55 protein-coding genes (1 of these 55 cut by a window edge) are annotated in these 55,294 nt (G+C 68.0%); 21 read left to right on the forward strand and 34 right to left on the reverse strand.

The features are described from left to right. The 4 genes from mrdA to OEJ37_RS02940 all read right to left on the reverse strand — a co-directional run. On the reverse strand, positions 1-2,144 hold a 2,144-nt coding region (gene mrdA, locus OEJ37_RS02925), incomplete at its 3' end, for a penicillin-binding protein 2 (RefSeq protein ID WP_263343158.1). A gap of 103 nt (positions 2,145-2,247) precedes the next feature. Further along, positions 2,248-2,760 (reverse strand): rod shape-determining protein MreD, encoded by a 513-nt coding sequence (gene mreD / locus OEJ37_RS02930; RefSeq protein WP_174420273.1) that lies wholly within the window; start codon positions 2,758-2,760, stop codon positions 2,248-2,250. Beyond that, the gene (mreC, locus tag OEJ37_RS02935) at positions 2,757-3,809 is read right to left on the reverse strand and encodes a rod shape-determining protein MreC (RefSeq protein WP_263343160.1); all 1,053 of its coding nucleotides are present in this window, start codon (positions 3,807-3,809) and stop codon (positions 2,757-2,759) included. Before mreC ends, mreD begins: the two co-directional genes overlap by 4 nt. A 125-nt stretch (positions 3,810-3,934) precedes the next feature. Continuing rightward, positions 3,935-4,978 (reverse strand): rod shape-determining protein, encoded by a 1,044-nt coding sequence (locus OEJ37_RS02940; protein ID WP_004189550.1) that lies wholly within the window; start codon positions 4,976-4,978, stop codon positions 3,935-3,937. A gap of 367 nt (positions 4,979-5,345) precedes the next feature. Here OEJ37_RS02940 and gatC point away from each other — a divergent pair, with 367 nt between their 5' ends. From gatC to OEJ37_RS02965, 5 genes are all read left to right on the forward strand, one after another. After that, positions 5,346-5,645 (forward strand): Asp-tRNA(Asn)/Glu-tRNA(Gln) amidotransferase subunit GatC, encoded by a 300-nt coding sequence (gene gatC / locus OEJ37_RS02945; RefSeq protein WP_006477478.1) that lies wholly within the window; start codon positions 5,346-5,348, stop codon positions 5,643-5,645. A 63-nt stretch (positions 5,646-5,708) separates the two neighbouring features. Continuing rightward, positions 5,709-7,199: an Asp-tRNA(Asn)/Glu-tRNA(Gln) amidotransferase subunit GatA gene (gatA, locus tag OEJ37_RS02950; RefSeq protein WP_174420275.1), complete on the forward strand. Its 1,491-nt coding sequence runs from the start codon at positions 5,709-5,711 to the stop codon at positions 7,197-7,199. 5 nt (positions 7,200-7,204) lie between these two features. Then, the gene (gene gatB, locus OEJ37_RS02955; RefSeq protein ID WP_072437602.1) at positions 7,205-8,677 is read left to right on the forward strand and encodes an Asp-tRNA(Asn)/Glu-tRNA(Gln) amidotransferase subunit GatB; all 1,473 of its coding nucleotides are present in this window, start codon (positions 7,205-7,207) and stop codon (positions 8,675-8,677) included. A 118-nt stretch (positions 8,678-8,795) separates the two neighbouring features. Then, positions 8,796-9,635, forward strand: coding sequence for a polyphosphate kinase 2 family protein (locus OEJ37_RS02960; protein WP_263343161.1), 840 nt, complete (start codon positions 8,796-8,798; stop codon positions 9,633-9,635). Between the two features lie 40 nt (positions 9,636-9,675). Continuing rightward, a complete protein-coding gene (locus OEJ37_RS02965; protein WP_174421397.1) occupies positions 9,676-10,449 on the forward strand; it encodes an exodeoxyribonuclease III in 774 nt (257 codons plus the stop codon). 132 nt (positions 10,450-10,581) lie between these two features. On the opposite strand, the gene OEJ37_RS02970 is transcribed toward OEJ37_RS02965, so the two are convergent. Next, a complete protein-coding gene (locus OEJ37_RS02970; protein WP_174421398.1) occupies positions 10,582-11,634 on the reverse strand; it encodes an NAD(P)-dependent alcohol dehydrogenase in 1,053 nt (350 codons plus the stop codon). 229 nt (positions 11,635-11,863) lie between these two features. On the opposite strand from OEJ37_RS02970, the gene OEJ37_RS02975 reads away from it, so the two are divergent. After that, the gene (locus OEJ37_RS02975) at positions 11,864-12,808 is read left to right on the forward strand and encodes an AraC family transcriptional regulator (RefSeq protein WP_175919557.1); all 945 of its coding nucleotides are present in this window, start codon (positions 11,864-11,866) and stop codon (positions 12,806-12,808) included. A 20-nt stretch (positions 12,809-12,828) separates the two neighbouring features. On the opposite strand, the gene OEJ37_RS02980 is transcribed toward OEJ37_RS02975, so the two are convergent. From OEJ37_RS02980 to argB, 7 genes are all read right to left on the reverse strand, one after another. Then, a complete protein-coding gene (locus tag OEJ37_RS02980; RefSeq protein WP_175919556.1) occupies positions 12,829-13,881 on the reverse strand; it encodes a M48 family metallopeptidase in 1,053 nt (350 codons plus the stop codon). Further along, on the reverse strand, positions 13,871-15,292 hold the full coding sequence (locus tag OEJ37_RS02985; RefSeq protein ID WP_263343162.1) for an AmpG family muropeptide MFS transporter: 1,422 nt from the start codon (positions 15,290-15,292) through the stop codon (positions 13,871-13,873). The genes OEJ37_RS02980 and OEJ37_RS02985 overlap by 11 nt, the downstream gene beginning before the upstream one ends. Before the next feature lie 95 nt (positions 15,293-15,387). Beyond that, entirely contained in the window at positions 15,388-15,996 is a 609-nt protein-coding gene (metW, locus tag OEJ37_RS02990; protein WP_152860818.1) for a methionine biosynthesis protein MetW, read from the reverse strand. Further along, positions 15,993-17,138 (reverse strand): homoserine O-succinyltransferase MetX, encoded by a 1,146-nt coding sequence (gene metX / locus OEJ37_RS02995; protein ID WP_174421402.1) that lies wholly within the window; start codon positions 17,136-17,138, stop codon positions 15,993-15,995. The genes metW and metX overlap by 4 nt, the downstream gene beginning before the upstream one ends. 368 nt (positions 17,139-17,506) lie before the next feature. After that, positions 17,507-18,175 (reverse strand): nucleoid occlusion factor SlmA, encoded by a 669-nt coding sequence (gene slmA / locus OEJ37_RS03000; protein ID WP_174421403.1) that lies wholly within the window; start codon positions 18,173-18,175, stop codon positions 17,507-17,509. Beyond that, entirely contained in the window at positions 18,142-18,933 is a 792-nt protein-coding gene (locus tag OEJ37_RS03005; RefSeq protein ID WP_174421404.1) for a pyrimidine 5'-nucleotidase, read from the reverse strand. Before OEJ37_RS03005 ends, slmA begins: the two co-directional genes overlap by 34 nt. Then, complete coding sequence (gene argB / locus OEJ37_RS03010; protein ID WP_006754950.1) at positions 18,930-19,829, reverse strand: acetylglutamate kinase; 900 nt, start codon at positions 19,827-19,829, stop codon at positions 18,930-18,932. The genes OEJ37_RS03005 and argB overlap by 4 nt, the downstream gene beginning before the upstream one ends. A gap of 293 nt (positions 19,830-20,122) precedes the next feature. On the opposite strand from argB, the gene OEJ37_RS03015 reads away from it, so the two are divergent. From OEJ37_RS03015 to OEJ37_RS03025, 3 genes are all read left to right on the forward strand, one after another. Further along, a complete protein-coding gene (locus tag OEJ37_RS03015; RefSeq protein WP_174421405.1) occupies positions 20,123-20,347 on the forward strand; it encodes a cysteine-rich CWC family protein in 225 nt (74 codons plus the stop codon). A gap of 91 nt (positions 20,348-20,438) precedes the next feature. Then, positions 20,439-21,857, forward strand: a complete 1,419-nt coding sequence (locus OEJ37_RS03020) for an ATP-binding protein (RefSeq protein WP_175947024.1) — start codon at positions 20,439-20,441, stop codon at positions 21,855-21,857. A gap of 13 nt (positions 21,858-21,870) precedes the next feature. Further along, on the forward strand, positions 21,871-22,413 hold the full coding sequence (locus OEJ37_RS03025; protein WP_011546464.1) for a response regulator transcription factor: 543 nt from the start codon (positions 21,871-21,873) through the stop codon (positions 22,411-22,413). A gap of 168 nt (positions 22,414-22,581) precedes the next feature. On the opposite strand, the gene hslU is transcribed toward OEJ37_RS03025, so the two are convergent. From hslU to OEJ37_RS03070, 9 genes are all read right to left on the reverse strand, one after another. Then, positions 22,582-23,925, reverse strand: coding sequence for an ATP-dependent protease ATPase subunit HslU (hslU, locus tag OEJ37_RS03030; RefSeq protein ID WP_174421407.1), 1,344 nt, complete (start codon positions 23,923-23,925; stop codon positions 22,582-22,584). A 10-nt stretch (positions 23,926-23,935) separates the two neighbouring features. Further along, positions 23,936-24,472, reverse strand: coding sequence for an ATP-dependent protease subunit HslV (gene hslV / locus OEJ37_RS03035; RefSeq protein ID WP_006755256.1), 537 nt, complete (start codon positions 24,470-24,472; stop codon positions 23,936-23,938). A gap of 245 nt (positions 24,473-24,717) precedes the next feature. Then, positions 24,718-25,134 (reverse strand): RNA polymerase-binding protein DksA, encoded by a 417-nt coding sequence (gene dksA, locus OEJ37_RS03040; protein ID WP_006477498.1) that lies wholly within the window; start codon positions 25,132-25,134, stop codon positions 24,718-24,720. A 507-nt stretch (positions 25,135-25,641) separates the two neighbouring features. Then, complete coding sequence (locus OEJ37_RS03045) at positions 25,642-26,802, reverse strand: CobW family GTP-binding protein (RefSeq protein WP_411859233.1); 1,161 nt, start codon at positions 26,800-26,802, stop codon at positions 25,642-25,644. Positions 26,803-26,911: 109 nt separating this feature from the next. Continuing rightward, entirely contained in the window at positions 26,912-28,126 is a 1,215-nt protein-coding gene (locus tag OEJ37_RS03050) for a class I SAM-dependent rRNA methyltransferase (RefSeq protein WP_263343164.1), read from the reverse strand. A gap of 76 nt (positions 28,127-28,202) precedes the next feature. After that, entirely contained in the window at positions 28,203-29,123 is a 921-nt protein-coding gene (gene xerC, locus OEJ37_RS03055) for a tyrosine recombinase XerC (protein WP_162631586.1), read from the reverse strand. 11 nt (positions 29,124-29,134) lie between these two features. Further along, positions 29,135-29,860 (reverse strand): DUF484 family protein, encoded by a 726-nt coding sequence (locus tag OEJ37_RS03060; RefSeq protein WP_174421411.1) that lies wholly within the window; start codon positions 29,858-29,860, stop codon positions 29,135-29,137. Between the two features lie 37 nt (positions 29,861-29,897). Further along, a complete protein-coding gene (gene dapF / locus OEJ37_RS03065) occupies positions 29,898-30,767 on the reverse strand; it encodes a diaminopimelate epimerase (RefSeq protein WP_175919550.1) in 870 nt (289 codons plus the stop codon). A 261-nt stretch (positions 30,768-31,028) separates the two neighbouring features. Further along, the gene (locus OEJ37_RS03070; RefSeq protein ID WP_263343165.1) at positions 31,029-31,913 is read right to left on the reverse strand and encodes a lipid A biosynthesis lauroyl acyltransferase; all 885 of its coding nucleotides are present in this window, start codon (positions 31,911-31,913) and stop codon (positions 31,029-31,031) included. 265 nt (positions 31,914-32,178) lie between these two features. On the opposite strand from OEJ37_RS03070, the gene metK reads away from it, so the two are divergent. Continuing rightward, positions 32,179-33,366, forward strand: coding sequence for a methionine adenosyltransferase (gene metK, locus OEJ37_RS03075; RefSeq protein WP_006482984.1), 1,188 nt, complete (start codon positions 32,179-32,181; stop codon positions 33,364-33,366). Positions 33,367-33,476: 110 nt separating this feature from the next. Here the strand turns inward: metK and OEJ37_RS03080 are convergent, their stop codons facing one another. Further along, positions 33,477-33,818, reverse strand: a complete 342-nt coding sequence (locus OEJ37_RS03080; RefSeq protein ID WP_174421415.1) for a hypothetical protein — start codon at positions 33,816-33,818, stop codon at positions 33,477-33,479. Between the two features lie 353 nt (positions 33,819-34,171). Between OEJ37_RS03080 and OEJ37_RS03085 the strand changes: the two genes are divergently transcribed. Continuing rightward, a complete protein-coding gene (locus tag OEJ37_RS03085) occupies positions 34,172-34,945 on the forward strand; it encodes a phytanoyl-CoA dioxygenase family protein (protein WP_174421416.1) in 774 nt (257 codons plus the stop codon). A 144-nt stretch (positions 34,946-35,089) separates the two neighbouring features. On the opposite strand, the gene OEJ37_RS03090 is transcribed toward OEJ37_RS03085, so the two are convergent. Continuing rightward, positions 35,090-35,296, reverse strand: coding sequence for a DUF3185 family protein (locus OEJ37_RS03090; protein WP_152860788.1), 207 nt, complete (start codon positions 35,294-35,296; stop codon positions 35,090-35,092). A 185-nt stretch (positions 35,297-35,481) separates the two neighbouring features. Here OEJ37_RS03090 and mgrA point away from each other — a divergent pair, with 185 nt between their 5' ends. Next, a complete protein-coding gene (gene mgrA, locus OEJ37_RS03095) occupies positions 35,482-36,525 on the forward strand; it encodes an L-glyceraldehyde 3-phosphate reductase (RefSeq protein ID WP_174421417.1) in 1,044 nt (347 codons plus the stop codon). A 109-nt stretch (positions 36,526-36,634) separates the two neighbouring features. Here the strand turns inward: mgrA and OEJ37_RS03100 are convergent, their stop codons facing one another. Continuing rightward, a complete protein-coding gene (locus OEJ37_RS03100; protein ID WP_014895742.1) occupies positions 36,635-36,820 on the reverse strand; it encodes a hypothetical protein in 186 nt (61 codons plus the stop codon). 356 nt (positions 36,821-37,176) lie between these two features. After that, on the reverse strand, positions 37,177-38,058 hold the full coding sequence (locus tag OEJ37_RS03105; protein ID WP_263343166.1) for a DMT family transporter: 882 nt from the start codon (positions 38,056-38,058) through the stop codon (positions 37,177-37,179). 814 nt (positions 38,059-38,872) lie between these two features. Here OEJ37_RS03105 and OEJ37_RS03110 point away from each other — a divergent pair. Both OEJ37_RS03110 and OEJ37_RS03115 read left to right on the forward strand, forming a co-directional pair. Further along, positions 38,873-39,085 carry a hypothetical protein gene (locus OEJ37_RS03110; RefSeq protein ID WP_011353523.1) on the forward strand — a complete coding sequence of 71 codons (213 nt, stop codon included), beginning with the start codon at positions 38,873-38,875 and terminating at the stop codon, positions 39,083-39,085. A 56-nt stretch (positions 39,086-39,141) separates the two neighbouring features. Continuing rightward, positions 39,142-40,164 carry a serine/threonine protein kinase gene (locus OEJ37_RS03115; protein WP_263343167.1) on the forward strand — a complete coding sequence of 341 codons (1,023 nt, stop codon included), beginning with the start codon at positions 39,142-39,144 and terminating at the stop codon, positions 40,162-40,164. Positions 40,165-40,237: 73 nt separating this feature from the next. Here OEJ37_RS03115 and OEJ37_RS03120 read toward each other — a convergent pair whose 3' ends face one another. Together OEJ37_RS03120 and OEJ37_RS03125 are read right to left on the reverse strand one after the other, a co-directional pair. Further along, complete coding sequence (locus OEJ37_RS03120; protein WP_174421420.1) at positions 40,238-41,680, reverse strand: coniferyl aldehyde dehydrogenase; 1,443 nt, start codon at positions 41,678-41,680, stop codon at positions 40,238-40,240. 39 nt (positions 41,681-41,719) lie between these two features. Continuing rightward, entirely contained in the window at positions 41,720-42,076 is a 357-nt protein-coding gene (locus tag OEJ37_RS03125) for a hypothetical protein (protein ID WP_263343169.1), read from the reverse strand. Positions 42,077-42,409: 333 nt separating this feature from the next. Here OEJ37_RS03125 and OEJ37_RS03130 point away from each other — a divergent pair, with 333 nt between their 5' ends. Further along, positions 42,410-44,050: a GMC family oxidoreductase gene (locus OEJ37_RS03130; protein WP_263343170.1), complete on the forward strand. Its 1,641-nt coding sequence runs from the start codon at positions 42,410-42,412 to the stop codon at positions 44,048-44,050. Positions 44,051-44,206: 156 nt separating this feature from the next. On the opposite strand, the gene OEJ37_RS03135 is transcribed toward OEJ37_RS03130, so the two are convergent. Genes OEJ37_RS03135 through fliF form a run of 6 tightly spaced genes read right to left on the reverse strand, consistent with a single transcriptional unit; the run spans position 44,207 to position 51,050 of the window. Continuing rightward, positions 44,207-45,586, reverse strand: coding sequence for a flagellar hook-length control protein FliK (locus OEJ37_RS03135; RefSeq protein WP_263343171.1), 1,380 nt, complete (start codon positions 45,584-45,586; stop codon positions 44,207-44,209). A 31-nt stretch (positions 45,587-45,617) separates the two neighbouring features. Next, positions 45,618-46,076, reverse strand: a complete 459-nt coding sequence (gene fliJ / locus OEJ37_RS03140; RefSeq protein ID WP_152860770.1) for a flagellar export protein FliJ — start codon at positions 46,074-46,076, stop codon at positions 45,618-45,620. A 5-nt stretch (positions 46,077-46,081) separates the two neighbouring features. Continuing rightward, on the reverse strand, positions 46,082-47,629 hold the full coding sequence (gene fliI, locus OEJ37_RS03145) for a flagellar protein export ATPase FliI (protein WP_263343172.1): 1,548 nt from the start codon (positions 47,627-47,629) through the stop codon (positions 46,082-46,084). Continuing rightward, complete coding sequence (fliH, locus tag OEJ37_RS03150) at positions 47,623-48,306, reverse strand: flagellar assembly protein FliH (protein ID WP_263343173.1); 684 nt, start codon at positions 48,304-48,306, stop codon at positions 47,623-47,625. Before fliH ends, fliI begins: the two co-directional genes overlap by 7 nt. After that, positions 48,299-49,294 carry a flagellar motor switch protein FliG gene (gene fliG, locus OEJ37_RS03155; RefSeq protein ID WP_034179307.1) on the reverse strand — a complete coding sequence of 332 codons (996 nt, stop codon included), beginning with the start codon at positions 49,292-49,294 and terminating at the stop codon, positions 48,299-48,301. Before fliG ends, fliH begins: the two co-directional genes overlap by 8 nt. Then, positions 49,284-51,050, reverse strand: coding sequence for a flagellar basal-body MS-ring/collar protein FliF (gene fliF / locus OEJ37_RS03160; RefSeq protein ID WP_263343174.1), 1,767 nt, complete (start codon positions 51,048-51,050; stop codon positions 49,284-49,286). The genes fliG and fliF overlap by 11 nt, the downstream gene beginning before the upstream one ends. Positions 51,051-51,300: 250 nt before the next feature. On the opposite strand from fliF, the gene fliE reads away from it, so the two are divergent. From fliE to OEJ37_RS03185, 5 genes are all read left to right on the forward strand, one after another. Beyond that, positions 51,301-51,645 carry a flagellar hook-basal body complex protein FliE gene (gene fliE / locus OEJ37_RS03165; protein WP_152865698.1) on the forward strand — a complete coding sequence of 115 codons (345 nt, stop codon included), beginning with the start codon at positions 51,301-51,303 and terminating at the stop codon, positions 51,643-51,645. Between the two features lie 342 nt (positions 51,646-51,987). Continuing rightward, on the forward strand, positions 51,988-52,422 hold the full coding sequence (fliS, locus tag OEJ37_RS03170) for a flagellar export chaperone FliS (protein ID WP_152865701.1): 435 nt from the start codon (positions 51,988-51,990) through the stop codon (positions 52,420-52,422). Continuing rightward, positions 52,419-52,751, forward strand: a complete 333-nt coding sequence (locus tag OEJ37_RS03175; protein WP_152865703.1) for a flagellar protein FliT — start codon at positions 52,419-52,421, stop codon at positions 52,749-52,751. The genes fliS and OEJ37_RS03175 overlap by 4 nt, the downstream gene beginning before the upstream one ends. Positions 52,752-52,860: 109 nt before the next feature. Next, positions 52,861-54,210: a flagellar hook-length control protein FliK gene (locus OEJ37_RS03180; protein WP_263343176.1), complete on the forward strand. Its 1,350-nt coding sequence runs from the start codon at positions 52,861-52,863 to the stop codon at positions 54,208-54,210. Next, a complete protein-coding gene (locus OEJ37_RS03185) occupies positions 54,207-54,524 on the forward strand; it encodes an EscU/YscU/HrcU family type III secretion system export apparatus switch protein (protein WP_174422115.1) in 318 nt (105 codons plus the stop codon). The genes OEJ37_RS03180 and OEJ37_RS03185 overlap by 4 nt, the downstream gene beginning before the upstream one ends. A gap of 52 nt (positions 54,525-54,576) precedes the next feature. On the opposite strand, the gene OEJ37_RS03190 is transcribed toward OEJ37_RS03185, so the two are convergent. After that, positions 54,577-54,726 carry a hypothetical protein gene (locus OEJ37_RS03190; RefSeq protein ID WP_263343177.1) on the reverse strand — a complete coding sequence of 50 codons (150 nt, stop codon included), beginning with the start codon at positions 54,724-54,726 and terminating at the stop codon, positions 54,577-54,579. Positions 54,727-54,802: 76 nt separating this feature from the next. Between OEJ37_RS03190 and OEJ37_RS03195 the strand changes: the two genes are divergently transcribed. Next, positions 54,803-55,294, forward strand: partial view of a PepSY-associated TM helix domain-containing protein gene (locus tag OEJ37_RS03195; RefSeq protein ID WP_174422117.1) — the 5' portion only. 243 nt of this gene lie beyond the right edge of the window; 492 of the gene's 735 nt are visible here — the first part of the coding sequence; the start codon lies at positions 54,803-54,805; its stop codon lies beyond the right edge, outside the window.

A 55,294-nucleotide genomic window follows, 5' to 3' on the forward strand; every position in this document is an offset into this window, starting at 1 on the left:
GCCCTGGGCGCCGCGGCGCTCGCTTCGGCCGGTTGCGCCGCGCTTGCACCTGCCGTACCCGACGCGTCGGGCGCCGACGCGGCCGATGCCGCATCGGCCGCGCTGGCCGCGGTCGGCACGACGGGCTGCGGCAGCGTCTTGAAGCCGGCCGCGACGGCGGCGGGCTTGTTCGCGTCGCCGATCACCGGTGCGTTGATGGGTTCGGTCGCCGACGCCGCGGCAGCCACGGCCGCGGCTTCGTTCTGCGGGTTCTGGCGCTCGACGAGGAAGAAGTCGAGCACGCGGCGCGCGATCGGGCCGGCGGCCTGCGCACCCCAGCCGCCGTTCTCGACGACCAGCGCCACGGCGATCTGCGGATGGTCGACCGGCGCGTACGCGATGAACAGCGCGTGGTCGCGCAGATGCTCGGCGAGCAGGTGGCCCTTGTAGTTGGAGCCCTGCAGCGAGAACACCTGCGCGGTACCGGTCTTGCCGGCGGCGAGGTACGGCGCGCCGCGGAACACCTTGTACGCGGTGCCGGACGGGTTCTCGATCACGTTCTCCATCCCGCGCTTCACGACGTCGATGTCGGCCTGCTTGAGCGGGATCGTTTCACTTTCCTTCGGCACGGTCAGGCGACGCCCGCGCGTGATCGGATCCTCGACTTCCTTCACGAGGTGCGGCTTCATCACGACGCCGTTGTTCGCGAGGGTCGCGGTTGCGTGCGCGAGCTGCAGGATCGTGAACGAGTTGTAGCCCTGGCCGATCCCGAGGCTGATCGTCTCGCCGTCGAACCACTTCTGCTGCGCGGCCTTCTTGAACGCCTTCTTCTTCCAGTCGGTCGACGGCAGGATCCCGCGCGCTTCGCCCTGGATGTCGATCCCGGTGATCTGGCCGAAGCCGAACGGCTTCATGAAGTTCGCGATCGCGTTCACGCCGAGGTCGCGCGCGAGCATGTAGAAGTAGGTGTCGTTCGACACCATGATCGCCTTGTTCATGTCGACCCAGCCCTGGCCCGAGCGCACGTCGTTGCGGAACGTGTGGCCGCCGAACGTGAAGTAGCCGGGATCCTGGAAACCCCAGCCCGGCGAGCGCTTGCCGAGCGTCAGGCCCGCGAGCGCCATGAACGGCTTGTACGTCGAGCCGGGCGGGTAGGTGCCGTGCAGCGGACGGTTCAGCAGCGGCTTGTCGGTCGAGTTGTTCAGCTCGTCCCAGGTCTGCTGGTCGATGCCGTCGACGAACGAATTCGGGTCGAAGCTCGGCGACGACACGAACGCGAGCACGTCGCCCGTCTTCGGCTCGATCGCGACGAGCGCGCCGCGCTTGCCGGCGAACGCCTGTTCGGCGACCTGCTGCAGCCCGATGTCGAGCGACAGCACGAGGTTGTTGCCGGGCGTCGCCTGCGTGCGCGACAGCGTGCGCACGGGCCGGCCGCCGGCCGTCACCTCGACTTCCTCGAAGCCGGTCAGCCCGTGCAGCTCGGTCTCGTAGCTCTGCTCGACGCCGATCTTGCCGATGTAGTCGGTGCCCTTGTAGTTGTTGGCGTCGCGGCGCGGATCGTAGTTTTCCTGGTCGCTGTCGTTGTCGTCGCTGATCGCGTCGATACGATCCTGGTCGCGCTTCGAGATCCGGCCGATGTAGCCGATCACGTGTGCGGCCGTCGTGCCGAGCGGATATTGGCGGAACAGCCGCGCGCGCACGTCGACGCCGGGGAAGCGGAAACGCTGCGCGGTGAAGCGCGCGACTTCCGCGTCGGTGAGCCGCGTGCGGATCGGCAGGCTCTCGAAGTTCTTCGAGTCCTCCTGCAGCTTCTTGAAGCGGCGGCGGTCGCGTGCGTCGATCGGGATGATCGCGGACAGCTTGTCGATCGTGTTGTCGAGCGTGTCGTCGAGCTTCGATGGCGTGATCTCGAGCGTGTACGCCGAATAGTTCTTCGCGAGGATCACGCCGTTGCGGTCGGTGATGATCCCGCGGTTCGGCACGATCGGCGCAACCGAGATGCGGTTTTCCTCGGCCTGCAGCGCGTATTTGCCGTGCTGCATCAGCTGCAGGTAGAAGAAGCGGCTCGCGAGCAGCCCGAAGCAGACGAACACGAACAGGCCCGCCGCCGCGACGCGCAGGCGGAACTTCGAGAGCTGCTGTTGGGTGTCGTTGAAATCGGTCATGCGGTTAGCGTCGATCTGACCCGCGCGCGGGCGGGCGAGGTGCCGCCCCGGAGCGCGGCGCGCGGCGGGTTTGGGGGCGGCGGGTATTCAAAGGTCGTCCGGCTCAGATGGGGCGCGTATCGTCCGGATCGACCGGGCGGCGTTGCGGCATCAGCAGCAGGTGGCTCGCGATCGGCCACAGGGCCGCCTCGACGAAGCCGTCGACCAGGTAGCGCCAGCCGGGGAACGCGGCGCCCATCGCGAGACGGATCACGAACGGCACGAGCTGCGCGACGACGAGCAGCGGCGTGACATACAGCACCTGCACGCCGATCGGCATCCACAGCACGCGGCGGTGGATCGTGATCGCACCGTACGACAGCAGCGTATAGGCGAGCGCGTGCTCGCCGAGCAGCCCCGCGTCATGCACGTCCATCAGGATGCCGAGCGCGAACGCGACACCCATCCCGACCTTGCGCGGCTGGTGGATGTTCCAGAACAGCAGCACGACCGCGACGAAGTCGGGCACGCCGGGCAGGCGGCCCCACGGCATCAGGTTCAGCAGGAACGCGGCCGCGAGGCTGAAGACGATGAAGTACGGATTGACCGGCTGCAGGATGTATTGCGGGCGGTTCATCGCTGGGCTCCTGATTGCCCGGCCGCGGGCTTCGCGGCTGCGGCGGCGGGCGCGGCCGGCGCGGGCTTCGCGCCGGGCTGGGCCGCGGCGGCCGGTTTCGCGTTCGCGTCGGCCTTGTCGGCTTTCTCGCCCTTCGCGGCGGCTTTCGCGCCTTTCTTGCCACCCTTCGCGTTCTTGTCGGCGGCCGGGTCGAGCTCGGCCGGGCGCGGCGGGATGTCGTTCTGGTAATGCAGCACGAGCATCTGGCGCGCGCCGCGCACGGCCGCGACCGGCGCACAGGTCACGCGCGCGAATGCGGTATCGGCGAGCTTGTCGACGTGCACGACCTTCGCGACCGGCAGGCCGGGCGGATAGACGCCGTCGAGGCCGCTCGTGACGAGCTCGTCGCCGGCGACGAGATCCGAGCTCGTCGGCACGAAGCGCAGGTCGAGCGAATCGCCCTTCGGCGTGCCGTAGATCACGCTGCGCAGGCCGGTGCGCAGCACCTGCACCGGAATCGCGAGATCGCGGTCGGTGACCAGCGTGACTTCGGACTGCAGCGGGAACACGCGCGTGACCTGGCCGATCACGCCGTCCTCGCTGACGACGGGCGAACCGTTCTGGATGCCTTGCTGCGAACCTTGCCCGACCACGATCTTCTGCGTGAACGGATCGCTCGTGTCGTACTGGATCTCGACCGGCGTCGATTGTGTCGCGATGTGCTGGCGCAGCTCGAGCACCGCGCGCAGGTGCATGTTTTCCTGCGCGAGCACGGCGGCCTGGTTGGCCTGCGTCGACAGTTGCAGGTTGCGTTTGCGGAGGTCGTCGTTCTCGTGGCGCAGCGATGCGCCGGTGACGGCGATGTCGGCCGCGCCCATGAACAGGTCGCGCGGCACGAGTGCTGCGCGCTGCAGCGGATAGAGCACGGTGCCGAGCACGCCGCGCAGGATTTCGAGCGTGCTGAAGCGCGCGTCCGACACGAGGAGCGCGATGGCGAGGGCAACGAAGAAGATGAGCCGCGCGAGCGCGGGCGGACCTTGCTTGAAGAGGGGCGGCGGACTGTATTCCATGGTCGGCGCCGGGCGCGTGTGATCGGTTAAATGATGCTCAGACGCGCAAACGGCGCGGCGGTTCGTTCTGAACGAGCGATCCGGCCACGCCGCGGGTGCGTCATGTCAAGAAACTGCCTAGACGATCACTCGTACGAGAAGATGCTGCCCAGCTTGTCCATGCGCTCGAGCGCCATGCCCGAACCGCGCACGACGCAGGTGAGCGGATCTTCCGCGACGAGCACCGGCAGGCCGGTTTCTTCGGCGAGCAGGCGGTCGAGGTCGCGCAGCAGCGCGCCGCCGCCCGTCAGCATCATCCCGCGTTCGGCGATGTCGGCGCCGAGTTCCGGCGGCGTCTGTTCGAGCGCGATCTTCACCGACGACACGATCTGGTTCAGCGGATCGGTCAGCGCTTCGAGGATTTCGTTGCTGGAGATCGTGAAGCTGCGCGGAATGCCTTCCGACAGGTTGCGGCCCTTCACTTCCATTTCCTTGACTTCGGAGCCCGGGAACGCGGAGCCGATTTCCTTCTTGATCGCCTCGGCGGTCTGCTCGCCGATCAGCATCCCGTAGTTGCGGCGGATGTAGTTGACGATCGCCTCGTCGAACTTGTCGCCGCCGACGCGCACCGAGCCCTTGTACACGATGCCGCCGAGCGAGATCACGCCGACTTCCGTCGTGCCGCCGCCGATGTCGACGACCATCGAGCCGGTGGCTTCCGACACCGGCAGGCCCGCGCCGATCGCGGCCGCCATCGGCTCCTCGATCAGGTAGACCTGCGATGCGCCGGCGCCGTGCGCGGCTTCCTTGATCGCGCGGCGCTCGACCTGGGTCGAGCCGCACGGCACGCAGATGATGATGCGCGGCGACGGCGAGAACATGCGCGACTCGTGCGCCGTCTTGATGAACTGCTTGATCATCTGCTCGGTGACGGTGAAGTCGGCGATCACGCCGTCCTTCATCGGGCGGATCGCCTCGATGTTGCCCGGCACCTTGCCGAGCATCTGCTTGGCTTCCTTGCCGACCGCCTGGATCGTCTTCTTGCCGTTGGGGCCGCCTTCCTGGCGAATCGACACGACGGACGGTTCATCGAGCACGATGCCCTTGCCGCGCATGTAGATCAGGGTGTTTGCGGTGCCGAGATCGATCGCGAGATCGTTGGAGAAGTAGCTGCGCAAAAAACCGAACATTCAGAATCCTGTTTCGCTCTGGGCCGGCCCTGTATAGCGAGCGCTGAGGGCGGCAGCGGAAAAAATAACAGCCTCGGGAAGCGTGGCGGAAGCGGCCGCCGCGGCGCACGAAGCTGCGAGTGATGTCTACCGGGGATCGCACGAAGCACGCACGGCTTGCCGAAGCGAGGCGAAACGGTGCGGGAAAAGGCTGCCGGGTTTGGGTCGAACGCGTAATGATACCTTATAATTTCACGGTATTTGAATCGAAACGGGCGGTATTTTTGCCGCTTCGGTCCCGATTTTTGAGGGTGGGATCGCACCCTCCAACCCCCCGCCGCAGTGCTGCTTTCGATGCGCTGCGCAGCCTTGTTTTTCCGGTGATCGCATGGCCCTGACCCTGACCGATGTGAAACGCATCGCGCACCTGGCGCGACTCGAAATGGCCGACGCCGACGCCGAGCACATGCTCGGCCAGCTCAATGAATTCTTCGGCCTCGTCGAGCAGATGCAGGCGGTCGACACCGCCGGCATCGCGCCGCTCGCCCACCCGATCGAACAGATCCAGGAAGTCGCGCAGCGCCTGCGCGACGACGCCGTGACGGAAGTTGTCAATCGCGACGACAACCAGCGTCCGGCGCCGGCCGTCCAGGACGGCCTCTATCTCGTGCCGAAGGTGATCGAGTAAGCATTCGACGACAAGCGCCGGCCAGCGCCGCGCGCCACCCAGAATTCCCAGGAAAACCACTCAATGCACGCAAAAAGCCTGACCGAACTGCGCGCCGCGCTCGCCGCCAAGGAATGCTCGGCCGTCGAGCTCGCGCAGCACTACCTGAAACGGATTGACGCCGCGCGCGCCCTGAACGCGTTCGTCCACGTCGACGCCGATCTGACCCTCGCGCAGGCGAAAGCCGCCGACGCGGAGCTCGCGCGCGGCGCGGGCGGCGCGCTCACCGGCCTGCCGATCGCGCACAAGGATGTCTTCGTCACGCGCGGCTGGCGCTCGACCGCCGGCTCGAAGATGCTCGCGAATTATGAAAGCCCGTTCGACGCGACCGTCGTCGCCCGCCTGCAGGCGGCCGGCATGGTCACGCTCGGCAAGACCAACATGGACGAGTTCGCGATGGGCTCGTCGAACGAGAACTCGGCGTTCGGCGCGGTGAAGAACCCGTGGGACACGAACGCGGTGCCGGGCGGCAGCTCGGGCGGCAGCTCGGCCGCCGTCGCCGCGCGCCTCGCGCCGGCCGCGACCGGCACCGACACCGGCGGCTCGATCCGCCAGCCCGCGTCGTTCGCGGGCGTGACGGGCATCAAGCCGACCTACGGCCGCGTGTCGCGCTACGGGATGATCGCGTTCGCGTCGTCGCTCGACCAGGGCGGCCCGATGGCGCAGAGCGCGTCCGACTGTGCGCTGCTGCTCAACGCGATGGCCGGTTTCGACGAGCGCGACTCGACGAGCCTCGAGCGCGACGACGAGGATTTCACGCGCCACCTCGGCCAGCCGTGGGCGGCCGGCAACGATGCGGGCAAGCCGCTCGCGGGCCTGCGCATTGGCTTGCCGAACGAGTATTTCGGCGACGGCCTCGCCGACGACGTGCGCGCGGCGATCGACGCGGCGCTTGAAGCTTATGAAGCGCTCGGCGCGACGCTCGTGCCGGTGTCGCTGCCGAAGACGGAACTGTCGATCCCCGTGTACTACGTGATCGCGCCGGCCGAGGCGTCGTCGAACCTGTCGCGTTTCGACGGCGTGCGCTTCGGCCATCGCGCCGCGCAATACGGCGACCTGCTCGACATGTACAAGAAGTCGCGCGCCGAAGGCTTCGGCCCCGAGGTGAAGCGCCGGATTCTCGTCGGCGCGTACGTGCTGTCGCACGGCTACTACGACGCGTACTACCTGCAGGCGCAGAAGATCCGCCGCATCATCGCGCAGGATTTCCAGGAGGCGTTCGAGTCCTGCGACGTGATCATGGGCCCGGCATCGCCGACGGTCGCGTGGGATCTCGGCGCGAAGGGCGACGATCCGGTGCAGATGTATCTCGCGGATATCTACACGCTGTCGGTGAGCCTCGCCGGCCTGCCCGGCATGAGCGTGCCGTGCGGCTTCGGCGCGGGCGCGAACGCGAAGCGCCCGGTCGGCCTGCAGATCATCGGCAACTATTTCAACGAAGCCCGGATGCTGCAGGTCGCCGACGCGTTCCAGCGCGCGACCGACTGGCACAAGCAAGTTCCGGCGGGAGTGTAAGCACCATGACTCAATGGGAAGTCGTTATCGGTCTCGAGACGCACGCGCAACTGTCGACCGTCTCGAAGATTTTCTCGGGCGCGTCGACGCAGTTCGGCGCCGAGCCGAACACGCAGGCCTGCCCGGTCGACCTGGCGCTGCCGGGTGTGCTGCCGGTGCTGAACCGCGGCGCGGTCGAACGCGCGATCCGCTTCGGCCTCGCGATCGGCTCGACCATCGCGCCGCGCAGCATCTTCGCGCGCAAGAATTATTTCTACCCCGATCTGCCGAAGGGCTATCAGATCAGCCAGTACGAGATTCCGGTCGTGCAGGGCGGCCAGATCACGATCCAGGTGCCCGCCAACGAAAAGGCCGGCAAGGAAGCGTACGAGAAGACGGTCAACCTGACCCGCGCGCACCTCGAGGAAGACGCGGGCAAGTCGCTGCATGAAGACTTCGCCGGGATGACGGGGATCGACCTGAACCGCGCGGGCACGCCGCTGCTCGAGATCGTCACCGAACCGGAAATGCGCAGCGCGGCCGAAGCCGTGGCCTATGCGAAGGCGCTGCACGCGCTTGTCGTGTGGCTCGGCATCTGCGACGGCAACATGCAGGAAGGCTCGTTCCGCTGCGACGCGAACGTGTCGGTGCGCCCGGTCGGCCAGGAGAAGTTCGGCACGCGCGCGGAAATCAAGAACCTGAACTCGTTCCGGTTCCTCGAGGAAGCGATCAACTACGAAGTGCGTCGCCAGATCGAGCTGATCGAGGACGGCGGCGAAGTCGTGCAGGAAACGCGCCTCTACGATCCGGACAAGCGCGAGACGCGTTCGATGCGCAGCAAGGAAGACGCGCACGATTACCGCTACTTCCCCGACCCCGACCTGATGCCGCTCGTGATCGGCCAGGACTGGATCGAGCGCGTGCAGTCCGGGATGCCCGAGCTGCCGGCCGCGATGCAGCAGCGCTTCGTCGAGCAGTACGGCGTGTCCGCGTACGACGCGGGCGTGCTGACGTCGAGCAAGGCGATGGCCGCGTATTTCGAGGCCGTGGTCGCGAAGGCCGGCGCGGCGAACGCGAAGATCGCCGCGAACTGGCTGATGGGCGACGTGTCGTCGCAACTGAACCGCGACGGCATCGAGATCGACGCGATTCCGGTGTCGGCGGCCCAGCTTGCACTCGTGCTGCAGCGCATCGCCGACGGCACGATCTCGAACAAGATCGCGAAGGAAATCTTCTCGACGATCTGGGACGAGAAGGCGGACGACGAAGGCGCGGCCGACCGCATCATCGACGCGAAGGGGCTGAAGCAGATCTCCGACACCGGCGCGCTGGAAGCGATCATCGACGAGGTGCTCGCGGCGAACGCGAAGTCGGTCGAGGAATTCCGCGCGGGCAAGGAAAAGGCGTTCAACGCGCTGATCGGCCAGGCGATGAAGGCGACGAAGGGCAAGGCCAATCCGCAGCAGGTCAACGAACTGCTGAAGAAGAAGCTCGGCTGAACATGATCGCGCGCCTGAGCCGCGCTTGACGACGGGCCGCCCCGAACCTGTTCGGGGCGGCCCGTCGCGTTTGGTGGATGCGTTATCGTATGCACCACACCGTCCAACGGAGGAACGAATGGCGAAACAACCGTCGCTCGACGATTTCCGCGTGCCGTACAGCACGCGCGAGAAGGAAGCCGCCGCATTCAAGCTCGATGCGTTCGACCCGGCCGCGAAGCCGTTCTCGTCCGGTTCGAAGGAAGCCGACCGCGAACGGCTGTCGGCCGTGTCGACCGAGCTCGACGTGCAGCAGGAACGCCTGCACACGCAGCAGAAGAAGCGCGTGCTGCTCGTGCTGCAGGGGATGGATACCAGCGGCAAGGACGGCACCGTGCGCGCGGTGTTCCGCGAGGTCGATCCGCTCGGCCTGCGCGTCGTGTCGTTCAAGGCGCCGACGCCGATCGAAGCCGTGCACGATTTCCTGTGGCGCGTACATGCGCAGGTGCCGGCCGCGGGCGAGCTCGCGATCTTCAATCGCAGCCACTATGAAGACGTGCTCGTGCCACGCGTGCTCGATACGATCGACAGCAAGGAATGCGAGCGCCGCTACCGGCAGATCCGCGATTTCGAGACGATGCTCGTCGAGAACGGCACGACGATCGTCAAATGCTTCCTGCACATCTCGAAGGACGAGCAGCGCGCGCGGCTGCAGGCGCGCATCGACGATCCGACCAAGCACTGGAAGTTCGACATCTCCGATCTCGACGCGCGCAAGCACTGGGACGCGTACCAGTCCGCGTACCGCGACGCGCTCGCCGCGACGTCGGCCGAGCATGCGCCGTGGTACGTGATCCCGGCGGACTCGAAGACGCACCGCAACGTGATGATCGCCGAACTGCTGCTGCGCACGATGACCGACATGAAGCTGGAATTCCCGCCGCCGAAGCCCGAACTCGAAGGCGTGAAGATCCGTTAAGCTGCCACCCTGTAAAACATCGAACTGAACGGAACCCGACATGATGCGAGTGATTACCGCCAACCTGAACGGCATCCGCTCCGCCGCGAAGAAGGGCTTCTTCGAGTGGCTCGGCGAGCAGAACGCCGATTGCGTGTGCGTGCAGGAAATCAAGGTATCGGCTGACGACCTGCCGACCGAATTCGTCGAGCCGCACGGCTTCAGGAGCTATTTCCACCACGCCGAGAAGAAGGGCTACAGCGGCGCGGGCGTGTACAGCCGCCACGAGCCCGACGACGTGATCATCGGCTTCGGCAGCAGCGAATTCGATGCCGAGGGGCGCTACGTCGAGGCACGCTACGGCAAGCTGTCGGTCGTGTCGGTGTACGTGCCGTCCGGCTCGAGCGGCGACGAGCGCCAGCAGGCGAAGTACCGCTTCATGGACGAGTTCATGCCGCACCTCGCCCAGCTCAAGAAGAAGCGCGAAGTGATCCTGTGCGGCGACGTGAACATCGTCCACAAGGAAATCGACATCAAGAACTGGAAGAGCAACCAGAAGAACTCGGGCTGCCTGCCGGAAGAACGCGAGTGGCTCACGAAGCTGTTCGACGATGTCGGTTATGTCGACGTGTTCCGCACGCTCGACCAGCGCCCCGAGCAGTACACGTGGTGGAGCAACCGCGGCCAGGCGTACGCGAAGAACGTCGGGTGGCGGATCGACTACCAGATCGCGACGCCGGGCGTGGCCGGCACCGCGAAAAGCACGTCGATCTTCAAGGACATCAAGTTCAGCGATCATGCGCCGCTGACGATCGACTACGACTACAAGAAGTGACCGCCGGCGCCACGCAGTGCGCGTAGCGGTCGAACCATCCGGTCGCCGGATGCAGAACGGGCCGCATGTCGAACATGCGGCCCGTTTCGTTCTTGCTTCGGCGCGGCGATCGTGCATGCCGCCCGGCAACGCTCAGTGCTTGATCGATGCCATGTCGATCACGAACCGATACTTCACGTCGCTCTTCAGCATCCGCTCGTAGGCCGTGTTGATCTGCTGCATCGGAATCGTTTCGATATCCGACGTGATCCCGTGCTGCGCGCAGAAGTCGAGCATTTCCTGCGTTTCCGCGATCCCGCCGATCAGCGAGCCCGCGAGGCGGCGGCGCTTGAAGATCAGGTTGAACACCTGCGGCGACGGATGGTCGTGCTCCGGCGCGCCGACAAGCGTCATCGTGCCGTCGCGCTTCAGCAGGTTCAGGAACGGGTTCAGGTCGTGCTGCGCGGCGACCGTGTTCAGGATGAAGTCGAAGCTGTTCAGGTGCGCGTTCATCTGCGCTTCGTCCTTCGAGATCACGACTTCGTGTGCGCCGACGCGCTTGCCGTCGTCGATCTTCGACGGCGACGTCGTGAACAGCACGACATGCGCGCCCATCGCACGCGCCAGCTTCACGCCCATGTGGCCGAGCCCGCCGAGGCCGACGATGCCGACCTTCTTGCCGGGGCCGACGTTCCACTGCCGCAGCGGCGAGTAGGTCGTGATCCCCGCGCACAGCAGCGGCGCGGCGCCGGCCGGGTCGAGCGTCTCCGGCACGCGCAGCACGAACGCCTCGTCGACGACGAGCTGCGTCGAATAGCCGCCGTACGTGACGTCGCCCGTCACGCGATCCTGGCCGTTGTAGGTGCCGACGAAGCCGTTCTCGCAATACTGCTCGAGGCCGTCGGCGCAGCTCGCGCAGGTGCGGCACGAATCGACGAGGCAACCGACGCCGACCAGCTCGCCGACCTTGAAGCGCGATACCTGCGAGCCGGTCGCGGTCACGCGGCCGACGATTTCATGGCCCGGCACGACCGGATAGATCGTGTTGCGCCATTCGTTGCGGGCCTGGTGCAGGTCCGAGTGGCAGACGCCGCAATAGAGGACGTCGATCTGGACGTCGAGATCGCGCAGCGCGCGACGCTGGAATTCGAACGGGGCGAGCGGCGATTGCGAATCGGTCGCCGCGTAGGCATAGGTTGTGCTCATGCAGGGGGCTCCTTGTCCGGGATGGATATCCGGCGAAACAGACTGCCGTCGCATCATGTGGCGATGCGGCGAGGCAGGACGTCATCGTAAGGAGCGCGGCGCCGCGGCGAAATACACGAAGGTCTGGAAGATTTGCCTATTCCTCTCGAATTGCATGCGAACGGCCGTCAAAACGTATTCAAGGTGCTACATTTCGAGCCAGATTCTCTTGCCGGACAGGACCGCGCCGATGAGCTTCCAGCCCCTTTTCACCGACACGGGCGAACGTGTGCAGCGCCGCATGATCGAACTGCACACGCGCCTCGCGCCGAACGAGGGCGACACGCTCGCGGCGCTCGACGGCGTGCGCTTCATCCGCGTGAGCCGTCCCGCGCCGCGCGTGCCGGTGCTGTACGAACCCAGCATCATCGTCGTGTGCCAGGGGCGCAAGCTTGGCTATCTCGGCGAGCGCTCGTTCGTCTACGACGCGCAGCAGTATCTGGTGCTGTCGGTGCCGCTGCCGTTCGAATGCGAGACTTTCGCGAGCATGGACGAGCCGTTCCTCGCGATCTCGATCCGCATCGATCTGGCGGTGATCGCCGAGCTCGCGATCCTGCTCGACGAGACGCTCGGCGCGGCTGTCAGCGAGCCGCACGGCGTGTACTCGACGCCGCTCGACGCGCCGCTGGCCGACGCGGTGGTGCGGCTGCTCGAAGCGCTCGCGTCGCCGCACGACACGCGCGTGCTGGGCCCGGCGATCATGCGCGAGATCGCATATCGCGTGCTGACGGGCGCGCAGGGCGACGCGATCCGCGCGGCGCTCGTGCAGCAGCATCATTTCGGCCGCATTGCGAAGGCGCTGCGGCGCATTCACGTCGACCTGAAGGCCGACCTCGACGTCGAGACGCTCGCGCGCGAGGCCGGGATGAGCCTCGCGGTGTTCCACGCGCAGTTCAAGCACGTGACGGCGACGTCGCCGATGCAGTACGTGAAAGCCGCGCGCTTGCATCAGGCGCGGCTGATGATGGTGCGGGACGGAGTCGGCGCCGGCACGGCCGCTGCCCGCGTCGGTTATGCGAGCGCGTCGCAATTCAGCCGCGAGTTCAAGCGGCTGTTCGGCCGCAGCCCGGGTGACGACGTGCGCTGGATGCGTGAGAGCAGAGGCCGGCCGATCGCGGCGGACGTGGACGCATAGCGATCGGCTTCTCGCGCCGCTCAGCGCCGCGCGGCCTTGCGCCGCTGCGCGCTGATGCCCGCGTAGTCGGGCAGCGTGTCGACCCGTTTGCCGGTTGCCTTCGCATACAGCGGCATCAGGTCCGGCAGGCGGTTCAGCAGATCCTGGCGCCGGGCGGTGCTGTACGGGTGCGTGTAGATGAAGCCCGTCGCCTTGTTCGCGCGCGTCGCGACCGCGAGCTTGTCCCACAGCGTGATCGCCGCGCGCGGATCGAAACCCGCGCGTGCGGCGATGTCGCCGCCGATCACGTCGGCTTCGGTCTCGTCGGTCGGGTCGTAGTGGAGCGCCTGCAGACGCTCGCCGAGGTTCAGTGCCTGCGGCAGCGGATCGCCGACGCCGAACAGCGGCGGCAGCGTGGCCGCGCGCAGCGACGTCTGCGAGGTCGCGCTGAAGTTGCTGCGCGCGTGTTCGCGCAGCGCATGCGCGATGCCGTGCGCGAGCAGCACGCCGAACTCGTCGTCGTTCAGGCGGATGCGGTCGAGCAGGCCGCCGTACACGAGCACCTTGCCGCCCGGCAGGCAGGTCAGGCGGATGTCGCGCGAGCGGATCGCGTTGACGTCCCACGTCCAGTTCTTCACGCGATCGTTCCACTTCACCGAATACGGCGCGAGCTTCGCGACGATCGCGCGCAGGCGCTTCACGCGTGGCTGGTTTGCGGGCAGCAGGCGGTTGCTGTCGGCGGCCGCCTGCACGATCTGCGCGTATTCGTTCCCGGTGAGTTGCTCGAGCAGCGGCGAAGGAAGCAGCGTGCGAAATGCGATCTCGTTGCCGTAGCGGACCTGCTGCGGCGTCGGCGTATACGCCTTCGCTGACGCGGCGGCGCCGGTCGGCTGCGCGGCTTCGGCGGCGGACGGCGGGACGGGCGCGGCCGAAGTCGCCGGCGTGGATGGCGTTGCCTGCGCGGCGGCCGGCGCGGAGCCTGCCGCGGCCGTGCCGGTGTCGGCCGCGTGCGCGAACCCCGCGGCGAGTGCCGCGGCGCCGACGCTCAGCGAAGCCGCAACGCGCGCGAGGCGGTGCACGCGGTCACTGCGCACGGCTGGCCTCGCCGTTGCGTGCGGCACCGTTCCACGGCGCGATCCTGAACAGCAGCAGCATGCCGGGAATCGCGAGTGCCGTGCACACGATGAAATAGTCGAACCAGCCGATCTTCGCGACGATGAAGCCGCTCGCGGCCGACGCGAGCGTGCGCGGCACCGATGCGAGGCTCGTGAACAGCGCGAACTGCGTGGCCGTGTAGCGCGGGTCGGTCGTGCTGGCGATATACGCGACGAACGCGGCCATCGTCAGGCCCGTCGTGAAGGTTTCGACGCCGTAGACGATCGCGAGCGCGACCGTCATCGGGCTGAATTGCGGCGCGACGGCAATGCCGAACACCGACAGCCCCGATGCGATCGCATGGCTCGTCGAAACGGTGAAGTCGTAGAGCACCGCGAGCACGGGCGAGCCGGGGCCGAGCTGAGCGAGCCACGCGAAGCCGAGCGTCGACACCATCTGCAGCGCGCCGAAGATCCAGAGCCCGCGGCCGATGCCGATCTTCACGAGCCAGACGCCGCCGATGATGCCGCCGGCGACGCTCGCGACGAGCGCGGTGGTTTTCGCGACGATGCCGATCTCGGTGCGCGTGAAGCCGATGTCGAGGAAGAACGACGTCGACAGCGTGGTGGCCATCGTGTCGCCGATCTTGAACAGGAAGATGAACGCGATGACGAGCAGCGCGCCGGTCCAGCCGTCGCGCTGGATGAATTCGCGGAACGGCAGCACGATCGCGTCGCGCAGGTTGCGCGGCGGTGCGCCGACCACTTCGGGCTCGCGCACGACGAGCGTCATCAGGATGCCCGGCAGCATGAACGCGCCGGTGATCGCGAACACGACGTCCCACGGCATGTGATCGGACAGGATCAGCGCCAGCGAGCCGGGGATCAGCGCGGCGAGCTTGTACGCGTTCACGTGCACCGCGTTGCCGAGGCCCTGCTCGGTGTCGCGCAGCAGCTCGCGGCGGTACGCGTCGATCACGATGTCGGAACTCGCGCCGAAGAACGCGACGAGAGTCGTGAGCGCGGCAACCGTCCAGATCGAATCGCGCGGCGACACGAAGCCGAGCGCGGCGATCGCGCCCGCGACCAGCACCTGCGTGAGCAGCATCCAGCCGCGCCGGCGGCCCGGCCGCCAGCCGGGCAGGCGCGGCAGGTAGCGGTCCATCAGCGGTGCCCACAGGAACTTCCACGTATACGGGAACTGGATCAGCGCGAACAGGCCGATTTCCTTCAGGTTCACGCCTTCGGAGCGCAGCCATGCCTGCACGAGGTAGACGAGCGTAAACAGGGGCAGCCCCGACGTGAAGCCCAGGAACACGCAGATCAGCATGTGCGTGTTCAGATAGGCTCGCCAGCCGGGGTGATCCTCGTGAGCGGTGAGTGCGGGCGCCTCGTGTGGCGTTTTCGACATGGACTGGAACTGGGTAGCGTTGACTGATTGCGGCGGCAGCGCGCGGCGGGGGAGCGGCGCGGGCCGGGCCCGGCGTTCGTCAACGGCCCCCCGGCTCAGCTGCGCTTGACGCGGTAGACAGCAAGACTACCACGCCAGTTCGCTCCCCATCGAATCGGCTGGCCTTCGTGCAGCACGACGCGGTCGAGGATCGTGACGCCGACTTCGGGCGCGAGCGCCTCGAAATCCTCGATGGTCAGCACGCGCACGTTCGGCGTGTTGTGCCACTGGTACGGCAGCGATTTCGACACGGGCATCCGGCCGTGCAGCACCGACAGCCGGTGCGGCCAGTAGCCGAAGTTCGGGAACGACACGATGCATTCGCGGCCAACGCGCGCCGTTTCGCGCAGGATCGCGGCCGTCTGGTGGATCGTCTGCAAGGTTTGCGACAGGATCGCGATGTCGAAGCTGTGGTCCTCGAACAGGCGCAGGCCGTCCTCGAGGTTCTGCTGGATCACGTTGATGCCGTTCTTCGCGCTCGCGAGCACGCCCGCGTCGTTCAGCTCGATGCCGTAGCCGGTGACGTCCAGCTCCTCCATCAGCAGCGCGAGCAGCGAGCCGTCGCCGCAGCCGAGGTCGAGCACGGTCGAGCGCGGCTCGACCCAGCGTGCGATCGTGCGGAAGTCCGCGCGCGCGGACAGGGAATTCAGCGCTTGCTGGTTCATGCGCCCACCTCGTTGGCGATTCGTTCGTAATACGCGCGGATCAGGTTGTGATAGCGCGCGTCGTCGAGCAGGAACGCGTCGTGGCCGTGCGGCGCGTCGATCTCCGCGTAGCTGACCGTGCGCTTGTTGTCGAGCAGCGCCTTCACGATCTCGCGCGAACGCGCGGGCGCGAAACGCCAGTCGGTCGAGAAGCTCGCGATCAGGTATTTCGCCTGCGTGTGCGCGAGCGCGGCCGTCAGGTTGCCGTCGAACGCCTTCGCCGGGTCGAAGTAGTCGAGCGCGCGCGTGATCAGCAGGTAGGTGTTCGCGTCGAAGTAGTCTGCGAACTTGTCGCCCTGGTAGCGCAGGTACGACTCGACCTCGAACTCGACGTCGAAGCTGAAGTTGTACGCGTCGAGCGCGCCGTCGGCGCGGCGCAGCGCGCGGCCGAATTTCTCGGCCATGTCGTCGTCGGAGAGATAGGTGATGTGGCCGATCATCCGCGCGACGCGCAGGCCGCGCTTCGGCTTCACGCCGTGTGCGTAATAGTCGCCGCCGTGGAAATCGGGGTCGGACAGGATCGCCGAGCGCGCGACCTCGTTGAACGCGATGTTCTGCGCGGACAGCTTCGGCGTCGACGCGATGTCGATGCAGTGCGCGACGCGCTCCGGGTACATCAGGCTCCACGCGAGCGCCTGCATCCCGCCGAGGCTGCCGCCCATCACGGCGGCAAAGCGCTCGATGCCGAACGCATCGGCGACGCGCGCCTGCGCGTGCACCCAGTCCTCGACGGTGACGACCGGATAGCGCGCGCCGTACGGCTTGCCGGTCGACGGATCGATGCTCATCGGGCCGGTCGAGCCGAAGCACGAGCCGAGGTTGTTCACGCCGATCACGAAGAAGCGGTTGGTGTCGAGCGGCTTGCCGGGGCCGACCATGTTGTCCCACCAGCCGGTGCTGCGCGGATCGTCCGCGTAGATGCCGGCGACGTGATGCGACGCGTTGAGCGCGTGGCAGACGAGCACCGCGTTCGAGCGTGCGGCGTTGAGCTCGCCGTACGTCTCGACGACGAGCTGATAGTTGCCGATCGCGCTGCCGCTTTGCAAGCGCAGCGGTTCGGCGAAGTGCATGGTCTGTGGAGCGACGATGCCGATCGATTCCATTCGTTCCGCCTTATGACTGGGCAGCTAAATGGTGTCGGCGATGCGCGGAGTCGGAGATGCGCGGCTGACGACCTCTTTAGCCGCATTTGTAGTGAACCGCCGGGACAAAGACAAATCAAGGCCCCGGCCGGTTCGCGCGCCCGCAATCGAGTCAGCAAATCGGCGCGCTTCCGACCTGCCGCCAACGAGGCGGCAAGTCGGCAAAGTATAGCGGAATTCCGCTGGGCACGGATTTCGCGGCGCAGCCGTCGGTTTGCAGGCGCGAATCGTCGAGTATCGAGAGGGCGGCGCCCGGCTGAACAGGGGCGACGCGCAGTCGCCGGTCGGCCGGAGCGGCGAGCGGGGTTTCGCTGTCGGCAATGCGTCGCTTACTGCAGGATCAGCCGCAAATGCGCGTCGGCCTGCTCGCCGGGCGATTTCTGGAAGCCGCCCTTCGCGAAGCGGTGCCACCTGCCGATCACGTAGCTGACGAGCAGGCTCGCGCGCGCGGCCGGATCGTAATCGGCCGGTAGCAGGAAAGGCGCAGCACCGTCGGGCGCGGCAGCTTCGGTGCGCGCGACCCGCAGGCACTGCTTGACGGTCGCTTCGATGCGATCGAGCAACTGGTTCACACGCTCGGTGAGCCGCTCGTCCTCGCCGACCAGCGCCTCGCCCGTCAGCACGCGCGTCATTCCCGGGTTCTTCGCGGCGAAATTGAGCATCGTGAGCGCGATCGTGCGGGCTTGCAGCACGCCGTTGGGCTCCTTCTCGACGATCTGGTTGACGAGGCCGAACAGCGACTGCTCGATGAACTCGATCAGCCCTTCGTACATCTTCGCCTTGCTCGGGAAATGGCGGTACAGCGCTGCTTCCGACACGTCGAGCCGGGCCGCGAGCGCGGCGGTGGTGATCTTCTCGCGCTTCGGTGCCTCGAGCATCGTCGCGAGTGTTTGCAGGATGTGCACGCGGCGCTCGCCCGGCTTCGGGCGCGTACGGGTGCGGGTGGGTGATGCCTGATCGTCCGTTACGGCTTGGTCCTGCGGGTGAGTCGGCTGCATTTCTGTCGCCCCGATCGAGTGCCCAGTCGAAGCGATTTTAACGAACGAATCCGCTGGTCGACATAATGCGGGCGGCCGGTACCCGGCAGGTTGCCGGGAAGATGGCCGGTAATCCATACGGTGCCGATGCCGAGACGCTTGTAGCGCTTCAGGTGGCCGCGCGTATCCTCGACGAGGATCGCATCGGACGGGCGCGCATGCGCGGCGCGCAGCGTCCGGCGCAGCATCGTGTGGTCGGGCTTCGCGCGCCACGTGCGGCGGTCGCGCATGTGCTCGAGCGCGATCACACGCTCGAACAGCCGTTCGATGCGCAGTTCGCGCAGCACCGCGCGCGCGTACTTCTCCGGCGCGTTGGTCAGCACGAACTTGCGGCCCGGCAGCGCGGCGACGATGCGCGCGAGGCCGCGCTCGGCGCGCAGCATCGCGGGGAGATCGGAAAACGTGTGGACCGCGCGCAGGAAGTCGTGCGGATCGATCGGATGGTGGCGCGTGAGGCCGAGGAGCGCGGCGCCGTAGCGCTGCGTGTAGCCGATGCGCAAGCGGTCGGCTTCGGCGCGCTCGACCTTGAGCGCGTCGACGATGTATTGCGTCATCGCACGGTTGATCTCGGGGAAGATCGCGTGCGATGCGTGGTGCAGCGTGTTGTCGAGATCGAACAGCCAGACGGGCGCGCCGGCGCGCGGCCGTCTGCGCGAGATGCGCCGGCGCCGCAGCGGGGCCGGCAGGTCGGGGCTGGTGGTCTTGCGGCGCGCGCTCAATGCGAGCGGATCATCGTGCCGAACGGCTGCTCGGTCAGGATTTCGAGCAGCACCGAGTGTTCGATCCGGCCGTCGACGATGTGCACCGACTTCACGCCGCTCTTCGCGGCGTCGAGCGCCGACGAGATCTTCGGCAGCATGCCGCCCGAGATCGTGCCGTCCTCGAACAGCGCGTCGATCTCGCGCGCGGACAGATCGGTCAGCAGGTTGCCGTCCTTGTCCATCACGCCCGGGATGTTGGTCATCATCAGCAGCTTCTCGGCGTTCAGCACCGTGGCGAGCTTGCCGGCGACGAGGTCTGCGTTGATGTTGTACGACAGGCCGTCTTCGCCGAAGCCGATCGGCGAGATCACCGGGATGAACGCGTCGTCCTGCAGCGCCTTCACGACCGCCGGGTTGATCGCCTCGACTTCGCCGACCTGGCCGATGTCGATGTACTGGCCCGGGTTGTCGCGGTCCGGCATCAGCAGCTTGCGCGCGTGGATCAGGCCGCCGTCCTTGCCCGTCAGCCCCACCGCGTGGCCGCCGAAGTGGTTGATCAGCGTCACGATGTCCTGCTGCACTTCCCCGCCCAGCACCCATTCGACGACTTCCATCGTCTCTTCGTCGGTCACGCGCATGCCCTGGATGAAGGTGCCGGCCTTGCCGATCTTCTTCAGCGCCTGGTCGATCTGCGGACCGCCGCCGTGGACGATCACCGGATTGATGCCGACCAGTTTCAGCAGGATCACGTCGCGCGCGAAGCCCTGCTTGAGCCGTTCTTCCGTCATCGCGTTGCCGCCGTATTTGATGACCACGGTCTTGCCGTGGTAGCGGCGGATGTACGGCAGCGCCTCGGCGAGGATTTCTGCTTTCAGCGTCGGGGCGATCTGCGAGAGGTCGATTGGCTCGGACATGGCGGCGGCTCAGGCTGGGAACGGTTGAAACACGGCGAATTGTACAGGAGTGGCGCAGCGCAGCATCGGTTTTTGGGCTGGCCGGAAGGTGATCGGCGCGGCTCGGACACCATACGCGGCGGCCCGCCGGCTATGGCGCTGCGCGATGCGGGCGGCGGTGCGCGGGCAGCGGCGGCGGGTTCGTTCGCGTGCGTTCGCGGCGAACTTCGGCCGGCAGACCGCCGTGCAAGATTCGTGCGCCGCGCTATGCTTGTCGCGTGGGGCGACTTCACGCCCGCTTTCGCGATTGCACCATGACCGATTCCGCCGCCGACGCCCGTTCCGCCCCGCGCCGCGCGCGCTGCCCGCACTGCGGGCGCGGCTTCGACTGCGGCGCCCGCACGCAGCCGTTCGAATGCTGGTGTGCGTCGATGCCGGCGCTGCCCGGCGGCACGCAGCCGGTGGCCGGCACGCGCTGCCGGTGCCCCGAGTGCCTGGCCGACGAGATCGCGCGGCGCATGGCCGGCGCGGCCGGCTGACGGCACCGGCCGGGCACGCGATGCGCCCCGTTCGCCCGCTCCGATCCGGCCCCGCTGGAGGCGCCGCCCGCTAAACGGGTAAACTGCCCGGATGCAACGAATCACCACCACCGGGCGCGTCAACCTCAGTCACCTGTTCTGGCTCCGCAATCTCGCGATCATCGGCCAGCTCGTGACGATCGGCGTCGTGCAGACTTATTTCGGCGTGCATCTGCCGTTGCCGGCGATGCTGATGGTCATCGCGCTCGAAATCGTTTTCAATGCGCTGACCTGGGTGCGTGTGCTGCGCGCACGGCCCGAGACCAATTTCGAGCTGCTCGGCCAGCTGTGGGTCGACCTCGGCGCGCTGTCCGCGCTGCTGTTCCTGTCGGGCGGCACGACCAACCCGTTCGTGTCGCTGTACCTTCCGTCGCTCGCGATCGCGGCCGCCGTGCTGCCGTGGCACCTGATGATCTGGCTCGCGGCGTTCGCGGTCGCGTGCTACGCGGCGCTCGGTTTCGACTCCGTGCCGCTCAACATGGACAATCCCGCGAACCTGTTCGACTACTACCGCACCGGGATGTGGGCGAACTTCATGGTCAGCGTCGGGCTGATCGCGTGGTTCGTCGCGCGCATGTCGAATGCGCTGCGCCAGCGCGATGCGGCGCTCGGCGAAGCGCAGCAGCACCTGCTGCGCGACGAGCGGGCGGTCGCGCTCGGCGTGCAGGCCGCCACCGTCGCGCACGAGATGGGCACGCCGCTGTCGACGATCGCGATGCTCGCCGAGGAATTGCGCGACGCGGCGCGCGCCGATCCGGGTCTTGCCCGATACGAGGCCGACCTGAAGGTGCTCGAGGAACAGATGACGCTCTGCACGTCGGCGCTCGCGCGCCTGCGCAGCCGCGCGAGCGCGCCGGCGAGCCGCCAGCCGGTGGACGACTGGCTCGACACGTTCGTCGAGCACTGGCGCCTGCGGCATCCGCACGTGCAGTTCGAACTGCTCGGCGCGCGTCCGGCGGGCGTCGCGCTCGACGACACGGTCGCGGCCGGCCAGATCCTGACGATCCTGCTCGACAACGCCGCGCGCGCGAGCCCGCAGCGCGTGACGCTGGCCGCGAAGGTCGCGCACGACCGCGCGGCCGACGTGATCGAATTCGAGGTATGCGACGACGGGCCCGGCATTCCGGCCGCGCTGCGCGAATCGCTCGGCGCGATGCCGGTCGACAGCACGCAGGGCGGGCACGGGGTCGGCCTGTATCTCGCGTTCAGTGCGGCCGCGCGGCTTGGCGGCGAGATCGAGCTGTCCGATGTCACGCCGCGCGCGGCAGGCGGCAACGGACGCGCCGGCGGTGCGGCGAACGGCCACGCCGCTGCCGCATCGGGCCAACGCGCGGGCGAACGCGTGGCCGAACGAACGGCCGGCACGCCGGACAGCCGCGCGGCCGGCGCAACCGCCGGGCGCGGCACGCGGGCCGTGCTGCGCCTGCCGGTCGTGCGCGTCGCGGCGCCGGTCGCCTCAACCAACACGTAGACGGAGAAACCACATGAGCGAGAACAATTTCCTGGTGATCGACGACAACGAGGTGTTCGCGGGTACGCTCGCGCGCGGCCTCGAGCGCCGCGGTTACGCGGTTCAGCAGGCGCACGACAAGGAGACGGCGCTCAGGCTCGCCGCGGGCGGCAAGTTCCAGTTCATCACCGTCGACCTGCATCTCGGCGAGGATTCGGGCCTGAGCCTGATCGCGCCGCTGTGCGACCTGCAGCCCGATGCGCGGATTCTGGTGCTGACCGGCTACGCGAGCATCGCGACCGCCGTGCAGGCCGTGAAGGAAGGCGCCGACAACTATCTCGCGAAGCCCGCGAACGTCGAGTCGATCCTGGCCGCGCTGCAGACCAACGCGACCGAAGTGCAGGCCGACGAGGCGCTCGAGAATCCGGTCGTGCTGTCGGTCGACCGGCTCGAATGGGAGCACATCCAGCGCGTGCTCGCGGAGAACAACAACAACATCTCGGCGACCGCGCGCGCGCTGAACATGCACCGCCGCACGCTGCAGCGCAAGCTCGCGAAGAAGCCGGTGCGGCAGTAAGCGGCGCGCCGCGGTCGTCGCGGCGCGTGTCGATGCAGTACGACGGGCGCTGCGGGTTGCGATGGGCAATCGCGCATGCGGGCAGGCCGTGCTCGGCCCTCTGCCGGACGCACCAACGAAAACGGGCGACCCGTCGGGTCGCCCGTTTCGCATTCGCCGCCGCGCGCGTTACAGCACGTAGCGCGACAGATCCTCGTCCTGCGCCACTTCGCCGAGCGCGCGGTCGACATACGTCGCGTCGATCGTCACGCACTCGCCGGCGTGACTGCCGGCCGAGAACGACACTTCCTCGAGCAGTTTCTCGATCACCGTGTACAGCCGGCGTGCGCCGATGTTCTCGGTCTTCTCGTTGACCGAATACGCGATCTCCGCGAGGCGACGGATGCCGTCCCGGGCGAATTCGAGCTGTACGTCCTCGGTCGCGAGCAGCGCCTGGTACTGCTTGACGAGGCTCGCGTCGGTCGCATCGAGGATCGCCTCGAAGTCTTCCACCGACAGCGAGTCGAGCTCGACGCGGATCGGGAAGCGGCCCTGCAGTTCCGGAATCAGGTCGCTCGGCTTCGCGAGGTGGAACGCACCGCTCGCGATGAACAGGATGTGATCGGTCTTCACCATCCCGTACTTCGTGTTGATCGTCGTGCCTTCGACGAGCGGCAGCAGGTCGCGCTGCACGCCCTGGCGCGACACTTCGCCGCCGCTGCCTTCGTTGTTGCGCGACGTGATCTTGTCGATCTCGTCGAGGAACACGATGCCGTTCTGCTCGACGTTCTGCACGGCCTTCGTCTTCACTTCCTCGTCGTTGAGCATCTTCGCCGCTTCCTCGTCGGTCAGCAGCTTCAGCGCTTCCTTGATCTTCACCTTGCGGCGCTGCTTCTTGCCGCTGCCGAGGTTCGAGAACATCGAGCGGATCTGCTCGGTCATCTCTTCCATTCCGGGCGGCGCCATGATGTCCATGCCGGCCGACGGCTGCTCGAGGTCGAGCTCGACTTCCTTGTCGTCGAGCTGGCCTTCGCGCAGGCGCTTGCGGAACGTCTGGCGCGTCGCGTTGTTGTCGTCGTTCGCGTGCTCGGCATTGCCGCCGAAGCCCACCGCGCGCGGTTGCGGCAGCAGGATGTCGAGGATGCGGTCTTCCGCCTGGTCGGTCGCCTTGCTGCGCACCTTGCGCATCTCGGATTCGCGCGTCTGCTTGACCGAGATCTCGATCAGGTCGCGCACGATGCTGTCGACGTCGCGGCCGACGTAGCCGACTTCGGTGAACTTGGTCGCCTCGATCTTGATGAACGGCGCATCGGCGAGCTTCGCGAGGCGGCGCGCGATTTCGGTCTTGCCGACGCCCGTCGGCCCGATCATCAGGATGTTCTTCGGCGTGATTTCCGTGCGCAGCGGATCGGCGACCTGCTGGCGGCGCCAGCGGTTGCGCAGCGCGACCGCGACGGCCTTCTTCGCCTTGTTCTGGCCGATGATGTGCTTGTCGAGTTCCGAGACGATCTCGGCAGGGGTCATGGTGCTCATGGGGCGGTCCTTACTCGATCGTTTCGATGATGCGGTTGTGGTTCGTGTAGATGCACATGTCGCCGGCGATCCCGAGCGACTTCTCGACGATCTCGCGCGGAGACAGCTCGGTATTCTCGGCGAGCGCGCGGGCCGCGGCCTGCGCGTACGCGCCGCCCGAGCCGATCGCGCAGATGCCGCCTTCGGGGTCGAGCACGTCGCCGTTGCCGGTGATCACGAGCGTGGTGGTCGCGTCGGCCGTGATCAGCATCGCCTCGAGGCGGCGCAGCATCCGGTCGGTGCGCCAGTCCTTCGCGAGCTCGACGGCCGCACGGGTCAGGTTGCCCTGGTGCTTCTCGAGCTTCGCCTCGAAGCGGTCGAGCAGCGAGAACGCATCGGCGGTGCCGCCCGCGAATCCGACCAGAACCTGGTTGTTGTAGATCCGCCGCACTTTCCGCGCGCCACCCTTCATGACGATGTTGCCGAGGGTTACCTGGCCGTCGCCGCCGAGCGCGACCTTGTCGCCGCGCCGGACCGAAACGATGGTCGTGCCGTGAAATTGCTCCATCTGCGTTCCTTGAGAAAAACGGGGAAGAGTCGGGCGGCGCGAGGCGCCGCCGCGTGAATCGCAGTGCGCCGGGGAGCGGCCCGGCGCGCGTCCGTTTCATTTTAGGGCGGGCGCGGGGATATCAAGAGGCGGGAGGCAAATCGGCCGGCCGGGAACCGGCTCTGGACCGGTGCCGGAAAAACAAAAAGCGCGCGGCAGGCCGCGCGCTTTCGGGAAGCAGCGTGTCGGAGCGGAACGCCGCTCGATCAGTCGCCGAACAGCTTCTGGCGCAGCTCGCGGCGCTCTTGCGCCTCGAGCGACAGCGTGGCCGTCGGGCGCGCGAGGAGGCGCGGAATGCCGATCGGCTCGCCGGTTTCCTCGCACCAGCCGTAATCGCCGGAATCGATGCGGGCGAGCGACTGCTGAACCTTCTTGAGGAGCTTGCGTTCGCGATCGCGCGTACGCAGCTCGAGCGCGTGCTCTTCCTCGATCGTCGCGCGATCGGCGGGATCGGGCACGATCACCGTCTCGCGCAGGTTCTCGGTCGTCTGGCCTGCATTCTTGAGGATGTCCGCCTGCAACTGTTCGAGCCGATTTTTGAAGAAGGCGAGCTGATCCTCATTCATGTAATCCTTGTCGCTCATCTTCAGGATTTCGGCTTCGGTCAAGAGTTTCTTCGTCATCTGCTTGCTTCTTCAATGTGCGGCAAATCAATAGATATTGCCTGCACTTTGGGATTACCCGCAACCGCGTTTGCATTCATTTGCGATTTGCCGCCGCGGGGCCGAAAGCCTCTGGAAAACCGGTTCTCAAATACCAGGATAGGCCTGGCGCGGATTTGCGCGCGCGGCGAACCGGTGTGCTGCGCGGCAGATCGCATCGGCCGCGGCCGGGTGGCGGATTGGCGATCCGGCGCGGTTGCGATGCCCGGAAAACTGGTTCAGCAAGAACCGGGCCTGTTTGTTGCCGTACTCCAGCGGGCACGTATTGTAACTGAATCGCAAGCGGGCGCCGTATCGGGTCGATCCCCGTCGGCTGCGCCAATATCTAGAAAATATAACGCGCAAATCGCGAAAAAGCGATGACGGCGAAACCCTGCCCGCACGCCGCCGCCGGGGCCGCCGCGAAAGCGGCGGCGCGGGCGGGGCGCAAAGGGGCAAAAAGGGCCGCAAACGCGGCGCCCGCGCGCGTCAGGCGAGGCAGGCGTCGAGGCCGTCGGTGATCAGGTCCTGCGGCAGGTCGACGCCGATGAAGACCATCTTGTTGGTCTTCTTCTCGGCCGGCAGCCACTTGGCGGCGAGGTCGCTGCCCATCATCTGGTGCACGCCCTGGAACACGACCTTGCGGTCGACGCCCTTCATGAACAGCACGCCCTTGTAGCGCAGCATCCGCTCGCCGTAAATCTGCAGGATGCCGCCGAGGAAGTCTTCCAGCTTGTTCGGGTCGAACGGGCGGTCGTTGCGGTACACGAACGACTTGATCTTGTCGTCGTGGTGCGCGTGGTGATGGTGGTGGCCGTGGTCGTGATCGTGCGCGCATTGGCCGTGATCGTGGTCGCAATCGGCGTGATCGTGATCATGGTCGTGGCCGTGGTGATGGTGCGCGTGATCGTCCTCGGCGAGGAAGTCGGGGTCGATCTCGAGCTTCGCGTTCAGGTTGAAGCCGCGCAGGTCGAAGATTTCCTTGATGTCGGCTTCGCCGAAATTCACGACCTTGATCGCGGCCCTCGGGTTCATGTGCATCAGGCGGTGCTTGAGATCGGCGACGGTCTGGTCGTCGACGAGGTCCGACTTCGTGATGAACAGGCGGTCGGCGAAACCGACCTGGCGCTGCACGACTTCGTGTTCGTCGAGCTGCGCGTCCGCATGCTTTGCGTCGACGAGCGTGATGACCGCGTCGAGCAGGAAGTCGTCGGCGATTTCGCTGTCGATGAAGAAGGTTTGCGCGACGGGGCCCGGGTTCGCGAGGCCGGTCGTCTCGATCACGATGCGGTCGAAGTCGAGCTTGCCTTCGCGCTTCTTCGCGGCCAGATCGCCGAGCGCGCGTGCGAGGTCGCCGCGGATCGTGCAGCAGATGCAGCCGTTGCTCATCTGGATGATCTGCTCGTTCGAATCCTGCACGAGGATTTCGTTGTCGATGTTCTCTTCGCCGAACTCGTTCTCGATCACGGCGATCTTCATGCCGTGCTGTTCGTTCAGGATGCGCTTGAGCAGCGTCGTCTTGCCGCTGCCGAGAAAGCCGGTAAGGATGGTGACGGGAGTGGCCATGTCGGTCGCCTGTGGTTCGTGAATCGGGGTCAAAACCAGAATGTGCGTCGCGCCCTCGCGCTGCGAGCCGGGGCGCACAACCATTCATTGAAACATACCTGTCAAGCCCTCGCCCGTCGTCCGGACGACAGGCGAAAGCGCTGGCCCGCCAGGCAGGGCCGGCGGACGGTGGTGTCCGCCAAGATCGGGGCGATCAGACGATTTGCAACAGCAGGCCCTTCAGATATTCGCCTTCCGGGAACGCGGCGAGCAGCGGGTGATCGACGCCCGCGCCGAGCCGCTTCAGGATGCGCGCGTCGACCTTCGCGTCGGCTGCCGCGCCCGCGACGATCTTTTGGAACAGGTCCATGTCGATCGCGCCCGAGCACGAGTACGTGAACAGCAGGCCGCCCGGACGCAGCAGCTTGAAGCCGCTCAGGTTGATGTCCTTGTACGCGCGCGCCGCGCGATCGACGCTGTCGCGGGTCGGCGCGAACTTCGGCGGATCGAGCACGATCAGGTCGAAACGCTCGCCTTCGTCGACGAGACGGCGCAGCGTCTTGAATGCATCGGCGTCCAGCCAGGTCGCGCGTTCGGCATCGAAGCCGTTGGCGACGACGTTCTGCTGCGCGAGCGCGAGCGCATCGCCCGACGAGTCGATCGACACCACGCGTTTCGCGCCGCCCTTGAGCGCCGCGAGCGAGAAGCCGCCCGTGTAGCAGAAGCAGTTCAGCACGTCGCGGTCGGCCGCGTACTGCGCGACGAGCGCGCGGTTGTCGCGCTGGTCGACGTAGAAGCCCGTCTTGTGGCCGTTCGGCACGTCGACGTGATAGCGCACGCCGTTTTCGTTCGCGATCAGCGACGCGGGCGGCGCATCGCCGGCCAGCACGCCGGTCGTCTGTTCGAGCCCTTCCTTGTCGCGGATCGACACGTCCGAGCGCTCGTACACGTTCGGGCAGCCCGTCGCGCCGGTGAGCGCCGCGACGATCGCGTCCTTCCACGCTTCGACGCCAGCGGCCATGAACTGGCAGACGAGCTGGCCGCGCGGCGCCGCGCCGGCTTCCGCGGTGTCCGCGACGTAGTAGTCGACGATCAGCCCCGGCAGCCCGTCGGCCTCGCCGAACACGAGCCGCACCGCGCCGGTGCCCGACACCATCGTCGTGCGGTGCGCGACCGCGCGCTGCACGCGGCGCTTGAAGAACGCGTGGTCGATCGGCTCGTTCTCATCGAAGCTCCACACGCGCACGCGGATCTGCGACTGCGGGCTGTACGCGCCGCGCGCGAGGAAGCGGCCGTCGTGCGTGCGCACGATCACGGTTGCGCCGGGCGCGGGCTTGCCGTCGACGCGGTCGATCGCATTGGCGTAGATCCAAGGATGGCGACGCAGCAGCGATTTTTCCTTGGACGGCTTGAGTGTGACGGTTTGCATGATGAGATCGAAATGGGCCGCGCCCGACGCCGACCGTTGCCGGTCGCCGCGCGCGGCGGGTAACACGGGACGCGCGTCAGTCGCGCTTCTTCGCGCGCGGATGCGCGCTGTCGTAAATCTTCGCGAGATGCTGGAAGTCGAGCGACGTATAGACCTGCGTCGCGGAGACGCTCGCGTGGCCGAGCAGTTCCTGCACCGCGCGCAGGTCGCCGCTCGACTGCAGCACGTGCGTCGCGAACGAGTGGCGCAGCACGTGCGGGTGGACGTTGGCGGGAATGCCGGCGGCGAGCGCCGCGCGCTTCACGCGCTCGCGCACGACGCCGGGCGACATCCGGTTGCCGCGCACGGACACGAACAGCGGATGCGGGTCGTGCTTCACGAATTCGCCGCGCACCGCGAGCCACGCATTCAGCGCGTCGATCGCCTTGCGGCCGACCGGCACCTTGCGCTCCTTGTTGCCCTTGCCGCGCACGGTGACTTCGGCTTCGGCGAGATCGAGCCAGCCGGCCGAGCGGTAGCCGTCGGCCTGCGTGTACATGACGTCGAGCCCGATCAGTTCGGCCAGGCGCAGCCCGGACGAATAGAACAGCTCGAGGATCGCGTGATCGCGGATGCTCTCGGTCGTGCCGGCGAGCGGCGCGTCCATCAACGCCGACGCGTCGTCGACCGACAGCGCCTTCGGCAGCGTTTTCGGCCGCTTCGGCGCGCGCACCGCGGCAACCGGGTTCGCGGGCATCTCGATGCGCTGCGCGAGCCAGCGGTAGAACGCGCGCCATGCCGAAAGGCGGTGCGAGATCGAGCGCGCGGACAGCCCGCCCGCATGCGCGCGCGCGACCGCGCCGCGCATGTCGGCGGCCGTCAGCGCTTCGAGCGGCCGGCCGGCCGCGAGCTTCTTCAGTTCGTCGAGTTCGTGCGTGTACGCACGCAGCGTATGTTCCGACAGCTGCCTGACGTGCTTCAGGTTCGACAGGTAGGCGGCGACCGGATCGTCTGTCATCGCGTGCGCGGTCAGTGCGGCAGCAGGCGCGTGAGCGCCGCGCTCGCGAGCGTCGCGATCTGCGCGAGGAAGTCGGTGGCCATCCCGTCGTGGAAGCGGCGCGGATCGGGCGAGCCGAGCACCAGCAGGCCGAACGCGGGCGCGTCGGTGCCGGCGAGCGGCGCACGCAGCGCGAGCAGCGCGACCGATGTGGCGGAACCGTCGCCGGCCGGCGCGGCTTCAGCGCCTTCCGCCGCATTCGCGGCCGAGGCGGCTACCGCGGGCGCGAGCCACTGCGCGGCCTCGAAGCCCGTGTTCGCGCCGCAGTACGGCGTCGACAGGCCGTTCGTGAACAGGCGTACCTCCTCGCCGACCTGGCGCGCGAAGTCGGCCTGCGCGTAGGTGTCGGCGACGTCCCACACGCGTAATGCCGTTTGCGGCACGTCGAACACGTCGGCGATGCCGTCGGAGATCGTGCGCGGCAGCGCGTATGGATCGCGTTCCGCGATCACGCGCGCGGTCCAGCGGCTGAACTTCGCGGACAGGCTGTCGTTCTCGTGGCCATAGCGCACGAGTTCGGCGAGGCGGCGCTCGAGATGCTTGTTCTTGTCGCGCAGCATTTCCATCTGCCGCTCCTGCAGCGAGATCGCGGCCTTGCCGTGCGGGTTCGCGAGACGGATCGTCGCGAGCAGTTCGGCGTGCTGCGCGAAGAATTCGGGATTGGCGAGCAGGTAGTCGGCGACTTCGCGATCGTTCATGTGGCTGGAGCGTTCAGTTATCAAGGGCGTTGCAGGGTCAGGCGTTCAGGTCGATCTCGCCTTCGAACACGGTCGTGGCGGGCCCGGCCATCATCAGCGCGGCGGTTTCGTCGCGCGCGCCGTCCCAGCCGATCGTCAGCGTGCCGCCGTGCGTGTGCACGGTCACCGGCGAATCGAGCAGGCCGCGCCGGATGCCGGCCGCGACCGCCGCGCACGCACCCGTGCCGCACGCGAGCGTCTCGCCCGCGCCGCGCTCGTACACGCGCAGCTTCACTTCATTGCGCGACACGATCTGCATGAAGCCGGCGTTCACGCGCTGCGGGAAGCGCGCATGGCGCTCGATCAGCGGGCCTTCTTCCAGCACGGGATACGCTTCGGCATCGTCGACGATCTGCACCGCATGCGGATTGCCCATCGACACGGTCGAGATCCAGCGTGTCGCGCCGCCGACGTCGAGCGGCCACAGCGTGTCGCGGCCTTCGGTGCGGCCGTCGAGGCCCGATGCGTCGAACGGCACCTGCGCCGGCGCGAACACGGGCGCACCCATGTCGACGACGACTTCGCCGTTGTCCTGCAACGTCAATGTGATCAGACCCTTCATGACCTGCACGCGCACGCTGCGCTGGTCGGTCAGGCCGCGGTCGCTGACGAATTTCACGAAGCAGCGCGCGCCGTTGCCGCAGTGCTCGACCTCGCCGCCGTCGCAATTGAAGATCCGGTACTTGAAATCCGCGCCGTCGACGGTCGGTTTTTCGACGAGCAGCAACTGGTCGGCGCCGATACCGAAATGCCGGTTGGCGAGCGCGCGCACCTGCGCTTCGGTGAGCGGCGGCAACGCGCGCGAATAGCCGTCGAGCACGACGAAGTCGTTGCCCGCGCCGTGCATCTTGGTGAACGAAAGTTTCACTGGGTCCGGGATTCCATGGCGAACAAGGCGGCCAGCACGACGCGAACGGCCGGCGGCCATGCCGGGCGGCCTCGTTCGTCGTGCTGATCTCAGCCGTAAATGATACATGCAGCCGACAGGGGCGTCCTGCGCGGACGGGGGCGTCTGTTGCGCGGGCGGAAAGGGCGCGGTATCCGGCAGGCGCGCGCGAAAGGCGCGCCGAAGGTGGCGAGGGCGCAGGCGCGCGCATGACGGCGCACCCGCGGGTTTCGCCCGGCAGGGTCAGTACAGGCTCGGTTCGCCGGGCGGGCGCGTCTTGAAGCGCTTGTGGACCCAGTAGTACTGCTCGGGCATCAGCGGAATCTGTTCCTCGAGGAATTCGTTCATCCGCCGCGCGTCGAGATCGTCGTCGCCGGTCGGGTAGTTGGCCCACGGCTTGAAGACCTTTAGCCGGTAACCCTTGTAGTTCGGCAGCACCTCGCCGATAAAGGGCAGAACCTGCGCGTGGCCGGTCTTGGCGAACCGGCCGACCGCCGTCAGCGTGCAGGCCGGTACGCCGAAGAAGGGCACGAACGTCGAGTTGCGCAGCCCATAGTCCATGTCGGCGCCCAGCATCACCGGCTTGCGGTCGCGCAGCCAGCGCAGCACGGTACGCGCGCTGTCCGCCCGGCTCGCCAGCTCCGCACCGAAGCGGCTGCGGCCGGCTTTGGCCGCGGCTTCGATTTCCGGGTTCTTCATCGGCGTGTAGAGCGAGCCGCACGTGCGGCCGAGTGCGAGATTGATTGCCATCGAACCGGCCTCGATGCCGACGAAATGGAAACCGAGCAGGAGGGTCGGCGGCATGTCCGGATCGCTGAGGTCGACCTCGCTCTCGACCGTAAACAGCTTGCGGTAGGCCCGTTCCGACGCGAACCATTGGTAGCTGCGCTCGACGTAGCTGCGGATCGCATGGCGGAAATGCAGGCCGGCCACTTCCTCGCGCCGTTCGTCGCTCCAGTCCGGGAAGCAGAGTTTCAGGTTGGTGTGTACGATGCGCTTTCGCCGGCTGGGGATCTGGTACAGCAGCCAGCCGAGACCGTCGCCGAGCCGCGCGGTCAGGCCGTACGGCAACAGGGCGAGCAGCTTCAGGAAGCCGATGGCGAGATGCGTGCCGAGGCGGCCTAGCATGCGGAACCTCCGTGGGGCCGGATGGCTGGCGCGTTGCGATCGGGGGAGTAAGACAGCGGAAGAAACAGCACGGGCGGCGCTCTGTGACAATTCAGGAAAGCCGCTATAATACGGGCTTCGCCGAGTTAACTGACAACTTGCGGGGCGAAGCCGGCTGGCGCGAAGCGCGCTGCCCGGTCCTGGTAATCCGCTAAAGCGTCGCCGCTTCAGGCCCAACGAAGCTGGCTACGTGAAACCAACCGTAACCACACAGGAGCCTGAAAAAGTGGCAAACGATTATCTCTTCACGTCCGAATCCGTCTCCGAAGGCCATCCGGACAAAGTCGCGGACCAGATCTCGGACGCGATTCTCGACGCCATCCTCGAGCAGGACAAATATTCGCGCGTTGCGGCGGAAACGCTGTGCAACACGGGTCTCGTCGTTCTGGCCGGTGAAATCACCACGACGGCCAACATCGATTACATCCAGATCGCGCGCGACACGATCAAGCGCATCGGCTACGACAACACCGACTACGGCATCGACTACAAGGGTTGCGCGGTGCTCGTCGCATACGACAAGCAGTCGCCGGACATCGCCCAGGGCGTCGATCGTGCCCACGACGACAACCTCGACCAAGGCGCGGGCGACCAAGGCCTGATGTTCGGCTACGCGTGCGACGAAACGCCGGAACTGATGCCGCTGCCGATCTACCTGTCGCACCGTCTCGTCGAGCGCCAGGCCAGCCTGCGCCGCGACGGCCGCCTGCAATGGCTGCGCCCGGATGCGAAGTCGCAGGTGACGGTCCGCTACGTCGACGGCAAGCCCGATTCGATCGACACCGTCGTGCTGTCGACGCAGCACGCACCGGACATCGAGCTGCCCGCGCTGCGCGAAGCCGTGATCGAGGAAATCATCAAGCCGACGCTGCCGGCCGACCTGATCAAGGGCGACATCAAGTTCCTCGTGAACCCGACCGGCCGGTTCGTGATCGGCGGCCCGCAGGGCGACTGCGGCTTGACGGGTCGCAAGATCATCGTCGATACGTACGGCGGTGCCGCACCGCACGGCGGCGGCGCATTCTCGGGCAAGGATCCGTCGAAGGTCGACCGTTCGGCTGCGTATGCAGGCCGCTACGTCGCGAAGAACATCGTCGCCGCCGGCCTCGCGTCGCGCGCGCTGATCCAGGTGTCGTACGCGATCGGCGTTGCCGAGCCGACCTCGGTGATGGTCAACACGTTCGGCACGGGCCGCGTGTCGGATGCGGTGATCACGAAGCTCGTGCGCGAGCACTTCGACCTGCGTCCGAAGGGCATTATCAAGATGCTCGACCTGCTGCGCCCGATCTACGAGAAGACCGCTGCCTACGGCCACTTCGGCCGCGAAGAGCCGGAATTCTCGTGGGAAGCGACCGACAAGGCGCTCGCGCTGGCCGAAGCGGCCGGCGTGGAGCCGACGGCACGCGTCGCGTAAGCGTCGTTCGCCCGAAACAAAAAACCCCGGCATTGCCGGGGTTTTTTTATGGATTCCGATCGCCGGCGCAACGGCGGCGATCATGGCGGGCAGTGCCCGCCGGCGCTGCTTCAGCGCGCGCCGAACCCGAACCAGCCGTTGCTGGCCGCGAGGCGGCGCGGGCGGTTGACGCGGCGCTGCGGGCCGAGCGCGCGGCGCAGCGCGAGCGCGCGCAGCGACGAAGGCTTCTGCAGCAGCGAGCGCAGGCCGGCACGGCGTGCGAACGTCTGCGCGCTCATCATCGAGAAAAACGCGTGGAACCACGCGCGGATGCCGTCGAGCCGGCCGTGCGCGGGCGCGCGCTCGGCCAGCGCCTGCGTGCGTGCGCGGTGATGGCGCAACGAGCGGGCGGGAGCGGACGGCGCGACGCGCTTCGCAGCGCGGTTGAGACGGGAAGTCAGACGGAATGGCATGTGAACGATGCTTCGCTTGTATGGGTGGCGCCCTTGAAGAGCGCACTGGTATGAACGGCCTCGGATTGCGCAACGGATCTTACTGAAAGCCGCTGCGCGCCGCGCCCGCCAGAATTGACAGGCCGCGTCAGGCTACAGGGGATTCATGACCGGCAAAAGTCGCGATAAACCCTTGTGCCGCAAGGCGTGTGCCGCATACCGCCTGTCGGTGAGGCCAACGCCGCGCCGCACAGTTCCCTTGCGCCAGATCAAATCGTCGATTGGCATGCCCCTGCGTACGACAATGGCGCTGTTCGCGGCATCCGGCGCCGATTTACAATCGTCACATTCACACAATAAACGTCTGGCATCCCATGTCGTCTCCATTGCAGTCGGAATCGATCCGCGCGCAAGTCGCGGAATTGCGCGAACGCGGGTTCGTCGTCGCGCGTGGCCTCGTCGGCGAGCAGCAATGCGCGGCGCTCAAGCGGATTGCGGAGCGCCAGTTGCAGGAGGCCGCCGAACCGATCGAGTTCGAGGCGGACCTGCGCTACCCGGGCGCGCCCGAGTCGAAGCATGCGCCGGGCGGGCACACGGTGCGGCGGCTGCTCGATGCGTATTCGCGCGATCCGGCATTCGCCGAGCGCGCGACCGCACCCGAAATCGGCGCGTGGATGCGCGAGTACTTCGGCGAAGAGCCCGTGCTGTCGCGCGCGCATCACAACTGCATGATGACCAAGCACCCCGCGTACGGCAGCCTGACGGGCTGGCATCGCGACTTCCGCTACTGGGCGTTCGAGCGTTCGGACATGGTGTCGGTATGGCTCGCACTCGGGCCGGAAACGAACGAGAACGGCGCGCTGTGGCTCGTGCCGGGTTCGCATACGGCCGAATTCGGGCCTGAAGCGTTCGACGAAGCGAAGTTCTTCCGCAGCGACCTGCCGGAGAACCGGAAGATGATCGACGCGGCCACGTGCCCGACGCTCCAGGCCGGCGACGTCGTGTTCTTCCACAGCAACACGCTGCATTCGGCCGGGCAGAACCGTTCCGACCAGGTGAAGTTCTCGCTCGTGTACACGTACCACGGCGCGAGCAACCGGCCGATGCCCGGCACGCGCTCGGCGGCGAAGCCGGAAGTGCAGTTCTAGGTGCGGATCGGTCGGCGCGGCGAGGCCGCGACGATCACGCGATGCCGCGCATCGCGGGCGAATGAAGCAACGGGCGGCCTGGCCGCCCGTTTCGTTTTGCGCGGCCCGATCCGGGTGACGCGGGCCGTTCGCGCGGCTGCGCGATCAGCGCTTGCCGCCCGGCATCGCGAGGCCGATCAGGCCGGCGAACGATGCGACGGCACCGCCCACGATCAGCAGGATCGTCTTCGTGGCGGGCGAGCCAGTGAAGAAGCGCGACACGTTGTCGTTGATCGAATGGAACGACTGGCCGCCGAAATACAGCAGCACGACGCCGCCGACGAGCAGCGCGACCGAGATGACCCGGGACATACCAACCTCGCTGAAACGGTGATTCGAGACGCCGCAGTGTAGGCGACGACCGCGGTCGCGTCCATCGCCGTGCGCGCATCGGCCGGCTTCGTTACCATAGCCGTCGTGCGTTTTCTTCGCCGCCGTCGTGCCTTGGGCGCGGCCGGTGCGCGCCCCTCCCTCCGACGTCCTGACGGGAAATACTCATGGCCTACGAAGCAGCTTCCGAACGTTATGCGGACATGCAATACCGCACCTGCGGCAAATCCGGGCTCAAACTGCCCGCGCTGTCGCTCGGCCTGTGGCACAACTTCGGCGACTCGACGCCGATCTCGACGCAGCGCGAGATCCTGCGCACCGCGTTCGACCTCGGCATCAACCACTTCGATCTCGCGAACAACTACGGGCCGCCGTACGGCAGCGCGGAAACCAACTTCGGCCGGCTGCTGAAGGAGGATTTCCGGCCGTATCGCGACGAGCTGCTGATCTCGACGAAGGCCGGCTGGGACATGTGGCCGGGGCCGTACGGCAGCGGCGGCGGGTCGCGCAAGTACGTGCTCGCGAGCCTGGACCAGAGCCTGCAGCGGATGGGGCTCGACTACGTCGACATCTTCTATTCGCACCGCTTCGATGCGCATACGCCGCTTGAGGAAACCGCGGGCGCGCTCGCGTCGGCGGTTCAGCAGGGCAAGGCGCTCTACATCGGCATTTCATCGTATTCGGCCGCGAAGACGCGCGAGATGGCCGAATTGCTCGCGCAGTACAAGGTGCCGCTGCTGATCCACCAGCCTTCGTACAACATGCTGAACCGCTGGATCGAGAGCGACCTGCTCGGCACGCTCGACGACGTCGGCGCGGGCAGCATCGCGTTCACGCCGCTCGCGCAGGGGCTGCTCACGTCGAAGTACCTGAACGGCGTGCCGGCCGACGCGCGCGTGAACAAGCCGGGCGGCGGCTCGCTGAAGCAGGATCACCTGAGCGCGGACAACCTCGAGCATGTGCGCAAGCTCAACGCGATCGCCGAACGGCGCGGGCAGAGCCTCGCGCAGATGGCGCTTGCGTGGGTGCTGCGCAATGGCCGCGTGACGTCCGCGCTGATCGGCGCGAGCCGTGCGGAGCAGGTGCGTGAAAACGTCGGCGCGCTGAAGAACCTCGAATTCTCGGCGGAGGAACTCGCGGAGATCGATCGTTACGCGACGGAAGGCGGCATCAATCTGTGGGAAAAGCCGTCCACCGATCAGGCCATCTGACCGGCGGTCGATACGGCATGCGAAGCATCGCGTGCCAGTATCGCGGGCTTGCAGGCAGCAGGTCGCATCGCTGCGGCGCAGCGATGCGCGTCAGGCACGCGGTGTGCCGCTAGAGCAGTGCAGGCAGGCCTTCGACGAGCAATACCGCGACGCCGACGCCGAGGATGACGCCCAGCACGCGCAGCAGGTTGTGGCGGAATTCGGTTGCGCACGGCACCGCGCCGAGAAACAGCGCTCCGGCCAGCGCCATCGGAATCAACAGGATGAAGTCGCCGATCGTGAAATAAGTCGTCATGCGTGTCTCCAGTGTCGGCCGAAGTTGGAGCTCTAGCGCTCACCTCGGCCCCATCCCCTTGCCGGACGTCAGCCGGAGGTGGCGCTTCAGTGCTGACTCCAGTCCCATGCCGGGAATTTCTAGTCTTGGTCCGACCCGATTGCGAGCGGGGCGGTCAATTCGAGTATAGGCAACCGGTCGCGTTTTTCGCTATCCGAACCATTAAAAATCAGCGGAAAGCCTGACGAGTCGCGCGTTTTTCCCGCAAGTTCGACGAACGCCTTGCACGCATCTTTCCTGTCCCTTTCGGTTTTCGCGGAATTGTCGTACGTGTCCGATGCGGGCCGCCGCACCCGCGGGTGCGGCGGCCCGTCCGCTCATGCGCGGTCGGGTTGCGTGCGGGCGGTCGGCGCGCGGAACACGAGCGCGAGCCCCGCGACGATTGCGCCCATGCCGGCGAGCGCGAGCGGCTCGGGCCGGTTGCCGAGCCACACGGCATCCATCAGCGTGGTGACGATGGGCACGAGATAGAACAGGCTCGTCACGTTGACGAGATCGCCGCGTTGCATCAACCGGTAGAGCAGCAGTTGCGCGATCACCGAAATCACGATGCCGAGCCACAGGAGCGGCACGACGAACGCCCAGCTCATGTCGAACGAAATCGGCCGGAACGGCACGATCGCCACGCACAGCGCGAGACCGATCGCATTCTGCAGCGGCAGCACGTCGGCGGGTGCCGCGCGTACGCGCTTTTGCAGCAGCGAGCCGACGGTCAGCGCGACGAGTGCCGTGAGCGCGTACGCGATGCCCGTGACCGGCAGGCCGGCGTCGCCCACGCCGCGACAGACGACGAGCGCGAGGCCGGCCAGCGACAGCGCGAGCCCTGCGACGCGCATGGGCTGCCAGCGCCGCTCGACGATCGCCAGCGTGAGGATCGGCTGCACGCCGAGGATCGTCGCGAGCACGCCCGGCGCGATCCCGCGCTCGAGCGCGAGCAGGTAGAAGATCGAATAGCCGCCCATCATCAGCAAGCCGGTCAGCGCGGCCATGCGCCGCTCGCCGCGCGGCGGCAGCCAGCGTTTGCGCATGAAGGCCAGTGCGAGCAGCACGAGCGACGCGAGCGCGAAACGCGCGGTGAGAAAGACGAACGCGGATGCGTGACGCAGACCGAGTTCAGCGAAGATCGCGCCGCTGCTCCACAGCAGCACGAAGAGCGACGTCGCTCCATGCGCGGCAAGCGCGCGTTTGAACGAGACCATGTGAGTCCACCTGTCGAACGGATCGGAACGTTCCATCCGCGCACGCAGCAAGGAGCCGTGCATCACGACGCACGAACGGAAGCTGACGGGCGAATGAAAGACGAAACGGAAGCCGGCCGGTCAGCCGGCGCGTGCCGCCGGAGGGGGCGGCGCGGCGCCGACGAGCGGCGGTGCGACAGGAGGCGGGAGGACCGACGGATGCGCGCACGCCTGCGGCCGCGAGTCGAACTGCGGCCGGGATTTTGCGACGGCGGACGAGAGCGGATGCATCGTGTCGGAATGCGGTTGAACGCGAATGAATGCAAAGGTACTGCAAGGCCGGCATCAGGTGCAACAACTGTCGGCGGCGGCACATGACGAAAGACGTGTTGCAGTGATGCCGGGCGACGCTTGTGCGCGGCGGATGCGCGAGCCGGGTTCGAGACAGGGGGAAGGAGGCTGCGGCGTGCGAGACCAGCGGCGTGATTCCGGCAGGCCCGGTCACGCGAAATCTCCTGACGGCCCGGCACGCGGCAAACGATGCGCACGTTGCGTCAATCACCCGTGCGCCGCAGCGCCGGGCGGATTCGGCGGGCAGTCACATTCGACAGGGTATGATGGGGGTATCCGCACGTGCAAGCGCACGCGCGGCGCAGTGGTTGATTGGAGACATTCGACGAATTCGCGGCACTTCGCCTGCTTCTTCTTCTTTTCGCGCTTCGATAAACCGTGAACAATGGGATTACGCGCAACGCTTCGTCGAGAGCGGCGCGGATCGCGCATTTGCCGGCTCGCCAGCGGGCCGGGTTTCAAGATTCAAGAGTGGGGAACCATCATGCATGTCGGGTCGATTGTCTGCACTACCCATATCGCGGTGCCGAAGGGCGCGCGCGGCATCGTCCAGCGCGTCCTGGGCGACATGGCCATGGTGACCTGGTACGCGGGCGTGCCGGGTGAGTCGAAAGAACTCAACACCGAGCCGTTCTTTCTCGAGGATCTGATCGACACCGGCGAATCGGTGCTGCCGGCCGGCGCGGCGCTCCACTAAGCGCACACCGCACCGGACGCTCGTCTTTCGGCCCGGCTGGCGGCACAATGCGGGGCATGACAGACGCCACTTCCGCTCCCGCTTCTCCCGCCAGCCCGCCGTTCGCCGGCCTCACGCCCGAGTGCGTGCTCGACGCGCTCGACAGCGTGCTGATGCCGGCCGGCCTGCGCACCGACGGGCGCCTGCTCGCCCTCAACAGCTACGAAAACCGCGTCTACCAGGTCGGCATCGAAGACGGCCCGCCGGTCGTCGCGAAGTTCTACCGCCCGGCGCGCTGGTCGGACGAAGCGATCCTCGAAGAGCACGCGTTCGTCGCCGAACTCGCCGAGCGCGAGATTCCGGCGGTGCCTGCGCGCACTTTCGACGGCCGCACGCTGCACGCGTTCGACGGCTTTCGCTTCTCGATCTTCGAGCGGCGCGGCGGCCGCGCGCCCGATCTCGATCGCAGCGACACGCTCGAATGGCTCGGCCGCTTCATCGGCCGGATTCATGCGGTCGGCGCGACTCAGCCGTATGTTGCGCGTCCCGTGCTCGGCATCGATACCTTCGGCTACGAGCCGCGCGACTACCTGCTCACGCACGATTTCATTCCGGATGACGTACGACCGGCGTACGAGACGGTGGTCACGCTCGCGCTCGAAGGTGTCGAGGCCGCGTTCGAACGTGCGGGCGAGATCCGCCTGCTGCGCACGCACGGCGATTGTCATCCGAGCAACGTGCTGTGGACCGATGGCGGCCCGCATTTCGTCGATTTCGACGACAGCCGGATGGCGCCCGCGATCCAGGATCTGTGGCTGCTGCTGCCGGGCGATCGCGAAGGCGCGTCGCGCGCGCTGGCGGACCTGCTGGCCGGCTACGAGGATTTCTGCGAATTCGAGCCGCGCGAGCTGCATCTCGTCGAAGCGCTGCGTACGCTGCGGCTGATCCACTACGCGGCGTGGCTCGCGCGGCGCTGGGACGATCCCGCGTTCCCCGCCGCATTTCCGTGGTTCAACACGCATCGTTACTGGGAAGCGCGCGTGCTCGAACTGCGCGAGCAGATCGGCGCGATGCAGGAAGGGCCGCTCTGGCCCGTGTGACGGCGCGCGCGGCACCGGCGCCGCGCGGCAGGCTTGCTCGGGGCCGCGGCGCGATGCGCGCGGCCCGGCCGGCTCAGAACTTCAGCATCAGCTTGATCAGCGCGGCGAAGCGCTTGCCGTACGGCGGCGCGAGCAGGTTGCGCGCGTTCAGGCGCGGCTGCGTGAGCACGGGCTTCATCTTCGAGAACGTCACGAAGCCGTCGTAGCCGTGGTACGCACCCATGCCGCTCGCACCGACGCCGCCGAACGGCAGGCTGCCGCACGCGATGTGCATCAGCGTTTCGTTGATCGACACGCCACCCGAGATCGTTTCGCGCATCACGCGGTCGATCGTGCCGCCGTCCTCGTCGAACAGGTAGAGCGCGAGCGGGCGCGGGCGCGCATTCACGTATGCGATCGCCTCGTCGAGCCGCTCGTACGGCACGAGCGGCAGCAGCGGCCCGAATATTTCCTCCTGCATCAGTTGCGACGCGGCCGGCACCTGCGTGATCGCGCACGGCACGAAGCGGCGCGACGCCGGATCGGACTGCGCGTCGGACAGCGGGTGCAGTTGCGCGCCGGCGGCCTGCGCGTCGCTCGCGAGTTGCTGCAGCCGGGCGTAATGGCGCGGCGACACGATCGTCGTGTAGTCGCCGTTGGCCGACAGGTCGGGATACATCTTCGCGAACCGTGCCCGCGCGCGCTCGATGAACGCGGCTTCCATGCCGCGCGGCAGCAACACGTAGTCGGGTGCGATGCAGGTCTGGCCGGCGTTCAGCGTCTTGCCCGCGACGATCGCGTCGACGGCCGCATCGAAGCGTGCATTCGGTCCGACGATCGCCGGCGACTTGCCGCCGAGTTCGAGCGTGACGGGCGTGAGGTTGTCCGCGGCCGCGCGCATCACGTGACGGCCGACCTGCGTCGAGCCGGTGAACAGCAGGTGATCGAACGGCAGCCCGCTGAACGCGGCGCCGACCTCCGCATCGCCGTTCACGACCGCGACGTGGTCGCGCGTGAAGGTCTTCGCGATCAATTGCTCGAACAGCGCCGACGTGCGCGGCGTCAGTTCGGACATCTTGACGATCGCGCGGTTGCCGGCCGCGAGCGCGCAGATCAGCGGGCCGGCCGCGAGCAGCACCGGGTAGTTCCACGGAACGACGATGCCGACCACGCCGAGCGGCTGAGGAATCACCTTCGCGCGCGCCGGGCGCAACCACTTGTTCATCGGCTTGCGGATCGGCTTCATCCAGCGCTTGCCGTGCTTGAGCGCGTCGTCGATCTCTTCCTTCGCCATCCAGATTTCCGACAGCAGCACTTCCTGCTTCGCGCGATGGCCGAAATCGGCGCTGATCGCTTCGGCGAGCGCGTCCGCGTTGTCGATCAGCATCGTGCGCAGCGCGCGCAGGTGCTGCACACGCGTTTCCCATGCCGGGTACGGTGCGCGCAGGTAGGCCGCGCGCTGGTCGCGCAACAGCGACGTCAGCGCATCTGCCGACGACAGTGCTTGCGGGGCCAGTTCGGGCAGGTCGTTTTTCATGTTGTCTCCTCCAGTTGGGCCTGGCTTGTCGGCCAGCCGTCACGCCGCACGCGAGCGCTCGGCGAGCGCGGCGACGCGGATCGGGGTGGTGTGCGTCGCGCGGCGCGGGGCTTGATGCGACGCATGCTCGAAAATCGGTTGCAGCGCGCGGCGGGCGTCGCATCCGCGCGACGATATCCGCATCCGAAAACCGCGCCGCGGCGTGTGCGCGTGCCGCGCGATACGACTGTTGCCGGACACGCGACGCTGTAGCGCGAGCGCCTGCCGGCGCAGCGAGGCGGGGCAGCGCGACACACATGCCAATGCGGGTTGCCGCGCATCGTGCCGCTGTGGCAGACGGCCGTCCAAACGGTCGGCGACGACACGTGCCGTTCGATTTCGATCGGCCGCACGCATGTCGCCGCAGGTTCCCGCGCGGGCAGTCGTTTGAAATGAAATGCGGGCCGCGCGCGTCGCATCCGGGTAACCCGGTCGGCACGCGGCCTGCAGAACCTTGCGCTGCATCTTCGTCTCTCCCGTTTCGCGACGGATCGGCTTCTCGTGGCCGGCGCATCGCGCGAAATGAATCAATACATCTTAAATTTAGTTCACGCGGGCGTTTAGAGGAATCGCTCTTGAATCCGCGTGCCGCGTGTGCGACGGCGATTCATACAATGCCCGAACATTACAAGAGGGGACGCGGTCGCGCGGCGGTGCCGGGCGCCTTCCATGACACGACGGAGACGTGACATGCAATACGACTACATCATCGTCGGCGGCGGTTCGGGCGGTTCGAGCCTGGCAGGCCGTCTCGCCGATGCCTGCCCCGATGCGACGATCGCGCTGATCGAGGCCGGCTCGCATACGGAGCGCAACCTGCTCGTCAACATGCCGGTCGGCATCGCGGCGCTGGTGCCGTTCAAGCTCGGCACGAACTACGGCTACGAAACGGTGCCGCAGCCGGGCCTCGGCGGGCGGCGCGGCTACCAGCCGCGCGGGCGCGGGATGGGCGGTTCGAGCGCGATCAACGCGATGATCTATACGCGCGGCCACCCGGGCGACTACGACGAGTGGGCGCAGCTCGGCGCAACGGGCTGGGGCTGGCAGGACGTGCTGCCGTATTTCCGTCGCGCGGAAGGCAACGAGCGCGGCGCCGATGCGTGGCACGGCGCGGACGGCCCGCTGTCGGTGTCGGATCTGCGCTTTCGCAATCCGTTCTCCGAACGATTCATCCAGGCCGCGCACGCGGCCGGCTATCCGCTGAACGACGACTTCAACGGCGCGACGCAGGAAGGCGTCGGCTTCTATCAGGTCACGCATCGCGACGGCTCGCGCTGCAGCGTCGCGCGTGCTTATATCTATGGCCGCAACCGGCCGAACCTGCACGTGATCACCGACGCGACGGTGCTGCGCGTCGGCTTCGACGGCAAGCGCGCGGTCGGCGTCGCGGTGTCGCGCAACGGCCGCGTCGAGACGCTCGGCGCGCGCGCGGAAGTGATCCTGTCGGCCGGCGCGTTCAATTCGCCGCAACTGCTGATGTGTTCGGGGATCGGCCCGGCCGAGCAATTGCGCCGGCACGGGATCGCGGTCGTGCAGGATGCGCCGGACGTCGGCACGAACCTGATCGACCACATCGACTTCATCATCAACACGCGCGTGAATTCGTCTGAACTGGTCGGCGTGTGCCTGCGCGGGATCGCGAAGATGACGCCGGCGCTCGCGCGCTATTTCTCGAGTCGTACGGGGATGATGACGAGCAACGTCGCGGAGGCCGGCGGCTTCATCAAGAGCGATCCGTCGCTCGAGCGTCCCGACCTGCAGCTGCATTTCTGCACGGCGCTCGTCGACGACCACAACCGCAAGATGCACTGGGGCTTCGGCTATTCGCTGCACGTATGCGCGCTGCGGCCGTTCAGCCGCGGCACGGTGGCGCTCGCGAGCGGCGATGCGCGCGACGCGCCGCTGATCGATCCGCGTTTCTTCAGCGATCCGCGCGATCTCGACCTGCTCGTGCGCGGCACGCAGGCGATGCGCCGCATCCTGTCGCAGGCGCCGCTCGCGTCGCAGGGCGGGCGCGAGCTTTACACGCGAGCGGACCAGAGCGAAGCCGAGCTGCGCGCGACGATCGTCGCGCATGCCGACACGATCTATCACCCGGTCGGCACGTGCCGGATGGGCTCCGATGCGCGCGCGGTCATCGATCCGCAACTGCGTGTGCGCGGCGTCGAAGGGTTGCGCGTGGTGGATGCGTCGGTGATGCCGACGCTGGTCGGCGGGAACACGAATGCGCCGTCGGTGATGATCGGCGAACGCGCGGCGGATTTCATCGTCGCGGCGCGCAAGGGCGGCATGCCGCGCGGCGAGGCGGCCGCGGCGGTGCACGGCCGCTGAGCGTGCACCGGGCTGCGCGGCGGCAACGGGACTTCCGTCGGCGCGTTCGGCACGGCCAAACGGTGCTCCTCACCTCTTGCATGCGCCCGAAGGAAGTCCCCTTGGGGGACGACCGGCAACGCACGCTCGCAAGCCCGTTATTAGCGGGAACAGGCCCTATGCAAACGTATCGACGAGGCCGGCGCGGGTCACGTTCGCGGCGGCCGGTGCGGATTGCGCAGCGTCGGCCGGTGCATCGACGGCTGACGATCCGCCGTGCCCGCGGCGCGGCGACTGGCCGTGGGCGAAGGTCTGTTGCGGGTTCTGCTGCTGCGACGCGAAGCCGCCGTCGCTGACACTCGCGCTGCCGAGCCCGAGCCCGCCGGCTTCCATCGCTTCACGCAGCTTCGGCAGCGCGGCTTCGACCGCGTCGCGCACCTGCGCGTGCTGCGACACGAACAGCGCGTGCGCGTGGTTGTCCGCGACGCGCAGCACCACCTGCAGCGGCCCGAGATCGGGCGGATTGAGCGTCAGCTCGGCGCTCTGCTGGTGCGCGTTCGACAGGAATACGACCTTCTGGCTCAGCGCGTCCGTCCAGTCGGCGGTGCCGACGTGCGGCGCGAGCACGTGTGGGTTGGCGGCGGCGATCGCGCTCGCGGCGGGCGACAACTGCAGATTCGCCTGCGCCGCGGCCGCAGCCGATGCGCCGGCCGCGAGCGTCGCGCTGGCGGCAGGGTCCGTTGCTTCGCTGGCTGCCGCGAGCGCATGCTGCGCGCCGGACTGCACGCTCGCGTCGGCCTGCAGCGCCTGCGCGGTGGCCTGCGTCGGCGTCTGCTGCGTGGCGAGCGCACCTTTCGCGTCGGCGAGCGTGCGGTCGAACGTCGGCACCTTCGGCGTCAGCGGTGCGGTGGCGGCGGTCGATGCGGAAGATGCCGGTTCCGATGTCGATGTCGAAGCCGTCGTGCCGCTCGCGGGCGTCCCGATCGCGCCCGACCCGCCGGTCAGCTTGGCGAGTGCCGCTTGCAGCGCGTCGCGGCTCGACGCCGGCGCGGCCGGCTGGGCGGCCGCATCCTTGGCCGCGTGGTCCGCCAGCGCGGCCGTCGCGTCGGGCTGGCCGGACACGGCCGTCTGTTGCGCGGCAGCGGCGGCAGTGGTGACGGTAGCGGCGGCAGCGGTGGCGGCATCGGCCGGCGTTGTGTTGTCCGTGCGGGCCTGCAGTTGCGCCTGCACGGCCGCGGCGGCCGCGAGTGCGCCGGCGTCGGGGTTGGTGGTGGCGTTCGTGTCGTCGGTCGACGGGCCATCGTCGGTGCCGGACGGCTTCGCGCCGGCGGCCGGCTTCGACGAAGCCTGCGTCGTCGAAGCATCCGGCGTGCCGGAAGGCGCCGCGTCGCGCCGTGTGGCGACGCTTTGCTTCAGCGTCTGAGCGAACGGCACGGCGGCCGTGGTGGTCGCGGTGTCGTTGCCGGCGGCGGTGCCGGACGAACCCGAGCCGCGGGCGGCCTTGAGTGCGGCGCCGGCGGTGTCGATCAGCGCGCCGAGCAGGGGCAGGGGAAGCATGGCGGTTCTCTCGTTCGAATGCGGTGGTCGGTTACGACGAGCGGGCCGCGTCGGCCCGCATGCGCAGGATTTTCGCGGCGTGTTCGTCGGCGTCGCGCTGTTCGCGCCGGGCGTCGAGCCGCGCTTCCTGCGCGACGCCGCGCGCCTGCAGGATTTCATACGAGCCGACGGTGCGTTTCTTCTGTTGCCAGTTCGGGCGTGCTTCGTCGATGCGGACTTCGGCCGCGGTCAGCACGTTGCGCTGCTGCGCGATCGCGGCGTCGAGCGTGTCGATGAATGCCTGGAAATTGCGCCAGTTGCCGGCCGGCATCCCGTGCTGCGCGGATTGCGAGAAACGCGCGTGATATTCGTCGCGATAGCGCAGCAGCGCGTCGAGCTGCTCGGCGGCCGACGTGCGGTCGCGCTGCGCGGTGCCGAGCTGCTTCGCGGCCGAGTCGAGATCTTCCTGCGCGCGGTCGAGCAGCAGTTGAAGGGGAAAGCCGTGAGCCATCGTGATCAGCCTCCGTAAGCGTCGAACAGCGCATCGAGCCCGGCGAGGCTCGATGCGAACGGCGCGCATTCGCGAAAGCCCTGCTGCAGGAACGCCTCGATGCGCGGATAGAGTGCGATCGCGCGGTCGAGCTGCGCGTCGCGTCCGGGTGCGTACGCGCCGACCGCGATCAGGTCGCGATTGCGCTGGTAGCGCGACAGCATCTGCTTGAACTGCCGCACGTGGTCGAGATGCGTTTCGTCGATCAGCGCGGTCATCGCGCGGCTGATCGACGCCTCGATGTCGATTGCCGGATAGTGGCCGGCCTCGGCGAGCGCGCGCGACAGCACGACGTGGCCGTCGAGGATCGCGCGCGCCGAATCGGCGATCGGGTCCTGCTGGTCGTCGCCTTCGGTCAGCACCGTGTAGAACGCGGTGATCGAGCCGCCGCCCTCCGGCCCGTTGCCGGTGCGCTCGACGAGCGCGGGCAGCTTCGCGAACACCGACGGCGGATAGCCCTTCGTCGCGGGCGGCTCGCCGATCGCCAGCGCGATCTCGCGCTGCGCCATCGCGTAGCGCGTCAGCGAATCCATCAGCAGCAGCACGTGCTTGCCCTGGTCGCGGAAATACTCGGCGAGCGACGTCGCATAAGCCGCGCCCTGCATCCGCAGCAGCGGCGACACGTCGGCCGGCGCCGCGACGACGACCGAGCGCGCGAGCCCGTCCTCACCGAGGATCTGTTCGATGAATTCCTTCACTTCGCGGCCGCGTTCGCCGATCAGCCCGATCACGATCACTTCCGCGCTCGTATAGCGCGCCATCGTGCCGAGCAGCACCGATTTGCCGACGCCGGAGCCCGCGAACAGCCCCATCCGCTGCCCGCGGCCGACGGTGAGCAGCGCGTTGATCGCGCGCACGCCGACGTCCAGTACGTGGTGGATCGGTTCGCGCTCGAGCGGGTTGATCGATGGCGCCGACAGCGGCGCATCGACCTTCGACGCGAGTGGGCCGAGGCCGTCGAGCGGGCGGCCCGACGCGTCGACGACGCGCCCGAGCATCTCCCAGCCGACCGGCAGCCGCTTCGCGCCCGCGAGCGGATCGGCGACGGGCGCGCTTTCGAGCGGCCACACACGCGCGCCGGGCAGCACGCCGGCGACGTCGGTGGTCGGCATCAGGAACAGGCGGTCGCCGGCGAAGCCGACGACTTCCGCTTCCGCGTGCGGCAGCGTGCTGCCGGGCGGCAATTCGATCGTGCATTCGGCGCCGACCGACAAGCGCAGCCCAATCGCCTCGAGCACGAGGCCCGCCGCGCGCGTGAGGCGCCCGCACGGCCGCAGCGGCAGCGCGCGATGGCTGCGCGCGGCGAGCCCGTTCAGGTGCGTGCGCCAGTGCGCGAGATGCGGATTGTGCGGCGCGCGCGGCGCCGTTTCGTGTGCGGCGGCCACGCCGGTGTGCGGTTTCGTGTCGGGTGCGGTGTCGTGCGCGCCAGCGGGGCCGAACGACGCGAGCGCGAGTTCGCGCTCGAGCGGCGTCATGCCGTCATGCGCGAGCGATTCGGGCGGCCGCGTCACCACGTGCTCACCTTGCCGATCGCGGCGGCGACGCGCTGCCAGCGCGTGGGCAGCGTCGCGTCGACCTCGCCGGTCGCGGCGTGTGCGCGGCAGCCGCCGCGCTCGATCGACGCATCGGTGCGCACGTTCCAGCCGAGCGTATCGAGATCGTCCTGCAGATAGGCTTCGACGACGGGCAGGTCGGCCGGGTTCACCGTGAGATGCGGCGCGCCGGACAGCGCGGGCTCGGTCGCGAGCACGTCGCGCACGGCGGCGACGAGCGCGGCCGGGTCGTGCTTCACGTGCTGGCGCACGACCTGCTGCGCGATATCGAGCGCGAGCTGCGCGATGTCGGATGCGAGGTCATGCTCGGCGTTCGACACGGCCTCGCGGAACGACGCGGCGAGTGCCGCGAGCTGCGCGGCCTGTTCGCGCGCATCGGCCTGGCCGCCCTCGAAACCCTGTTCGCGGCCCTGCTCGAAACCGGCCTGGTAGCCGAGTGCCTGGCCTTCGACGTGGCCGGCCGCATGGCCTTCGGCGTGCGCGGCGTCGCGCACGCGCTGCAGTTCCTCGGCGAGCGCGGCGGCGGCCGCTGCCGCGTCGTCGGGCGGCGGCGGGGGCGGCGGCGGGTCGAACGACGCCATCTCCCACCGCTGGTAGGCGGTGAGGCTGCCAGCGCGATCGCTCGCCGAATCAGACATACGCGTCTTCCGCCTTGCCGCCGATCACGATCTGGCCGCTCTCGGCGAGGTTGCGCACGATCTGCAGGATGCGGCGCTGCTGCGTCTCGACGTCGGACACGCGCACCGGGCCGCGCGCGTCGAGATCCTCGGCGAGCAGTTCGGCCGCGCGCTGCGACATGTTCGCGAGAAACTTCTGGCGCAGCGCGGGCGGCGCGCCCTTCAGCGCGATGATCAGCGTTTCCGACTCGACTTCCTTCAGCACCATCTGGATCGCGCGATCCTCGAGGTCGAGCAGGTTCTCGAACACGAACATCTGGTCGACGATCTTCTGCGCGAGATCGGCGTCGTACTGGCGCACGCTTTCGAGTACGCCTTCCTCATGCACGCTCGTCATGAAGTTCAGGATCTCGGCCGCGGTGCGGATGCCGCCCATCGGGCTGCGCTTCAGGTTGTCGCTGCCGGACAGCAGGCCGGTCAGCACGTCATCGAGCTCGCGCAGCGCGGCCGGCTGGATGCCGTCGAGCGTCGCGATCCGCAGCAGCACGTCGTTGCGCAGCCGCTCGGTGAAGCACGACGCGATCTCGGACGCCTGGTCGCGGTCGAGGTGCACGAGGATCGTCGCGATGATCTGCGGATGCTCGTTCTTGATCAGTTCGGCCACCGCGCCCGAGTCCATCCACTTCAGGCCCTCGATGCCGCTCGTGTCGCTGCCCTGCAGGATCCGGTCGATCAGCACGCCGGCCTTGTCCTCGCCGAGCGCCTTGGTCAGCACCGAGCGGATGTACTCGCTCGAATCGAGCGACAGCGCGGTGTGCTCCTCGGCTTCCTTCACGAAGTCCTGCAGCACGCTCTCGACCTGCTCGCGCGTGACGTTCTTCAGCGCGGCCATCGCGGCGCCGATCTTCTGCACCTCGCGCGGCGCGAGGAACTTGAATACCTCAGCGGCCTCTTCCTCGCCGATCGACATCAGCAGGAGCGCGCTCTTGGTCAAGCCTTCAGCGTTCATCGGACACCCAGTTCTTCACGACGGTGGCGACGATCTTCGGATCCTGGCGGGCGATCGTGCGCGCGTAGTCGAGGTTGCGTTCGTAGCGGTTCTTCTCGTTCTCGAAGCCGAGCAGCAGCGAGTCGGGCTCGTCGTCGGCCTTGACCGGCGCCGGCAGGCCGTCGAGCACGACCGGATCTTCCGGCGCCGCGAGCGCCGGCGCGACCGGCTCGGGCGGCGGGAATGCGCGGCGCATCGCCGGGCGCACGAACATGAAATAGAGGGCTGCCGCGGCCGCCGCGATGCCGAGCCACTTCGCGGCTTCCTTCGCCATCGCGATCATGTCGGGCTGGCGCCACCACGGCAGGTCGGCGTACGGGTCGCTCACGGTCGAGAACGCGCTGTTCACGACGTTTACCGAGTCGCCGCGCTTCTCGTCGTAGCCCATCGCGTCCTTCACGAGCTGCTCGACCTGCGCGAGCTTCGCGGGCGGCAGCGGCTGCATCGTCACGTGGCCCTTCGCGTCGGCGATCGGCTGGTAGTTGACGACGACCGCGACCGACAGCCGCTTCACGCTGCCCATCGGCTGTTCGAGATGGCGGATCGTCTTGTCGAGCTCGTAGTTGGTCGTCTGGTCCTTGCGGTCGCTGACCGGCGTCGTCTGCGGCGCGTTCTGGCCGTTGCCGGCGACGACCGGCGCGGAAGCCGGCTGCGGCGGCGTGTTCGACAGCGCGCCCGGCACGCCCGACGCGCCGCCCTGCGCGAGTTCGGTCGCGCTGCTGGTCTGCTGGCTGCGGATCGCGGCCTGCTGCGGCACGCCGTTCGGGCCGTAGCTTTCCGACGTCTGTTCGATCTTCGAGAAATCGAGGTCCGCGCTGACCTGCGAGCGCGCGTTGCCGGCGCCGAAGATCGGCGCGAGGATCGCGTCGATGCGCTTCTGCGTGTTGTGCTCGACTTGCTGCACGTATTTGAGCTGGCTCGCGTCGAGGCCGGATGCCGAAGCCGGCTGGGTCAGCAAGTTGCCGTCCTGGTCGACGATCGTCACGTTTTTCGCGGGCATGTCGGGCACGCCGGACGACACCATCCGCGTGATCGCCTGGACCTGGCCCTCGTCGAGCACGCGGCCCGGGTAGAGGTCGACGAACACTGACGCGCTCGGCGCTTCCTTGTCGCGCACGAATACCGACGGCTTCGGGATCGCGAGATGCACGCGCGCGCCGCGCACCGCATTGATCGATTCGATGGTGCGCTGCAGCTCGCCTTCGAGCGCGCGCTGGTAGTTGATCTGTTCGGCGAACTGGCTGATGCCGAATTTCTGGTTGTCCATCAGCTCGAAGCCGACCGAGCCGCCTTTCGGCAGGCCCATCGCGGCGAGCTTCAGGCGCGTTTCATGCACCTGGTTCGACGGCACGAGGATCGCGCCGCCGGCATCGGCGAACTTGTAGGGAACGTTTGCCTGCTGGAGCGCGGTAATGATCGCGCCGCCGTCGCGGTCCGACAGGTTGCTGTACAGCACGCGGTAGTCGGGCGTCCGGCTCCACAGCACGAGCGCGGTAATCGCGGCGATCGCGAACGCCACGGCGATCAGGAACGGCAGCTTCGGGTTGCCCTTCATCCGCGAGATGCCGGGAATGCGTTCCGCGAAGCCGCCGAGCCCGAAGTCCGCGCCGGCGACACCCGCGCCAGGCAACGCGGCGGCCACGGCGGCGCCGGGCGCCGGGCTGGCGAGGCTCGCGCGAGCGTCGGGGTTGATCAGCGAGTTGGCCTGCGAATCCATGCGTCGAGTTTCTCCGGAGCGGGACGACTGAGCTCGCTCGGGCGAGCGGGCGGACAATGACACGATGCGATTATCGTGATCCGGGCCGTACTCCGATCGACCGAAAAGAGCGGGGTTTCCCCCGTACTTTCTCGGCTTTGCCGCGCGGCGCGCTGCTATCCTTTTTCGCGATCCGGTATGGTGCGCGTGGTGCGGCGCCGGCGGAAACGCCCGGTGCGTCCGGGTATCTTCTCTTATGTCTGGGGACAGCATGACTGCGAACGTCAGCGGAATCGGTTCGGTGTTGCAACAGATGCAGTCGATGGCCGCGCAGGCATCGAGCGGCGTCGCGAGCCCGACGGCGGCGCTCGCCGGCTCCGGCGCGGCGACGGCCGGCACGTTCGCGAGCGCGATGAAGGCATCGCTCGACAAGATCAGCGGCGACCAGCAGCACGCGCTCGGCGAGGCACGGGCGTTCGAGGTCGGCGCGCCGAACGTGTCGCTGAACGACGTGATGGTCGACATGCAGAAAGCCAACATCGGCTTCCAGTTCGGGCTTCAGGTCCGCAACAAGCTAGTGAGCGCTTACAACGACATCATGCAGATGTCGGTGTGACGGGGCGGCCATCCGACGACGGGCATTCGGGGGCGGGCATCCGACGACGGGCATTCGGGGGCGGGCATCCGGCGACGGGCATCCGGGAACGGCCATCCGGCGACGGGCATCCGCGGACGGCCAACCGACGACGGCCAACCGGCGACGGCCATCCGGGGCTGGCCAATCGGGGGCGACCATCCGGCCTTGCCGGGCGGGGCCGGTCGGCCGGTTTCCCGCGCCCGGCGGCGGCCCCGCGCACCTAAAGCTTTTCAAATCCCTTCCGATAACTCCGGAGAAGGCCGCGTCGTGCGATGCACGGCGGCGGCTCCCGTATAGCCAAGGCATGACAAGGAGAAGCGCATGTTTTCCCCAGGACGCGCTGGAGCCAGTGCATACGCGCGTGTCGGCGTCGAGACGGGGGTGATGGGCGCGTCCCCGCACCGGCTGATCGCGATGCTGTACCAGGGCGCGCGGCAGGCGATCGCGCTGGCGCGCATGCATCTGCAGCAGGGCAACGTGTCCGCGCGCGGCGAAGCGATCGGCAAGGCGATCCGGATCGTCGAGAGCGGCCTGCAGGCGTCGCTGAACCGCGACGCGGGCGGCGAGATCGCGGGCCGGCTCGACGCGCTGTATGCGTATATCGGCCGGCGCCTGCTGGAAGCGAACGCGCAGGCGAGCGACGCGATGCTGGTCGAGGTCGACGGGCTGCTTGCGACGCTCGAGGAAGCATGGACGGGCATCGCCCCGGAAGTCGCGCGGATGGCCGCGCAACAGGCAGTGGAAGCAGCACGATGAATCTCAAGGCCGAATACTTCGCGCGTTACGAGGCGCTCGCAGCCGTGTCGGGCCGGATGCTGTGCGCCGCGCGCGGCGCCGACTGGGCCGCGTTGCCGGGGTTGCAGGCCGAATTCATGCAGCTCGTCGACGGGCTGAAGGAAGCCGATCCGGGCGTCGCGCTCGACGAATCGGATCTCGGCCGCAAGCTCGACCTGATTCGCCGCATCCTGGCCGACGACGCCGCGATCCGCGATCTCGCGAGTCCGGACGTCGCACGGCTGTCCGCGCTGTTCGAGGCGCGGCGCTCGACCCAGGTATTGACCGATCTCTACCGCGCGCGCGGGTAGGGCCTGTTTTCCGGGGGGACGGGCGCGGCACGCGCGCTGTTCCCGCGGGCGGCACCGGGTGCCGCTTCCGGATTCGCAACGATGTGGCTGAGGTGAGCAGGCTCCGATCATGACCGGTATCGACTCAGTTGCGGCCGCACTGCTGGCGAGCCGCCTCGACAGCCTGCTGACCAGCACCATTTCGGCGCCCGCCGGCGGCGGCGCGGCCTCGCAGGTCGGCACGCCGGGCACCGGCGCGTCGTCCTCGCCACCGGCCGGTGGCCCGCCCGCCGCGCCGCAAGCTTCCACGCAGACCGCGCTGTCCGACGTCGGGCGCGTGCTCGATGCGATCTCGCGCGCGGGCGGCGACGCGACGCCCGCGATCGCCGGGCGCGCACCGCTGCTGGCCGATCCCGCCGTGCTGCTGACCGATCCGGCCGTGCCGGCGCGTGTGCCGGCCGCGCCTTCCGCACCTTCTTCCGCACCTTCTTCCGCCGCGGCGTCATCCACCTCGGCAGCGCGCGAAACGGCCGCGCCGCCGTCGGTCGCGGCGTTGCGCGCGGCGCTCGCACAGGCCGTGAGCGAGAGCGGCCTCTTCTACGAATCCCATCTGGCGCAGTGGCTGGCCGGCCAGCGCCCGCTCGCGGCGCTGATGCGCGAGCCGCAGGCGCGCCTGACGGCCGCGCTCGCGCCGGCCGACGCGGATGCCGCGCAGCACGACTCGACCGACGTGCTCGACGAACTGCTCGCGCAGCGCACGCCGCTGCCGGCGAGCGCGCGGGCGACCGCACAAGCGGGCGCGCCGGCCCAGGGCGGCGCACCCGCTCGCGATCTCGCGCAGGCGTTGCCGGCGGTCGCGCGGCAGGGCGCGTCGCTGCCGCCGGACACCGCCGATCCGCTCGGCGCGCAAGCCGACCCGCGCTGGACGCCCGCGCGTGCCGAGCTGGCCGCCGCGTCGTCCGACCCGCCGGCGCAGACGCTCGCTACCGTACACCCGGCCGCCGTGCCGCTCGTCAGGCAGCAGCTCGACGCGCTCGCGACCGATCAGTTCCGCTGGACCGGCGAGGCGTGGCCCGGCGCGCGGCTCGACTGGACGATCGAACCCGACGATCCGGGCAGCCGCGCGCCGCGCGGCGGCGACGACGCGGGCGACGGCATTGCGTGGCGCACGCGCCTGACGCTGACGTTGCCGTCGCTCGGCACGGTCGACGCGGAGCTGGTGCTGAACGGTGCGCAACTGGTCGCGCGGCTGCGTGCGAACCAGACGGGCGCCGACCGCCTCACGCGGCACGAGGCCACGCTGCGTCAGCGGCTCGAGGGATCGGGGCTGCGGGTGGGCGGGCTGTCGATCCGCGCGGTCGACGACGGGCCGGACGGCTTCGACCTGTTTGCCGCTCAGGCCGCCGCCGCCGCGTATGCGCACGGTGCGGCCGGCGGGCCGGGCACGCGCGTGCCCGGCGACGACGAGGTGCCGCAATGAGCATGACGTCCCGTAAGCGCGCGGCCGCGCTCGTCTACGACCCGAAAGGTGGCGATGCGGCGCCGCGCGTCGTCGCGAAGGGCTACGGCGTGCTCGCCGAGATGATTGTCGCGCGCGCGCACGATGCGGGGCTGTACGTGCATACCGCGCCGGAGATGGTGTCGCTGCTGATGCAGGTCGACCTCGACGACCGGATTCCTCCGCAGCTCTATCAGGCCGTCGCGGATCTGCTTGCGTGGCTGTACGCGCTCGATAGCACCGAACCCGCGCCGGACGACGCCGCGCCGCGCTTTCCGTTGCCGCCGCTGCGCTGAACGGCGCTGCGGCGCGCGGCTTCTGGCGAAACGTTGTCTCGGCCTTGCAAGGTCATTCGACCGACATTTGTCGTCTATCGATCGCCATCGTGGTGCAACGTGCGCGCTTCGTGCGCATCTTCTCGCTCATCGAGCCCGCTGCCGCGTATCCGGACGATCCGGGCGGATTGAGCCGGAATTCGATTTGTGTAATGATATCCATTCTCATTTTCATGTTGACCGGGCGGCGCGCATCCTCTGCGCACCGCCCGTTGTTTTGAACGAATGGATACTTTCGCGTGAACGCGCCCGAAACGATCGACTCTTCCAAGGCGGGGATGCCGCGTGCGGGCGTCACCGTGCTGCACCCGGCGGCCCGCCCGCTGACCGACGACGAACTGGCCGCGCGCCGCCAGCGCTCGCGCCGCGCGACCTTCATCAAGTGGCTGCGCAAGGTTCACGGCTGGGTCGGGCTGTGGGGCGCGATGCTCGGGCTGCTGTTCGGCGTGACGGGCGTGGTGCTGAACCACCGCGCGCCGCCGCTGAAGATTTCGACCGGCGAGCCGCAGGTCGAGCAGATGCAGATCGCGCTGCCCGATCCGGTGCCGAAGACGCCCGCCGCGATGACGAAATGGCTGCAGCAGGAACTGCACTTCGACGGCCGGCCCGGCCGCATCCGCAAGGAGCCCGCGCAGGCCGTCGCATGGGGCGAGCAGCGCGTGATGCAGCCCGAGCACTGGCAGTTCGGCCTGTTCGGCCCGCACCGGAACCTGCAGGCCGAATACTGGGTC

This window comes from Burkholderia sp. BKH01, from assembly GCF_025685725.1.
GTDB lineage: Bacteria > Pseudomonadota > Gammaproteobacteria > Burkholderiales > Burkholderiaceae > Burkholderia > Burkholderia pyrrocinia_C.

Coding starts and splice junctions, on each gene's coding strand:
- OEJ37_RS03070 (WP_263343165.1), bottom strand. CDS start 31,913: ATGCTAGGCCGCCTCGGCACGCATCTCGCCATCGGCTTCCTGAAGCTG.
- OEJ37_RS02940 (WP_004189550.1), bottom strand. CDS start 4,978: ATGTTCGGTTTTTTGCGCAGCTACTTCTCCAACGATCTCGCGATCGAT.
- OEJ37_RS02965 (WP_174421397.1), top strand. CDS start 9,676: ATGATGCGAGTGATTACCGCCAACCTGAACGGCATCCGCTCCGCCGCG.
- OEJ37_RS03050 (WP_263343164.1), bottom strand. CDS start 28,126: ATGCAAACCGTCACACTCAAGCCGTCCAAGGAAAAATCGCTGCTGCGT.
- mgrA (WP_174421417.1), top strand. CDS start 35,482: ATGGCCTACGAAGCAGCTTCCGAACGTTATGCGGACATGCAATACCGC.
- OEJ37_RS02975 (WP_175919557.1), top strand. CDS start 11,864: ATGAGCTTCCAGCCCCTTTTCACCGACACGGGCGAACGTGTGCAGCGC.
- xerC (WP_162631586.1), bottom strand. CDS start 29,123: ATGACAGACGATCCGGTCGCCGCCTACCTGTCGAACCTGAAGCACGTC.
- OEJ37_RS02970 (WP_174421398.1), bottom strand. CDS start 11,634: ATGAGCACAACCTATGCCTACGCGGCGACCGATTCGCAATCGCCGCTC.
- OEJ37_RS03015 (WP_174421405.1), top strand. CDS start 20,123: ATGACCGATTCCGCCGCCGACGCCCGTTCCGCCCCGCGCCGCGCGCGC.
- OEJ37_RS03120 (WP_174421420.1), bottom strand. CDS start 41,680: ATGAAAAACGACCTGCCCGAACTGGCCCCGCAAGCACTGTCGTCGGCA.
- OEJ37_RS03110 (WP_011353523.1), top strand. CDS start 38,873: ATGCATGTCGGGTCGATTGTCTGCACTACCCATATCGCGGTGCCGAAG.
- OEJ37_RS03175 (WP_152865703.1), top strand. CDS start 52,419: ATGAATCTCAAGGCCGAATACTTCGCGCGTTACGAGGCGCTCGCAGCC.
- OEJ37_RS03085 (WP_174421416.1), top strand. CDS start 34,172: ATGTCGTCTCCATTGCAGTCGGAATCGATCCGCGCGCAAGTCGCGGAA.
- metW (WP_152860818.1), bottom strand. CDS start 15,996: ATGAACCAGCAAGCGCTGAATTCCCTGTCCGCGCGCGCGGACTTCCGC.
- fliH (WP_263343173.1), bottom strand. CDS start 48,306: ATGTCTGATTCGGCGAGCGATCGCGCTGGCAGCCTCACCGCCTACCAG.
- hslU (WP_174421407.1), bottom strand. CDS start 23,925: ATGAGCACCATGACCCCTGCCGAGATCGTCTCGGAACTCGACAAGCAC.
- fliF (WP_263343174.1), bottom strand. CDS start 51,050: ATGGATTCGCAGGCCAACTCGCTGATCAACCCCGACGCTCGCGCGAGC.
- fliJ (WP_152860770.1), bottom strand. CDS start 46,076: ATGGCTCACGGCTTTCCCCTTCAACTGCTGCTCGACCGCGCGCAGGAA.
- OEJ37_RS03115 (WP_263343167.1), top strand. CDS start 39,142: ATGACAGACGCCACTTCCGCTCCCGCTTCTCCCGCCAGCCCGCCGTTC.
- OEJ37_RS03185 (WP_174422115.1), top strand. CDS start 54,207: ATGAGCATGACGTCCCGTAAGCGCGCGGCCGCGCTCGTCTACGACCCG.
- OEJ37_RS03020 (WP_175947024.1), top strand. CDS start 20,439: ATGCAACGAATCACCACCACCGGGCGCGTCAACCTCAGTCACCTGTTC.
- OEJ37_RS03190 (WP_263343177.1), bottom strand. CDS start 54,726: ATGGATATCATTACACAAATCGAATTCCGGCTCAATCCGCCCGGATCG.
- OEJ37_RS03105 (WP_263343166.1), bottom strand. CDS start 38,058: ATGGTCTCGTTCAAACGCGCGCTTGCCGCGCATGGAGCGACGTCGCTC.
- mreC (WP_263343160.1), bottom strand. CDS start 3,809: ATGGAATACAGTCCGCCGCCCCTCTTCAAGCAAGGTCCGCCCGCGCTC.
- slmA (WP_174421403.1), bottom strand. CDS start 18,175: ATGCAGCCGACTCACCCGCAGGACCAAGCCGTAACGGACGATCAGGCA.
- OEJ37_RS03130 (WP_263343170.1), top strand. CDS start 42,410: ATGCAATACGACTACATCATCGTCGGCGGCGGTTCGGGCGGTTCGAGC.
- dksA (WP_006477498.1), bottom strand. CDS start 25,134: ATGACGAAGAAACTCTTGACCGAAGCCGAAATCCTGAAGATGAGCGAC.
- OEJ37_RS03080 (WP_174421415.1), bottom strand. CDS start 33,818: ATGCCATTCCGTCTGACTTCCCGTCTCAACCGCGCTGCGAAGCGCGTC.
- OEJ37_RS03125 (WP_263343169.1), bottom strand. CDS start 42,076: ATGCGTGCGGCCGATCGAAATCGAACGGCACGTGTCGTCGCCGACCGT.
- fliG (WP_034179307.1), bottom strand. CDS start 49,294: ATGAACGCTGAAGGCTTGACCAAGAGCGCGCTCCTGCTGATGTCGATC.
- hslV (WP_006755256.1), bottom strand. CDS start 24,472: ATGGAGCAATTTCACGGCACGACCATCGTTTCGGTCCGGCGCGGCGAC.
- gatB (WP_072437602.1), top strand. CDS start 7,205: ATGACTCAATGGGAAGTCGTTATCGGTCTCGAGACGCACGCGCAACTG.
- OEJ37_RS03100 (WP_014895742.1), bottom strand. CDS start 36,820: ATGACGACTTATTTCACGATCGGCGACTTCATCCTGTTGATTCCGATG.
- OEJ37_RS03135 (WP_263343171.1), bottom strand. CDS start 45,586: ATGCTTCCCCTGCCCCTGCTCGGCGCGCTGATCGACACCGCCGGCGCC.
- OEJ37_RS03090 (WP_152860788.1), bottom strand. CDS start 35,296: ATGTCCCGGGTCATCTCGGTCGCGCTGCTCGTCGGCGGCGTCGTGCTG.
- OEJ37_RS02960 (WP_263343161.1), top strand. CDS start 8,796: ATGGCGAAACAACCGTCGCTCGACGATTTCCGCGTGCCGTACAGCACG.
- OEJ37_RS03045 (WP_411859233.1), bottom strand. CDS start 26,802: ATGGTTGTGCGCCCCGGCTCGCAGCGCGAGGGCGCGACGCACATTCTG.
- OEJ37_RS03180 (WP_263343176.1), top strand. CDS start 52,861: ATGACCGGTATCGACTCAGTTGCGGCCGCACTGCTGGCGAGCCGCCTC.
- OEJ37_RS03060 (WP_174421411.1), bottom strand. CDS start 29,860: ATGAACGATCGCGAAGTCGCCGACTACCTGCTCGCCAATCCCGAATTC.
- gatC (WP_006477478.1), top strand. CDS start 5,346: ATGGCCCTGACCCTGACCGATGTGAAACGCATCGCGCACCTGGCGCGA.
- OEJ37_RS02985 (WP_263343162.1), bottom strand. CDS start 15,292: ATGTCGAAAACGCCACACGAGGCGCCCGCACTCACCGCTCACGAGGAT.
- fliE (WP_152865698.1), top strand. CDS start 51,301: ATGACTGCGAACGTCAGCGGAATCGGTTCGGTGTTGCAACAGATGCAG.
- OEJ37_RS03025 (WP_011546464.1), top strand. CDS start 21,871: ATGAGCGAGAACAATTTCCTGGTGATCGACGACAACGAGGTGTTCGCG.
- metX (WP_174421402.1), bottom strand. CDS start 17,138: ATGGAATCGATCGGCATCGTCGCTCCACAGACCATGCACTTCGCCGAA.
- argB (WP_006754950.1), bottom strand. CDS start 19,829: ATGTCCGAGCCAATCGACCTCTCGCAGATCGCCCCGACGCTGAAAGCA.
- mreD (WP_174420273.1), bottom strand. CDS start 2,760: ATGAACCGCCCGCAATACATCCTGCAGCCGGTCAATCCGTACTTCATC.
- gatA (WP_174420275.1), top strand. CDS start 5,709: ATGCACGCAAAAAGCCTGACCGAACTGCGCGCCGCGCTCGCCGCCAAG.
- fliS (WP_152865701.1), top strand. CDS start 51,988: ATGTTTTCCCCAGGACGCGCTGGAGCCAGTGCATACGCGCGTGTCGGC.